Annotated in this window: 50 protein-coding genes and 1 pseudogene (1 of these 51 running past the window's edge); 16 read left to right on the forward strand and 35 right to left on the reverse strand. The window is 34.6% G+C overall.

The window, feature by feature from the left end:
- A partial coding sequence (locus J3U16_RS07775; protein WP_267342827.1) for a hypothetical protein occupies positions 1-653 on the reverse strand: 653 nt, incomplete at its 3' end.
- 632 nt (positions 654-1285) lie between these two features.
- Positions 1286-2221: a 23S rRNA (adenine(1618)-N(6))-methyltransferase RlmF gene (gene rlmF, locus J3U16_RS07780; RefSeq protein WP_267342828.1), complete on the reverse strand. Its 936-nt coding sequence runs from the start codon at positions 2219-2221 to the stop codon at positions 1286-1288.
- Positions 2222-2468: 247 nt separating this feature from the next.
- Between rlmF and J3U16_RS07785 the strand changes: the two genes are divergently transcribed.
- Positions 2469-3836 carry a sodium:proton antiporter gene (locus J3U16_RS07785; RefSeq protein WP_267330210.1) on the forward strand — a complete coding sequence of 456 codons (1368 nt, stop codon included), beginning with the start codon at positions 2469-2471 and terminating at the stop codon, positions 3834-3836.
- A gap of 75 nt (positions 3837-3911) precedes the next feature.
- Here the strand turns inward: J3U16_RS07785 and J3U16_RS07790 are convergent, their stop codons facing one another.
- Genes J3U16_RS07790 through J3U16_RS07800 form a run of 3 tightly spaced genes read right to left on the reverse strand, consistent with a single transcriptional unit; the run spans position 3912 to position 8069 of the window.
- Positions 3912-5093 carry a carbohydrate porin gene (locus tag J3U16_RS07790; RefSeq protein WP_267342829.1) on the reverse strand — a complete coding sequence of 394 codons (1182 nt, stop codon included), beginning with the start codon at positions 5091-5093 and terminating at the stop codon, positions 3912-3914.
- A 26-nt stretch (positions 5094-5119) separates the two neighbouring features.
- Positions 5120-6475: an MFS transporter gene (locus tag J3U16_RS07795; RefSeq protein ID WP_267330208.1), complete on the reverse strand. Its 1356-nt coding sequence runs from the start codon at positions 6473-6475 to the stop codon at positions 5120-5122.
- 25 nt (positions 6476-6500) lie between these two features.
- Positions 6501-8069 carry a hypothetical protein gene (locus tag J3U16_RS07800; RefSeq protein WP_267337510.1) on the reverse strand — a complete coding sequence of 523 codons (1569 nt, stop codon included), beginning with the start codon at positions 8067-8069 and terminating at the stop codon, positions 6501-6503.
- Positions 8070-8318: 249 nt separating this feature from the next.
- Here J3U16_RS07800 and J3U16_RS07805 point away from each other — a divergent pair, with 249 nt between their 5' ends.
- A complete protein-coding gene (locus J3U16_RS07805; RefSeq protein WP_065734585.1) occupies positions 8319-9125 on the forward strand; it encodes a helix-turn-helix domain-containing protein in 807 nt (268 codons plus the stop codon).
- Positions 9126-9202: 77 nt separating this feature from the next.
- On the opposite strand, the gene J3U16_RS07810 is transcribed toward J3U16_RS07805, so the two are convergent.
- The gene (locus J3U16_RS07810) at positions 9203-10003 is read right to left on the reverse strand and encodes a DUF1266 domain-containing protein (protein ID WP_267342831.1); all 801 of its coding nucleotides are present in this window, start codon (positions 10001-10003) and stop codon (positions 9203-9205) included.
- Positions 10004-10292: 289 nt separating this feature from the next.
- Between J3U16_RS07810 and rhaS the strand changes: the two genes are divergently transcribed.
- Both rhaS and J3U16_RS07820 read left to right on the forward strand, forming a co-directional pair.
- Positions 10293-11111 (forward strand): HTH-type transcriptional activator RhaS, encoded by an 819-nt coding sequence (rhaS, locus tag J3U16_RS07815; RefSeq protein ID WP_081303373.1) that lies wholly within the window; start codon positions 10293-10295, stop codon positions 11109-11111.
- A 29-nt stretch (positions 11112-11140) separates the two neighbouring features.
- Complete coding sequence (locus J3U16_RS07820) at positions 11141-11989, forward strand: helix-turn-helix domain-containing protein (protein WP_065562546.1); 849 nt, start codon at positions 11141-11143, stop codon at positions 11987-11989.
- Positions 11990-12052: 63 nt separating this feature from the next.
- On the opposite strand, the gene rhaM is transcribed toward J3U16_RS07820, so the two are convergent.
- From rhaM to rhaB, 6 genes are all read right to left on the reverse strand, one after another.
- Complete coding sequence (rhaM, locus tag J3U16_RS07825) at positions 12053-12367, reverse strand: L-rhamnose mutarotase (RefSeq protein WP_065562547.1); 315 nt, start codon at positions 12365-12367, stop codon at positions 12053-12055.
- Between the two features lie 73 nt (positions 12368-12440).
- The gene (gene fucO / locus J3U16_RS07830) at positions 12441-13595 is read right to left on the reverse strand and encodes a lactaldehyde reductase (RefSeq protein WP_065562548.1); all 1155 of its coding nucleotides are present in this window, start codon (positions 13593-13595) and stop codon (positions 12441-12443) included.
- Between the two features lie 12 nt (positions 13596-13607).
- Positions 13608-14642: an L-rhamnose/proton symporter RhaT gene (gene rhaT, locus J3U16_RS07835; RefSeq protein ID WP_065562549.1), complete on the reverse strand. Its 1035-nt coding sequence runs from the start codon at positions 14640-14642 to the stop codon at positions 13608-13610.
- Between the two features lie 53 nt (positions 14643-14695).
- Positions 14696-15520 carry a rhamnulose-1-phosphate aldolase gene (gene rhaD / locus J3U16_RS07840; protein ID WP_065562550.1) on the reverse strand — a complete coding sequence of 275 codons (825 nt, stop codon included), beginning with the start codon at positions 15518-15520 and terminating at the stop codon, positions 14696-14698.
- 10 nt (positions 15521-15530) lie between these two features.
- Positions 15531-16784 (reverse strand): L-rhamnose isomerase, encoded by a 1254-nt coding sequence (locus J3U16_RS07845; protein ID WP_065734588.1) that lies wholly within the window; start codon positions 16782-16784, stop codon positions 15531-15533.
- Positions 16785-16824: 40 nt separating this feature from the next.
- Positions 16825-18225: a rhamnulokinase gene (rhaB, locus tag J3U16_RS07850; protein ID WP_267342833.1), complete on the reverse strand. Its 1401-nt coding sequence runs from the start codon at positions 18223-18225 to the stop codon at positions 16825-16827.
- A gap of 210 nt (positions 18226-18435) precedes the next feature.
- Here rhaB and asd point away from each other — a divergent pair.
- A pseudogene (gene asd, locus J3U16_RS07855) lies at positions 18436-19281 on the forward strand (archaetidylserine decarboxylase); the annotation flags it as partial.
- A gap of 7 nt (positions 19282-19288) precedes the next feature.
- Positions 19289-21907: a miniconductance mechanosensitive channel MscM gene (gene mscM, locus J3U16_RS07860; protein ID WP_267330204.1), complete on the forward strand. Its 2619-nt coding sequence runs from the start codon at positions 19289-19291 to the stop codon at positions 21905-21907.
- On the opposite strand, the gene J3U16_RS07865 is transcribed toward mscM, so the two are convergent.
- The gene (locus J3U16_RS07865; protein WP_267330203.1) at positions 21904-22434 is read right to left on the reverse strand and encodes a DedA family protein; all 531 of its coding nucleotides are present in this window, start codon (positions 22432-22434) and stop codon (positions 21904-21906) included. The genes mscM and J3U16_RS07865 overlap by 4 nt on opposite strands.
- Before the next feature lie 177 nt (positions 22435-22611).
- On the opposite strand from J3U16_RS07865, the gene fdhD reads away from it, so the two are divergent.
- The 5 genes from fdhD to J3U16_RS07890 all read left to right on the forward strand — a co-directional run bounded on the left by fdhD (position 22612) and on the right by J3U16_RS07890 (position 28556).
- Positions 22612-23421, forward strand: a complete 810-nt coding sequence (gene fdhD / locus J3U16_RS07870; protein WP_267342835.1) for a formate dehydrogenase accessory sulfurtransferase FdhD — start codon at positions 22612-22614, stop codon at positions 23419-23421.
- A gap of 252 nt (positions 23422-23673) precedes the next feature.
- Positions 23674-24492, forward strand: coding sequence for a purine-nucleoside phosphorylase (locus tag J3U16_RS07875; protein WP_065562557.1), 819 nt, complete (start codon positions 23674-23676; stop codon positions 24490-24492).
- A gap of 47 nt (positions 24493-24539) precedes the next feature.
- A complete protein-coding gene (locus J3U16_RS07880) occupies positions 24540-25766 on the forward strand; it encodes a nucleoside permease (protein ID WP_065734593.1) in 1227 nt (408 codons plus the stop codon).
- A 179-nt stretch (positions 25767-25945) separates the two neighbouring features.
- The gene (locus J3U16_RS07885; protein ID WP_267342836.1) at positions 25946-26839 is read left to right on the forward strand and encodes an EamA family transporter; all 894 of its coding nucleotides are present in this window, start codon (positions 25946-25948) and stop codon (positions 26837-26839) included.
- Positions 26840-28085: 1246 nt separating this feature from the next.
- A complete protein-coding gene (locus J3U16_RS07890; protein WP_065562560.1) occupies positions 28086-28556 on the forward strand; it encodes a hypothetical protein in 471 nt (156 codons plus the stop codon).
- 82 nt (positions 28557-28638) lie between these two features.
- On the opposite strand, the gene amtB is transcribed toward J3U16_RS07890, so the two are convergent.
- From amtB to J3U16_RS07935, 9 genes are all read right to left on the reverse strand, one after another.
- Positions 28639-29919, reverse strand: a complete 1281-nt coding sequence (gene amtB, locus J3U16_RS07895) for an ammonium transporter AmtB (protein ID WP_065734595.1) — start codon at positions 29917-29919, stop codon at positions 28639-28641.
- Between the two features lie 20 nt (positions 29920-29939).
- Positions 29940-30278, reverse strand: a complete 339-nt coding sequence (gene glnK, locus J3U16_RS07900; protein WP_065562562.1) for a P-II family nitrogen regulator — start codon at positions 30276-30278, stop codon at positions 29940-29942.
- Positions 30279-30503: 225 nt separating this feature from the next.
- Positions 30504-31982 (reverse strand): dGTPase, encoded by a 1479-nt coding sequence (gene dgt, locus J3U16_RS07905; RefSeq protein ID WP_267342837.1) that lies wholly within the window; start codon positions 31980-31982, stop codon positions 30504-30506.
- Positions 31983-32006: 24 nt separating this feature from the next.
- A complete protein-coding gene (gene purK, locus J3U16_RS07910; RefSeq protein ID WP_416380749.1) occupies positions 32007-33065 on the reverse strand; it encodes a 5-(carboxyamino)imidazole ribonucleotide synthase in 1059 nt (352 codons plus the stop codon).
- Positions 33066-33072: 7 nt separating this feature from the next.
- Complete coding sequence (gene purE, locus J3U16_RS07915) at positions 33073-33573, reverse strand: 5-(carboxyamino)imidazole ribonucleotide mutase (protein WP_065562564.1); 501 nt, start codon at positions 33571-33573, stop codon at positions 33073-33075.
- A 152-nt stretch (positions 33574-33725) separates the two neighbouring features.
- Positions 33726-34076 carry a RidA family protein gene (locus J3U16_RS07920; protein ID WP_267330200.1) on the reverse strand — a complete coding sequence of 117 codons (351 nt, stop codon included), beginning with the start codon at positions 34074-34076 and terminating at the stop codon, positions 33726-33728.
- A 24-nt stretch (positions 34077-34100) separates the two neighbouring features.
- The gene (gene uvrB, locus J3U16_RS07925; protein ID WP_065562566.1) at positions 34101-36104 is read right to left on the reverse strand and encodes an excinuclease ABC subunit UvrB; all 2004 of its coding nucleotides are present in this window, start codon (positions 36102-36104) and stop codon (positions 34101-34103) included.
- A gap of 396 nt (positions 36105-36500) precedes the next feature.
- Complete coding sequence (gene modF / locus J3U16_RS07930) at positions 36501-37961, reverse strand: molybdate ABC transporter ATP-binding protein ModF (RefSeq protein ID WP_267342839.1); 1461 nt, start codon at positions 37959-37961, stop codon at positions 36501-36503.
- Between the two features lie 15 nt (positions 37962-37976).
- On the reverse strand, positions 37977-38753 hold the full coding sequence (locus J3U16_RS07935) for a TOBE domain-containing protein (RefSeq protein ID WP_267342840.1): 777 nt from the start codon (positions 38751-38753) through the stop codon (positions 37977-37979).
- Positions 38754-38961: 208 nt separating this feature from the next.
- Here J3U16_RS07935 and modA point away from each other — a divergent pair, with 208 nt between their 5' ends.
- Genes modA through modC form a run of 3 tightly spaced genes read left to right on the forward strand, consistent with a single transcriptional unit; the run spans position 38962 to position 41090 of the window.
- Complete coding sequence (gene modA / locus J3U16_RS07940) at positions 38962-39702, forward strand: molybdate ABC transporter substrate-binding protein (RefSeq protein WP_218058406.1); 741 nt, start codon at positions 38962-38964, stop codon at positions 39700-39702.
- 12 nt (positions 39703-39714) lie between these two features.
- Positions 39715-40404: a molybdate ABC transporter permease subunit gene (gene modB / locus J3U16_RS07945; RefSeq protein WP_065562570.1), complete on the forward strand. Its 690-nt coding sequence runs from the start codon at positions 39715-39717 to the stop codon at positions 40402-40404.
- A gap of 5 nt (positions 40405-40409) precedes the next feature.
- Complete coding sequence (gene modC, locus J3U16_RS07950) at positions 40410-41090, forward strand: molybdenum ABC transporter ATP-binding protein (protein ID WP_267342841.1); 681 nt, start codon at positions 40410-40412, stop codon at positions 41088-41090.
- Here the strand turns inward: modC and J3U16_RS07955 are convergent.
- The 4 genes from J3U16_RS07955 to J3U16_RS07970 all read right to left on the reverse strand — a co-directional run bounded on the left by J3U16_RS07955 (position 41069) and on the right by J3U16_RS07970 (position 43980).
- Positions 41069-41821, reverse strand: coding sequence for a UDP-2,3-diacylglucosamine diphosphatase (locus J3U16_RS07955; protein WP_065562572.1), 753 nt, complete (start codon positions 41819-41821; stop codon positions 41069-41071). The two genes, modC and J3U16_RS07955, sit on opposite strands and share 22 nt — an antisense overlap.
- Positions 41814-42305, reverse strand: coding sequence for a peptidylprolyl isomerase B (ppiB, locus tag J3U16_RS07960; RefSeq protein WP_065562573.1), 492 nt, complete (start codon positions 42303-42305; stop codon positions 41814-41816). Before ppiB ends, J3U16_RS07955 begins: the two co-directional genes overlap by 8 nt.
- A gap of 67 nt (positions 42306-42372) precedes the next feature.
- Positions 42373-43224 (reverse strand): bifunctional methylenetetrahydrofolate dehydrogenase/methenyltetrahydrofolate cyclohydrolase FolD, encoded by an 852-nt coding sequence (gene folD, locus J3U16_RS07965; protein ID WP_065562574.1) that lies wholly within the window; start codon positions 43222-43224, stop codon positions 42373-42375.
- A 63-nt stretch (positions 43225-43287) separates the two neighbouring features.
- The gene (locus J3U16_RS07970) at positions 43288-43980 is read right to left on the reverse strand and encodes a DUF2884 family protein (protein WP_267342842.1); all 693 of its coding nucleotides are present in this window, start codon (positions 43978-43980) and stop codon (positions 43288-43290) included.
- 279 nt (positions 43981-44259) lie between these two features.
- Between J3U16_RS07970 and J3U16_RS07975 the strand changes: the two genes are divergently transcribed.
- Entirely contained in the window at positions 44260-44526 is a 267-nt protein-coding gene (locus J3U16_RS07975) for a GrxA family glutaredoxin (protein ID WP_065562576.1), read from the forward strand.
- A 46-nt stretch (positions 44527-44572) separates the two neighbouring features.
- Here the strand turns inward: J3U16_RS07975 and tsaB are convergent, their stop codons facing one another.
- The 3 genes from tsaB to rfaD form a co-directional block, all read right to left on the reverse strand.
- The gene (tsaB, locus tag J3U16_RS07980) at positions 44573-45253 is read right to left on the reverse strand and encodes a tRNA (adenosine(37)-N6)-threonylcarbamoyltransferase complex dimerization subunit type 1 TsaB (RefSeq protein WP_267330195.1); all 681 of its coding nucleotides are present in this window, start codon (positions 45251-45253) and stop codon (positions 44573-44575) included.
- Positions 45250-47178, reverse strand: coding sequence for an ATP-dependent DNA helicase (locus tag J3U16_RS07985; protein WP_267330194.1), 1929 nt, complete (start codon positions 47176-47178; stop codon positions 45250-45252). The genes tsaB and J3U16_RS07985 overlap by 4 nt, the downstream gene beginning before the upstream one ends.
- Before the next feature lie 314 nt (positions 47179-47492).
- Positions 47493-48419 carry an ADP-glyceromanno-heptose 6-epimerase gene (gene rfaD, locus J3U16_RS07990; RefSeq protein ID WP_267330193.1) on the reverse strand — a complete coding sequence of 309 codons (927 nt, stop codon included), beginning with the start codon at positions 48417-48419 and terminating at the stop codon, positions 47493-47495.
- A 203-nt stretch (positions 48420-48622) separates the two neighbouring features.
- Between rfaD and J3U16_RS07995 the strand changes: the two genes are divergently transcribed.
- Positions 48623-49711: a glycosyltransferase family 9 protein gene (locus J3U16_RS07995; RefSeq protein WP_267330192.1), complete on the forward strand. Its 1089-nt coding sequence runs from the start codon at positions 48623-48625 to the stop codon at positions 49709-49711.
- Positions 49712-49771: 60 nt separating this feature from the next.
- Here the strand turns inward: J3U16_RS07995 and J3U16_RS08000 are convergent, their stop codons facing one another.
- The 6 genes from J3U16_RS08000 to J3U16_RS08025 all read right to left on the reverse strand — a co-directional run.
- Positions 49772-50683, reverse strand: coding sequence for a hypothetical protein (locus J3U16_RS08000; RefSeq protein ID WP_267330191.1), 912 nt, complete (start codon positions 50681-50683; stop codon positions 49772-49774).
- A 29-nt stretch (positions 50684-50712) separates the two neighbouring features.
- Entirely contained in the window at positions 50713-51660 is a 948-nt protein-coding gene (locus J3U16_RS08005; protein WP_267330190.1) for a glycosyltransferase family 8 protein, read from the reverse strand.
- Positions 51661-51811: 151 nt separating this feature from the next.
- A complete protein-coding gene (gene msbA, locus J3U16_RS08010; protein WP_267330189.1) occupies positions 51812-53581 on the reverse strand; it encodes a lipid A ABC transporter ATP-binding protein/permease MsbA in 1770 nt (589 codons plus the stop codon).
- A gap of 28 nt (positions 53582-53609) precedes the next feature.
- The gene (gene msbA / locus J3U16_RS08015; RefSeq protein ID WP_267330188.1) at positions 53610-55346 is read right to left on the reverse strand and encodes a lipid A export permease/ATP-binding protein MsbA; all 1737 of its coding nucleotides are present in this window, start codon (positions 55344-55346) and stop codon (positions 53610-53612) included.
- A 196-nt stretch (positions 55347-55542) separates the two neighbouring features.
- Positions 55543-57021, reverse strand: coding sequence for a D-glycero-beta-D-manno-heptose-7-phosphate kinase (gene rfaE1 / locus J3U16_RS08020; RefSeq protein WP_267330187.1), 1479 nt, complete (start codon positions 57019-57021; stop codon positions 55543-55545).
- 20 nt (positions 57022-57041) lie between these two features.
- Positions 57042-57671: the 3' portion of a glycosyltransferase family 9 protein gene (locus J3U16_RS08025; RefSeq protein ID WP_267330186.1), read on the reverse strand. 582 nt of this gene lie beyond the right edge of the window; only the last 630 of its 1212 coding nucleotides appear in the window; the start codon falls outside the window, past its right edge — the gene reads right to left on this strand; its stop codon occupies positions 57042-57044.

A 57671-nucleotide genomic window follows, 5' to 3' on the forward strand; every position in this document is an offset into this window, starting at 1 on the left:
GCACCAGTAGTAGGAAAGTTTCTACCGTAAAGTGACGGGTCTGTTTCTTGAGTGAGAAAACCCTTAGCAGGGTCCCACATTGAAGCTGGACCAGCAAAATCACCTCTACCAAAAGTCAAATTAGGTCTGGCAAAACAAACCACCGGCGAAGCCTTAGGATTGACGTAATAAGTCACATTACTGGCACTGAAAGTACTACGATTAGGAAATCCGTAACGAGTCGATAATGTACCGTTAGTACTAGATAACTTAACCTTATAAGGTGAATTACAAGTCGTTAACACGGAATTACGTGATACTGACTGATTGTTTTTATCGACGATAGATAAACTTAAACGACCAGTAGCACTAACGCCAGAATCTCCATCATCATCACCCCAATAATTATTAGGAGGACCGATAAGTGTACTTAAATCGACCAAAGTAGAATTAGTAGGAACGAACATACGAATATCAGCAAAACTCTGACCCGCAACCGGCAAGACGATTGGTGCTGAAGAAGATGAAGTATTGGTTGAAGGCGTGTAATTAGCTCCGTTAGATAGTGTAATCCCAAGCAGACCGTTAGCATCAACTGCACGAGTACGACCACCGTCGAAAGTTAGATAAGGTGCACTACCCTGTATCGCATTCCTAGTTGTCTGTGATGTCAATGCGTGACCCGAAAAAGGAAGGAAAAAGACCACGAAAAAAACAATCTGCCGGGATAATTGGGAAAAGGATCGAAATCTGAAAGAGGATCCGGAAAACGACCGGAAAAAAGATCGAGAAGAGGATCGCGGAAGCGATCGCGCGAAAATTCGCAGAATTTCACTTGATTGAGTAGAAAAATAAGTTTCAGTGAAAAATTTAAACTGGGTGCTGGACTTAGACGAATTTAAAAGATAGGTTGGCCAGGTTGCCTGTTGCCTGTTGCCTGTTGAAAATTATAATGCATATGTGACAATCCTGTCAAGTAATTTTTTGATTAATTTACAATTTTATACTTTTCTGTCAAATTTTAGCCTATTAGCTAAAACCGTGTAAAAAGTATAGTGATTGGAAAAACACGATGCAACATTTTTTTTCGCTCAATTACGTTAACTTTTGTAAATCGGATCTAAAAATGATCTAAATTATAATTATTTAACTATTGTTTTAATTGAATATATCACAGTTACAAATCTTTAAAATTAGAGCGATTGATCCTCAAAAATTTTATTTTAAGGCTTTGAATTAGAAATTTAGTGATTTTGATCATTTAAAAGTTTTTAAGTGAAATTTAAAACTTCAAAAACCCCGCTCCTCAACTTTTTTTGATTATCATTTTCCGCTCTTCTTGATCAAAAAACGTCCACGCAACAAAACGGCTAATTTTTTGTCCTTGAGCCATAGAGACAATTTTATATTCAGTTGCCACTTTTAGTTGTTTTTTTATTTTGCTTAGCGTCTCTTTTTTCGATACCAATGAGGTAAACCACAGGCATTGCGTTTTGTATTTGATACTCTCTTTTATCATTTTAGAGATAAATGCACTTTCTCCCCCTTTGCACCAGAGTTCAGCGTGTTGTCCACCAAAGTTGAGGATGAGATTATCTTTCGTTGAATTTACTTTTCCCAACTTTTTAAGTTTAGTGTAAGCACTTGCATGTGCTTCTTGTTCGGAGGCGTGAAAAGGTGGATTGCATAGGGTGGCTAGGTAAAATTCTTTAGGTTGAATGATATTTTCAAAAATAGCTTCGTTGTCAGGTTGTAAGCGACATTGTAATGTGTTTTTTAATAGATCATTAGATTGTGCTATCAATGAAGCAACTTTTATTGATGTTGGATTGATATCACTACCCACAAATGACCAACCATACTCTGCACAACCAATAATTGGATAAATAATATTCGTCCCAACCCCAATATCTAAAATGCGAACCTGTTTACCTGTAGGAATTTGGTTATCTTGCGCTAACAGATCGGCAAGATAGTGTATATAATCTGCTCGCCCCGGGATTGGCGGACATAGATAGTTGTCAGGAATGTCCCAATACGAAAGTTGATAATAGTGCAATAATAGCGCTTTATTTAGCATTTTGACCGCAGTAGGATCAGCAAAATCAATCGTTAACCGTCCATATTGATTAGGCTTTACAAAATTAGATAGTTCGTTCAATGTTTTGATAAGTAAATCAAATGGATAACCATTAATGTGTTTATTGCGGTGGTGTAAAGCTGTTTTTTTGATTGATTGCATGGATGATCCAACATAGAGAATTAATCACTATTATAACGTTTTTGAGCAAATTTGTGAAAATAGCGAGAGATTTTATGCTTCAAAAACCCCGCTCCTCAACTTTTTTTATAATCGTTAAGTTATACGATTGTGGATGATTCGAAAATTAATTTTGAATTTGTTATAATCATCCACTTTAAATCCAACCGATAATACAATGAAAAATCTAAAAAAGTTTTTGATATTCCCTTTTTTTAGTTTAATGCTTATGTCTTTTGATTCCTATGCGAGTGAGTTTCATGGACAGGCGTTATCATTACTTTGGGTGATCCCTTTCGTTGGAATTTTGTTATCGATTGCTTTATGTCCACTATTTTTAGCCCGATTATGGCATTATCACTACGGTAAAGTTGTTGCCGTTTGGACGTTATTATTTTTGGGGTTTGCGCTGGTTTCATTTGGTTTAACGACAACAATTGAACTAACAGTACACGCCATTGTTCAGGAGTATATTCCTTTTATATTATTACTTTTGGCTTTGTTTACGGTTTCCGGTGGCATTCTGATTAAGAGTGATAAAATCAGCACACCAAAATCCAACGTTATTTTACTGATGATTGGCGTTGTGCTTGCTTCAATTATGGGAACAACTGGCGCTGCGATGTTGATGATTCGTCCACTACTTCGAGCTAATCGTCAACGACAGTATGCTGTACACACGGTAATATTTTTTATCTTTTTAGTTGCCAATATTGGCGGTGGATTAACGCCTTTAGGCGATCCACCGTTATTTATTGGTTTTTTAAAAGGTGTCGATTTTTTCTGGACAGTTAAGCATATGCTGTTGCCTGTTGTGTTTACATCAGGGTTATTGTTAATTATTTATTATTTTATCGATCATTACTATTACGTTAAGCAGTATGGTGTGAATAGCAATCCAATTAGTGCTAAGCCTGTTAAGTTATATGGTCTAAATAATCTTGTATTATTATTGGCTATTATTGCTAGCGTGATTTTGTCTGGTGTGTGGCATTCATCGATAAGTTTTACTATTTTAGGTTCACAAATCGCATTACAAAATTTAGTTCGTGATGGTCTTTTTATTGCTATTACGATAATTTCAATAATGATTACCCCAAAACAAGTTCGAGCAGGCAACGAATTTAATTGGGAGCCGATAAAAGAGGTTGCTAAGTTATTTATTGGGATTTTTATTACTATTGTGCCTGTGCTGGCGATTTTACGTGCGGGTAATGATGGTGCGTTGGCTTCGGTCATTTCATTGGTGACTAATGACCAAGGTGCACCAATAAATAGTATGTATTTTTGGTTATCAGGATTGCTATCCGGATTTTTAGATAATGCACCAACTTATCTGGTCTTTTTCAATCTTGCTTCGGGTAATGCTAGTAGCTTAATGACGACGTTTGAAAGCACTTTACTGGCTATTTCAATGGGCTCGGTATTTATGGGCGCTTTAAGTTATATTGGTAATGCCCCTAACTTTATGGTTAAAAGCATTGCGGACCAAAATAAAATCAATATGCCTAGCTTTTTTGGTTATATGAAGTGGTCAATCGGGATTTTGATTCCGGTTTTTATTATTGATAATTTGGTGTTTTTTGTGTTTTTTTAAGAAATGACTCTTTTTAGAATTCCCCAAGTAAAGTGCGTATTATTTTTACTTGGGGTGAATGTTAATTAGTCTTATTTAAAAGAAATATTTAAAACGGACCCTTGCGCCATAACGATTATCGTTACCTCCTCCTTGTTTTTCATCGCGCTCTAATCTAGATAAGTAAGTCCCTAAATAGATATTGAAGTTATCCATATCCATCACATTTGAAATTAAGTATGAGGCATTGACAGTATGTAATTTATATTTGCCTTTAGCATAAATTTCACCATCACCTCGATAATTTGTATTAAATGCTTTTATATCATTGGCAGCATAGATGTAACCAAGACCAATACCTTTCCAAATACCATTGATACCCGCGGTAAAATCTTTTTCTTGTTCGGCATCTAAATAGGAGATGCTGCTATTGAGCAGTAATCCCTCAGATGATTTATCAAAATCACCTGCACTATTCCAACTCATCGTTAAGCCATACCCATTACGTTTTGACTGATCATGCCATTTGCCGTTTATATCATGATAACCATAAGCGTTATTAACAACATTACGCTCCATTGCTAGGGCTGCTGATATATCATTATTTCGGTAGGATATGATGGGACGTAAGTAAACGACGTTTTTATCTTTTTGCAATTTATATCCATGATAACGGCTATGATCAAATAAGGAGGTACCATCTTTTACCATCGCATTAACTTGCAAGTTCAAATCCCCAAACTCTTTGGTTAATTCGATTGCACCGCCGTTACTGCTACGCCCTCTACCCTCTTTCATCATATAGATGTAACCAAAACCATCACTATATAAATCGTTGGCAGTATTGCCAGAATATTCTATGAAGGTATCTTGCCCAAGTGGGAACATGTCGTAAGCTTCATAGCGACCAATTCGTAGGCGCCAGTCATCTTTTTTACCAAAATAGAAACTAGCATCATCTAGGTTAACTTTACCTCCCATGTCAGCAAGCGGTTGCACCGAGAATCCTGCATAGTTCTGATTCGCTAATTCTCTTTTCCCATCCAAACCGAATAAAATACGGCCATTTATATCCCACTGATCTGTGTCATTAGCATCAAAGTCTTTGTTTGCCGATGTTCTAAGTGAGGTTAACTGCTTTTTTTTGCTTGCAGCATCAATATTAAATTCGACATCGCCATAAAGTTTAAGTGTTCCTTGTTCGGTCTGCCATTCAATGGATGCTAATGCGGATAAAGAATAGAAACAGCAGACTCCAGCTATTATTTTTAATTTCATCGTTATTTCCTTTTAATGTAAATTGATTAAACTTTTTGTTCATCATTAAGATTTCTGGCATCTAATTCAGCTCGAATTGAAGTATAACTGTCATCAAGTTTGTAGAACTTAGCTATCCAAATCATCGAGGCAATAATTAAAATGGCAGGTAAATATAAGTAACAGAGTTTGATTGCAAAAAGCGCACTTGGTACTTGAACTGCATTGGCAACATATCCACCAGATGAGAGTAAAAAACCGGTAATAGCACCAGCACCAGCCATCGCCACTTTGCCAAAGAATCCATTGATTGATGTCAAAATTCCGGCAGTATTAATACCGGTTTTCCATACACCATAATCAACCGGGTCAGCCTGCATTGAAAAATAAATAGCAAGGCGTTGCCCAGCACCGAGTGATAAGATAACCGCGCCGATGATAAGACCAAGATGATTCACGCCCGATAACATCATTATTCCCATACCAATTAAGTTGATAGCGCTTGAAAATAGATAGACATGTCGTTTTTTCATCTGATTGGCTAAGAATGGTACGGTAAGTGTGCCAATTAAGGGGACGAAAGTTGATATTCCCGCAATTATTGCGGTAAGGTTTTCGCTTTGTACGTAATAGTTGAAGAAATAGACTAAGGAGCCAGTTTGTAAAAAGAATGCGCCCCACATAAGAAAGATGTTAGTTGCAAAGATTTTCCATGGGTTGTTGTCTTTTAAACCTTTCCATGCTCTAGTTAAGGTCATTCGCTCTTGTTGTATAGTGATTTTTTCCTCAACATTTTTAAAACTGACTATCAGAAAGAAAGTCGCAATAATCCCAAAAACAATAGCGGTATATAAAAAGCCATGTGTTTGATCACCATTTCCCAATGTCGCAACTAGCGGTAATGTTGCCACTGCAACAATCGTTGAACCTAAGGAACCTAATAAAATTCTTACTGAAGATAAGGTTGTTCTTTCTAATGAATCCGCAGTTAAAAATGGCAACATTGCACTAAATGGTATGTTGACCAAGGTATAGATAAAAGAGAGGCAAAGATAGGTGATAAAGGCATAGATTAGTTTACCGGTCGTTCCAAAATCAGGCACATAGAAAACTAAAATACACAATATGCCAAACGGTATTGCGCCGATTAATAGCCATGGACGACAACGTCCCCAACGTGTGGATGTATTATCGATAACTAAGCCCATTAAGACATCAGCAACACCATCAACCAGCCGGGTAACTAAAAACATTAGACCGACATAATAAGCGGGTAGTGCCATTACGTCCGTATAAAAATACATAAGATATAATGAGATTAATTGCCATACTAAATTACAAGATAAGTCAGCAATCCCATAACCTATGCGTTGCCGCCAAAGAGAAAATAATGAATTGACCATTTTTTTATTCCTTATAAATTTTTAGTTAAAGTTTATTTTGTCGAATAAACCAAGCCGGTGTGCAACTCCAAGCATGACAGTAGCTATTGATGATTTTGCTACCATACGGTGAATAATTAGGGTCGTTTGGATCAAACAATTCCCAAAATGTGTCTGCCCCAAATTCGACCATTTTTCCCCAATATGCTTTAATCTCATCAATGGCTTGTTGTTTCATGCCTGTTTTGAACAAGGCTAAGATGTAGTGATGTCGTAAGTAAGGCGTGTTCATGCCGATTTCTGGTGGAGTTGTTATTAATTGCGTTAATAATTTTTGTTGATGAGCTAAATCGCCTACATCAGCTAAAACCATCCAAATTTGTGTGGCGAAACTAATTTGTTTTTGTTCGCCGCTGGTGTAAAAACCGGCTTGCTCGTCCCATAATGTTTGTGCTGCTCTTTTAACCAAATCTAATTTTTGGTTAAGCGCCTGAGTTATTTCAGGTTGAAAATGTTGGGAAAGTCGACATGCTTTGTCTAAACAGTAAATTAAAACACCTTGAGAAGCGCCTTGTTTATTGAGTTTTTCGTGCCAATCAATAAATGACCACCAATCATCACTATCTTGAACTAATCCTTGCGCGTCACAACGTTTTAGATTTATTTCAATTTGCTGTAACGCGATCGGCCATAGCTCTTTAACCGTTTGTCGATCATTAGTTTGATTAAAGTAGTCGTAAAGGACATCGACAAAAAGAAGTGAGTAATCAAATAAAAAAGTATCGTCAGCAATAATGTCAGGTTTAACAAAGACATTAGAGGAAACCAGACCATCTTCCCGACGATGGCTAGCAAAGAGGTATAAGCATCTGCGGACTAAATCGTGCTGTTGAAAAGTGACGTTGTTCACTAGGGCTTGTAAGCGTAAATCGCCTAACCACAGTCTTCTATCTCTTTTCGGTCCATCCTCGAATACGTCTTGCATACAATTTCGAAGCGTGTGAATGGAGACTTGATCTATCTTCGCTAATAGCGGATCTGATGATTGATAGCTAAGACAGTGTTCTGGTGCTGAACTGACTGTGTTAAAAGTTATATCTTTAAATAAAATTTGGTATTTAGGCGATAGTGAGACAATATCTATTTTTAAGTATCGAAAACAGTAGCGTCGAGATAAGTTGATTTTAGCGGGTAAAATATCAATGTATTCATCATGCTGTTGTAACCAGCTTTTGCTAAGCCAACCTTGATATTGACTGAATGGTTCAGCAATTTCACACAGTGTTTCACCAAATGTTAATTTTATATGCGCAGGCGCATCAGGAGGGCTACCAGTAGATTCGCACAAGAAAGAGAGGTAACCAACATTGTGTTGACCAAAATCAATTATAAAACTATCACCTGAATGAAAACTCTGATTGAGATAATCATTTGCATCACTCACTATTTTTGATGACCAATGATGAATAGCACTTGGATCATTGATGAGCGAAATAATCTTTTGGGGTGAGATCTTTTTTTGATAAATCTTTGGTTGTAATTGCTTTGCTTTCAGAATAAATGCATTATCTTTTACCATAACTGCATCAATATTTTTTTGAATTGCTTGTGCCATATTCTTCTCCTATAGAAAACATTTAGGAGTATAGCTATGCAAAACAAAAGCTAGCCACTAAGATACTGCCAGATTGCGTTTATAAATGGCAATATTAAAAAGCTTATACCGAGCAAGTTCACATTTTTAAGAATATTATTTTTTATCTCATGTTTAATTACTTTATTGTATTTATATGACGGATAAAAATTGTCTTTTATTTAACGGGATACCTTGATAATAAGTTACCGTTGTAAGGATATAATCAATATGTATACTTTAAAAATTGACACTTATTTTAATCATAAATCAGATAAATTAGCCCTTTATAAGAGTGACCCTGAGGACAACGGTTGCGAGCATAATCATGAGTTCGACGAGTTAGTGATTGTTGAGCACGGTCATGGTTTACATGTTATTAATGGTAAGCCGTTATTTATTCAACAAGGTGATGTTTTTTTAGTTAGAGGGCATGATTACCATTTTTATGATGATCTCGGAACGCTAAAGCTAACTAATATCCTGATTAATCCCAATCAGAATTTTACTTTTTTGAAGAATATGGAGGAGCTATTAAGGCCTATCTCCGCTAGTGATTTAAGTTCTTATATTTGGTTAGCGCCTAATATTCGTAAAGAGTGTAATTCTGTTATTGATCAGTTATTTAATTTAAATAATTCAATTGAGCATCGTGAGTATCTGTTTTTTAAATTGCTTGTTATCATTAAGCAATATCAACGTCAGTCACAACAAAATAATACCCGCTATAAACTCCATCTTTTGCTTAACCATCTTCAAGAAAATTGCTTTGATGAATATGATTGGAACAATATAGCGCAAACATTTCATTTAACAACACGTACCATGTTTAGGCATATTAAACAAGCAACCGGCCTAACTCCTGAAAATTACATCAGACGATTACGGTTAATGTCAGCAAGATTAAAGATTAGAGAAAGTGATATGACTATTACCGAAATATCATTACTTTGTGGTTTTGTTAATAGTACTCATTTTACTACACTGTATAAAAAAACGTTTGGTATCACGCCATCTGAAGAGCGAAAATTTAACTAAATTTTAATATGGTTGGTTTTAAATGACGATTAAGTATTTAAGTACTTGTGACAGTTTACACTGTCACAAGCATTAAATTAATTATTTAACGGATATTTGAGCCATGGGCTCTCTTCGGAAGTGGTGCTTTGAGTGTAGATATCAAATAGACCAGGAAGCGATGCATCATCAGGCTGATACACAGCACGACCTAGCATATAACTTTGACCAAATTCTTTCCAATTGACAAAATTTTCTTTAACCGTTGGTAAAACTGAGTTAATCGATTGCCATGCTTGATCTTTGCTAATATAGCCCGCTATATAGCTTGCTCTGGCAATATAAACTAGGCGTCCTAAATCCCATGCAATTGAACCTCGTAGTAGAATTTGACGCAATTCGTCTTGGTCTTCAGCGACTTTGTTTTCAATTAACATTGAAGATACTTGATCTAATCTTGAGCAATAGATTGTAATAATATCACGGTAATCTTCTGGAACTTGGTCATCAATACAACTTTGCCACTGCTCTTTAGAAACGTTTAGATAAATTTCAATCGCGACATCGATGAGTTTGTGAACTGATCCAAAAGAGGATAAACATTCAGTAGCACTTTGTGGAGAAGTTACATCCCAAGCTGTACTTAAGCGATATCGCTGTTCTTTTTTACCAGAGTTTCGGGCATCGCTTTCTAAGCTATCCCAACAAAACATATGTTGCTCTGAAATAATAAGTCCAGCTGATAATGCATTTTGCTGGTCAACTGTCAGTTGTTCAGTTTTTTGAGAATTTTGGGGAAAAGGTTTGTGTTTTAAAGTTTTAATGAGAATCGTAATCACTCTATTGTATCGTACAAGTAGTGACGCTAAAAGAATCAAAATTACAATTAAGATTTCCATATGAGTATCTTCATTTTTTGACATAAATCAATTTAAGTGCGCAAAAAATATCACAAATAATAACTTCCAACAAGATGAAAATTTAAAAAAAATTAAGCTGTTTATATCACTCATTTTTTAAACAAAGTAGTTTGAAAAAATGTGAAGCTTCGCACATTTTTAATAAAAATTCCTGTATAGCTATAATTTATTGCCAAAATATTATATTAGCTGTCCAAATTTTAAAGGTGAGATTTCGATTTACTTTTTAGAATGTGGTTGTAGGTTTTTATAAGGAGTGAGGTTCAAAATGATTGAGATGTTACTTGATAAAGATTTTTTTTCGTCTAGCGATCAAAATATCACCGTTGAGCCTCGGGCGCCTCAACCCGTCTACCCTGAACACACGCATAATTTTAATGAAATCGTTATTGTGACAAGTGGGTATGGAAAACATATTTTAAATGGGCGACTATTTGATTTATATCCAGGTATGATGTTTTATATTAAGGCTTCAGACTGCCATTTGTATGAGAACGTTAATAATCTACATTTGACCAATATTTTATTTAGAGATCCTGAGAATTTTCATTTTATTAATGGGATAAATCAGTTAATTCCAAATCCTGATCCGATTCATTCTCATTACTTTTTTGATAAAAAATCTGATGAAAATATTCAATCGATTATTAAGCAATTGACGCAAAATCAATCAAGTGCTGTACAGGAAAGTTTATTTTTACAATTACTACTTATTTTTAATAAGAATTTTTATGTCAATGAAGGTTCTGGATCATCTGATAATCGCGTTAAGCAGTTGTTGCGTTGGTTACAGATCAATTTTAAGGAGCAAATTGATTGGGAACAGTTAACGGCACAATTTTCATTGTCATTGCGCTCTTTTCATAGGAAGATGAAAAATGAGATTGGCATCACGCCTCAAAAATATTTAATAAAGTTGCGGTTAGCTAATGCTTATACTCAGTTAATTTATAGCAATAAATCTATTACAACCATTGCGCAAGAATGTGGTTTTAATGATAGTGCTTATTTTTCTACCTGTTTTAAACAAGAATTTACGTTTTCGCCACAAGCATTACGTAATAACCCAGATAAAGGGTATCATTAGTTGTTTTACTAGTAAGTCAGGAACAGTTTATGGAAAGATGTTTGCGTTTATATAAACAAGATTATTTTATTTCAAAGATGAATACTGTTACTGTCGAAAAACGTGATCATCAACACCCTTTTCCTTTACATGATCACGATTTTTATGAAATTGTGATTGTTTGTTCAGGTAATGGTTTGCATTATTGGAATGATTATATTTATCCAATTACCAGTGGTGATATTTTATATATTAATCCCAAAGATGTGCATGGTTATGAGTCAGTTAATGATCTCAAATTGGATAATATTTTATATTTGAGAGAGTCACTTTTTTTATTATCGACTATCGAGTCTTATTTACCTAAAGTGACAGCCAAACATAATGAGCGTTCTTGGCGAATTCAACCTTCATACCTTAAACTTTTATCTCCACTTATCGAAAAATTAGCTATCGAATCAAAGAAAAATAATTTAGCCTCCGTACATTTATCTGAGGCACTTTTTCTGCAATTAGTTATTTTGTTAGACCGGATAAAACAAGCACCAAAGGTAACGGAGCCGACTGCTACTCATCAGTTGGATTTATTGTTTACCGCGCTCCATAACAGTATTGCAACACCATTTAATGTTGATGTTTTTTGCAAGGAAAATCATATTGCAAGCCGTTCACTTAGTCGTTTATTTAAAAGCCAAACAGGGATGACCATTAGTGGTTATTTACAAAAAAGGCGATTATGTGATGCCATGTCTTTACTTCGTAATACTAATTATTCGATTAGTATGATTGCTGCTGAGTGTGGTTACGATGATAGTAACTATTTTTCCTCAGTGTTTAAAAAGCAAACCAATCAAACGCCTTCAGAGTACCGGGCTAAATTTAATGATAAGAAGTGCTAGGTGAAGGTAGATTAAATATATATTCAATTTACTCTCTTTTAGGCTTTAAAAGAGAGTAATGTTTTATTCTAAATAAAAGACTTCTGCTAATGATTCACTAATTGGGCTGTTGTCTGGGTTGCTTGGCATGATATCTTTCATAAACGCCCACCATTTTTGACAAGCTGCTGTTTTAGCTACTGCATCCCATCGCTCTTCTGATTCGATTTCAACATAAGCAAAAAGTAGATTTCTTTTGCTGTCTAAAAATATTGAGTAATTGTGAGCGCCATGGGCTTTTAGTTCTTTTACCAGCTCAGGAAAAATTTCGTCATGCCGTTTTTTATATTCAGCATGTTTGTCAGGATGGACCTGCATTATGCTTGCTTTTCTTATCATAATAGCTCCTTTTTAATGAATTAGGTTAAATTTGCATTTAACCTATTTCATTATCACGTGTACATTCAATTTTTTATTGGTAAATAGAATGATATAGTTGCTCAATTTCTTTTACGTTAGTGTCACGCGGATTGCCTCCGGTACAAACATCATCAAAAGCAGCTTGAGCTAACGCAGGGATATCCTCAAGTTTTACGCCAATATCTTTTAATGTAGGAGGGATACCAACATCTACGTTAAGTTGTTTAACAGCATCGACAGCAGCTTTTCTTGCTTGTTCGATCGTCATTTGTTCTGTTTTAGCCACTCCCATCGCTTTAGCAATATCACGATATTTTTCACCAGTAAATTCGGCATTGTAAGCCATGATATGAGGTAAAAGTACCGCATTAGCTACACCGTGAGGCGTTCCATAAAATGCTCCAAGTGGGTGAGCCATTCCGTGAACTAAACCTAATCCCACATTTGAAAAGCCCATGCCAGCAATATATTGGCCTAATGCCATGTCTTGAGAACCTTTTGCAATCCCTTTTACTGAGTCACGTAATGAACGAGATATGACTTCTATTGCTTTAAGATGGAACATGTCTGATAGTTCCCAAGCGCCTTTGGTTATATAACCTTCAATGGCGTGAGTTAAGGCATCAACACCTGTTGCTGCTTTTAAACTCGCTGGCATACTTGTCATCATATCGGAATCTATGATTGCGACAACGGGAATATCGTGAGGGTCAACGCAGACAAATTTACGTTTTTTCTCTTCATCGGTAATGACGTAGTTAATGGTCACTTCAGCTGCTGTACCTGCTGTTGTAGGAATAGCGATTGTGGGTACTGCTGGTTTTTTCGTTGGCGCTACCCCTTCAAGACTACGAACATCAGAAAATTCTGGATTGTTGATAATAATACCGATCGCTTTTGCGGTATCTTGTGGTGAGCCACCACCAATTGCAATTAGGTAGTCGGCACCCGATTGTTTGAAGACTTCAACCCCTTTTTGAACAATACCAATAGTTGGATTTGGCATGACTTCATCAAATATTTGATAAGCAAAGCCATTGTCATCTAATAGTTTTGTTACTTTAGTTGCTACTTTGAATTTAATTAAATCTTTGTCAGTAACCACTAATGCTTTTTTAAAACCCCGTTTTTTTACTTCATCTACGATGTGGCTGATTGAACCAGCGCCAAAGTAAGATGTTTCATTTAGAATCATTCTATAAGCCATAATGTTTTCCTTTTAATTCGTCATGCCTAAACCAACAATGTTCGCTGCAACAATGATAACTAAGCAGCCAATACAAAGTATTCGTACTGGTTTTTTGCCAGTACCAAACCACTCTTTTAGTGCTAATCCAACAATACCACCACAAAGTACATAGAAACTCATATGTAACATCCAACTCATGAAACCATATTCAGTTGGAATATTTGCATGCCCCCAAGCATAGAAGAAGAATTGGAAATACCACATTGCGCCACCTAAAATGGCAAATAGTATGTTGCTAATAAGTAGGGATTTGGCAACTGAGATATCTTTTTTAAATGAAAGTTCTTTTTTAGCGCAGAGTCGACTAATACAGAAACCTAGATTAATAATTGCACCACCACCCATAATAATGACATAGCTTGGGAGAGCTACGTATAGATGGTCTACGCCAAGTTCGGCAGCTTTTTCGTGCATTGGTACTGCTGCACTCATGGCAAATGACATACCAGCAGAGAAGATACCACACATGATGGCAAGAAGAAGTCCTTTCTTTAAATTAAAATCTTCAACTTGTACTCCAAGTGTTTTTTCTTTCAATAAACCAGCATAAGTTACGATAGCGACACCAATAACAGCAACAACGACACCTAATAATGTCATTTTTCCGCCAGTTGAAGCCAATAATTCACCAAATTTACCTTGTAGTATTGGCGTCATTAGCGTACCAACGATTAAGGTTATGCCAATCGCAATACCTATACCCATCGACATGCCTAAATAACGCATTGTTAGTCCGTAACCAATGTTACCTACTCCCCACATGGCGCCAAATAAGAAAACTGGAATTAATATATCTGAACTAAACGATCCGTAATAAGACCAAAAGTCAGGCAATAAGAAGTAACTAATTGACCATGGCAATATGATCCATGAAAATAGTCCGGCTATAGACCACATGGTTTCCCATGACCAATTTTTTACTTTTTTAAGTGGTGCGTAAAAACACGCGGCAGAAGCGGCACCAACAAAGTGCCAAAATATGCCTAAAATAATTGAACTCCCCATATATTTATCCTTATATTTTTGAAATATAATTTGATATTTTTTATTAGTAGCTTTTACTGTTTTAATGCTTCTTCCATTGGGTTCACATCAAAACGCTCAGCTAATAATCTGAACTCTTCCGTGGATATGGTTTGACGTTTTCCTCCCATTGATAGGACTTTTACAAGAACTTCTGCTGATTTTTCAGCTGTATCAATCAAGCCGAAAGCTTCATCTAACGTTGGTCCTGTTCCAAATACACCATGGAAAGCCCATAACACTAAACTATGTTTTGCCATCTGTTTTGCAGTGGCATAACCAATTTCGTCTTTACCTGGAACCATCCAAGGAACGACACCAACACCATCTGGAAATACAACTAAACATTCGGTACTCATTTCCCACAACAATCGCGTTATTACCGCAGTATCAAGTTCTAGGACATAAGTTAATGCAATTAAATTGGTCGCATGACAGTGCATGATCACGCGGTCTTTTCCTTGGCTTTGTTCGATTCTTACAATATGTGATTGCAGATGAGCAGCGAGTTCAGAAGTCGGTAATCCACCATTTATTAATCCCCACATGATGTAATAACCCTTGCCTTGTTCATCAATTTTGACAATGGCTAACGTATCAGCAGGATCTAAAATGACATTGCGGAAAAACTTACCTGATCCTGTGACAATAAAGTACTGGTTAGCAAGTTTAGTTACATCTTGTGTTAACGATACGTGACGGGGATTTTTATAAAAGTCACTTTGAAAAGAGACCACATCACTTTCAAGTAATCTTAAGCTAACATTACCACCATTACGCTCATCCCATCCTTTTAACCACATATCGTAAGTGGCTTTGATCATCCCTTTTACAAACCAAGAAGAAAGAATCTGTTGCATTTTGTTTTCCTTATGATCGTTTAGTTAAAACTGTTGTTTCATATTGACGAACTTCATCTAACCATCGGCTACCAACTGGTACGTCATTCAATAAACAGTACTGATCCCAAACTGCTTGCCAAGGTAATGATTTTTGTTCTTCGAGTAATGCTAGTCGTGAAGTAAAGTCACGATCGTGTTCATATTTTTTTAATTGCTCGGTAGGTTCTAATAGTGCTTTTAACAAGCATTTTTTCATGTTGCGAGTGCCAATTACCCAAGCGGCAATACGGTTTATAGAGGCATCAAAGAAATCTAAACCAATATGTACTCGGTCAAATAGTTTGTTTCGAATGATTTCGCTCGCGATATTTTGAGTTTCATCATCAAAGAGCACTACGTGATCACTATCCCAACGCACTGGACGGCTAACATGTAGTAAGAGATGTTCAACAAAAGGCATTACGGCAGAAATTTTGTCTGAAATGACTTCAGTTGGATGGAAATGTCCAGCATCTAAACATAGTGCAGTTTTACGTGATGTAGCATAAGCGAGATAGAATTCATTTGATCCAGCAGTATAAGATTCAAGACCAATACCGAACAATTTACTTTCGACTGCATCAATGTGATATTTTTGATCAATCTTTTCTCGAATAATTTCATCCAATGATTCAACTAAGTGTTGTCTTGGTGCAAATTTATCGACAGTAATGTCTTTCATTCCATCTGGTAGCCAGATATTCATGACTGATGGTGTACCTAATTCTTTACCAAAATATTCTGATACCTTACGACAAGCTTTTCCGTGATCTATCCAGAATTGACGAATTTCTGGATTAACATGAGTAAGAGTGCCTTCGTTACTCAAAGGGTGTGAAAAATATGTTGGATTGAAATCTAGACCAATCTGATGTTTTTTAGCCCATTTGACCCAATTGGCAAAGTGTTCTGGTTTGACTTCATTACGATCGACTTTTTGATCTGATTCTAAATAAGAAGCATGAAGATTTAATCGTTTTGGTCCTGGTATAAGGCTAAAGGCTTTATCTAAATCTGATCTTAATTCATCTGCATTACGAGCTTTACCCGGATAATTACCTGTCGCTTGTATACCACCAGTTAATTCACCTTCTTGCTTTTCAAAACCAGCAACATCATCGCCTTGCCAGCAATGTACAGAAATCGGTAATTTTGCCATTGCTGCTATAGCAGCATCTGTATCCACACCGATTTCAGCAAATCTTGCTTTAGCGATCTGATAGGCATTTTCAATTGCGCTCATGAAATACTCCTTAATAAATATAAAATTTTTCTATAATTGGTTAATTACTTTTGGGTTGATAATATTTAGTGTCAAAATTCTGTGAAATGAGTTGTCTTAATGCGTTAACATCAGCAATTTCACCTAATGAAATTAACTGGTAACCCACATTGCCTAAGGCTGATGATTCAATGGGACCTGCGGTAACATTGACATTGCATAAGTCAGCACATAACTGGTTTAAAAAAGCATTTTGGCAACCACCACCGACAATATGTAATGTGTTAATTGGTTTACCACTTAGCATCGATAATTCGTTTAATACATCTCGATATAGATGTGCTAGGCTGTCAAAAATACATCTCACCAATTGAGGGAGATTTTTAGGAGCCTGACCAATGTTTTCTAAACATACCTGTTTGATGGTTTCTGTCATATCATCAGGATTTAGAAACCTTGGATCATTAGGATTAATGAGAAAAGCAAAAGGTTGCTCTTGTTTTGCCAATGTGATTAATTGATTGATATCTTTGACTTCGTGTTCAGAACAAACGCGTTGGAATAACCATAATCCCATGATGTTTTTTAACACTCGATAATTACCATCAACACCACCTTCATTGGTAATATTCGCTTTTAACGCTTCTTTTCCTGTGAAAGGTTGTTTAGATTCCAATCCCATAAGTGACCAAGTACCTGAACATAAATAAGCACTATGTTGGTCCATTAATGGCGCAGCAATAACAGCACTGGCAGTATCATGGCTTGCAATTGCAATTACTGGAATACGATCGCCCTTTGCACTTTGCCAATATCCAACTTGGTTTCCGGGCATACAAATATCACCAAACCATTTACGTGGTATGCCTAGATAATCAAGTAGATCTTTGTCCCAAGTTTGAGTTGCAACATTAACAAGTTGGGTTGTGGTAGCATTGGTATATTCACGATTTAAAACACCGGTCAATCGATAAATCAGATAATCAGGAATCATCACAAAATCAGATACTTGTGACAGCCAAGATGGTGATTCAAGCATCATAGCTTTGAGTTGATAGAGTGTATTGAAGGTTAAGAATTGAATTCCGGTTTTTTGATAAATATTTTCTGTTCCAATTTCATCTTGTACCTTTGACATGATATTGTCAGTACGATGATCACGATAAGAGTATGTCGGTCCGACGATTTGGCCTTGCTTGTCAAGCAATACATAATCAACGCCCCATGTATCTATACCAATACTATCGAGTTTGATTCCTTTTTGAATAATTTTGTTTAATCCATTTAAGATTTCTTGTTCTAAATAGTTCAAATCCCAACAAAAATTTTTACCATCACTTTTATACCCATTACTGAATCGGTGGATTTCTGTTAATGTGATTTTTTGAGATTGATAACTCGACAACATAACTCGGCCACTAGATGCACCTAAATCAATTGCAGCAATATATCTATCTGCCATTATAACTACCCTCAATTTTGCTAATGGGGATAGTCTAGAGAACTATTTTGATAGACACTTTTAATTGACTGCCATTGTTAGTGAAGTTTGGCAAAATTTTTAAAATGCTTGTGATCTTTGCCACAAAATATGAATTAAGTTGTGCTATTTATACTTTCAGAATAAATATTGATATAATGCATTATTTCGAAACTAATTTGAGAGCTATCTATGTTAAATCAGTTAAAAGCAATTATTCAGTATCTTCTTCCAAAACAATTATTAACTACCCTATTTGGTTGGTTAGCTAACAGACGTTTAGGAAAAGTCACTACATGGATGATTATCGGTTTTTGTAAATTATATAAAATCGATTTAAGTGAAGCTAAATTGACTGATGTTAAAGAGTACAAAACGTTCAATGACTTTTTCGCTCGTGAGCTAAAAGAAGATGCGCGAACAATCGATGATGCGGCAAATAGTATTGTAATGCCAGCAGATGGGGTAATTAGTCAATTTGGTAACATTCAAGATAATCTTCTTTTGCAAGCTAAAGGACATTTTTATTCTTTAGAATCCCTGCTTGCTTGTCATCCTGATATGATTAAGTTTTTTAAAAATGGATCTTTTGCAACTACCTATTTATCACCTAAAAACTACCATCGTTTTCATATGCCTTGTGATGGTATATTGCGTGAGATGATTTATGTTCCTGGCTCACTATTTTCAGTTAATAAAGCAACAACAGAAACTATTCCTAATATTTTTGCTCGAAATGAACGTGTAATTTGTCTATTTGAAACTGAATTTGGACCAATGGCACAAATTATGGTTGGGGCAACGATTGTAGGAAGTATTGAATTAAATTGGGAAGGCGTTATTACGCCTCCTCGTGACGGCATAATGAAACGTTGGACTTATTCTGGTCAGATTAAATTAGCGAAGGGTGAAGATATGGGTTGCTTTAAATTAGGTTCAACCGTTATTACGCTGTTTGCTTCAAATGCTGTTGAATTTGACAGCCATCTTAAACTTGGTGACGTTACTCGTGTAGGTCAAAAACTAGCTGAAAGGATCTAACTTTATGTTGATGCGTGGTTTTTTGGGTGGAATATTACTCCTTCTGTCTTGCTTTGCTTTTGCTGAAGAATCAATACCCAATATTGATAATGAAGATCAGCTTACCGAAGTTATTGCTAAGCTTAATGAAAAAAATGAAGATCTTCGTCAGAATATGGAGTATCAAAAAGCGCATTTAACCAGCATCATCAATGAACAAAATAATATTAATACACAAATTTCCCATGTTCAAAATACGCTCGCAACCCTTGCTGAACAGGGCGAATGGTTAAGTTTTTCAACAGCATTAGGTGAAACCCTTCGCCAACAGTTATTACGATTACCTGAAAAACCTAAATCACAACCCCTTGATGCTGAAATCGCAGAAGCCAAAGTTCAGCAACTCAATTATTCAAATACCTTAGCTAGGCTAGATAGTTACCCTACGTTACCAAGTAATTTGAATAATCTAAAATCAGCTAGTCAATATCGCCGTTTATTAAGAGAACAAAGTGAGCTCATCAAAACGTTGATTTCGGGTACTGATACCACGATTCTTGAACTAACTAAATTAAAAATATCGAATAAGCAACTAACCAATGCTATCGATGAGGTTAATGATGCTGCACACCGTTACTTTTTCTGGGTTGCTGACGTCAATCCCGTTTCATTAAGTTTTATTCTTGATTTAGCCAGAGATGTCGTTTATGTCACCGTTCAAATTGATACGCTGTCACAACTATATAATGCTGGTGTTGAAGTGCTTAGTGCGCCAAAACCACTGTTTTTCCTAGTATTATCTTTATTGTTTGTATTTGTACATTTCAAAATGCGAGGAAAATATAACGCTTTCTTAAATAAATCGGCGGCTCGGGTTGGTAAAGTCACCCAAGATAGTTATTCACTTACTTTGGAAGTGATTGTTTTGTCATTAATTATGGCATTGCCTGTTCCTATTTTATGGGCTGCTTTGGGTTATGCTCTTCAAATTAACTGGGATTATCCTGTAGCCGTTGCTCTAGGCTATGGCGTTAATGCAGCTGCTCCAATTTTGTGGGTGTTTATTATCACCGCGCATTTTGCGTCTCAAAATGGGCTATTTATTACTCATTTTGGATGGTCAAAGAAAAATGTCCGTCAAGCTATGAAATATTATCAACTGTCGGTTTGGGTGGTTATCCCTTTAGTAATGGTTGTAATGAGCTTTGATCAGTTTAACAATCGTCAATTTGCAGCAACTATCGGTCGTACCGCATTCATTATTCTCTGTTTTGCACTCGTATTTATGACTAATTCTATTCATCGCGCTGGAGTTCCACTTTATATCGATAAAAAAGGATCTGGCGATAATTTATTAAGTCATATTCTGTGGTTTGTGTTGTTGAGTGCACCATGGTTAGCCATTATTGCTGCTTGTTTGGGTTATTTATCGACAGCTGAAGTATTATTAGGACGATTAGAAGCTTCGGTCATTATCTGGTTTGGCTTGTTAGTGGTCTATTTTATGATACGCCGTTGGATGTGGATACAAAAACGACGAATTGAATTTGAACGTACAAAACAACGTCGATTAGAACGTATGCAGCGCGCTAAAGGAATTGAAGAAGATCTCACCCCATTAAATGATAATATGGATGAACCTGTTATCGACTTAGATGTGATCAGTGCCCAATCATTACAACTAGTCAGGTCAATTATTATGCTAATTGCTTTAATTAGTATGATTTTACTTTGGTCTGAACTTCATTCCGCTTTTGCCTTTATGAATAATATCAAGCTATGGGGAACAAGTACCATTATTAATGGCAACGAAATTGAACAACATATTACCCTAGGTGCTGTCTGTATCGCGATCTTGGTTATGACCATTACTGTTCAGTTAGTAAAAAACTTACCGGCGCTGCTTGAGTTAGGCATTTTACAACATTTAGACCTCGCACCCGGCACTGGATATGCCATTTCAACCGTATCAAAATATATTATTTTGATGGTTGGTTGTATGATTGCTTTTTCATTTATCGGGATTGATTGGTCTAAGATTCAGTGGTTAATAGCGGCATTAGGTGTTGGTTTAGGATTTGGTTTACAAGAGATTTTTGCTAACTTTATTTCTGGCTTAATTATTCTGTTTGAAAAACCGGTGAGAATTGGCGATACCGTAACTATTCGTGATTTAACAGGTAACATTACCAAAATTAATACTCGTGCAATAACGATTGTTGATTGGGATCGTAAAGAAATTGTTATGCCAAATAAGGCTTTTATTACTGAACAATTGGTCAACTGGTCTTTATCTGACTCAATTACTCGTATTGTGTTAACTATACCCGCTACGATTGATGCCGATAGTGAACTGGTTATGAAGCTATTACAACAAGTTTCAGAGGAGTGTGAATTTGTTCTTAACGATCCTGAACCGCAAGTTTTTTTAGTGGATATTCAAGAAGGTATTCAATTATTTGAGCTACGTGTTTTTGCAGCTGAAATGGGGCATCGTATGAAATTACGTAGCTCAATACAAAAATTGATTCTTGAAGCTTATCGCCAACATAATTTGACATTGCCATTCCCACCTTTACAAACCAATTTAGAAGCGCTTGGTCGCAAAAGTGGGCGTCGTAGTTATACAATTGGTACCATTTAACCAAACAAGGTTTCTAACCATGGCACCCCAAATGCACCGGGTGCCAATAAAACAAATGCCCAGATTGGTGCTGAAGCAATATTGGCGATATTGAATTTTGTTGCTGGCATATGCATTGTTCCTGCAATTAATGGAACGATTGCACGCAATGGCCCAAAGAATCGACCAATAAACACGCCGAAAGTACCGTATCGCTGGAAAAATTGTTCAGCACGAAATATCATTTTTGGGTATTTATTTAAAGGCCATGAAGAGATTACCTGTTGGTGATAATGTTTACCTAACCAATAAGAGATGAAATCCCCTACAATGGCACCTAATGATGCCGATATCAAAACAGGAACAAATGAGATCACCCCTGTTCCCACTAATGCTCCTGCACCTAATAAAATTGCTGTAGCAGGTACCAGCAATGAAATAATCGCTAATGACTCGCCAAACGCTAATATGAAAATAATTGGCAATGCCCAAATTTGATGATGCTCAATAAATTGCATAATAGTATGCGTAATCTCATTTAATGACATAATTTTTTAGCTTCTATTTTTTTAGAATAACTCATTTTAACACAACAAAAGCAGTATAGTTCGACTAATCATTGGTAGAAACTAACAAAAGTAATAAGTTAAATGACAGGCTTTTTATTGATATCAACCTCAGTTATTATAATTGGAATTAAATTGCTAATAATGATGAGACATACCATGACAGTAGGCATTGAAAAATGTAATGTGAATAAATTTAAACAAGGTCAATTACAACCATTGCAAGAAGATACTGTCGCAATTGAAAAACCTGTTGCGCTTATTTATAACGGTATTTCTCACGTGGTAATGATGGCAACACCCAAAGATCTTAATTATTTTGCTATTGGCTTTTCATTAACAGAAAAAATCATCGAGTCTGTTGATGAAATTTATGGTATTGAGATCATCGATACTAAGCAAGGCATTGAAGTCCATATTGAGCTATCTTCACGACGTTTTATGCAATTAAAAGAAAAACGTCGAAATTTAACTGGTAGAAGTGGCTGTGGAATTTGTGGTACCGAACAGATAGAGCAAGTTTGCCAGTTTATTCCCCCCCTTTCTTTAAACGATAAAATTCATCTTTCTGATTTTGAACAGTCCCTTAATTATCTGAAGAAGGTTCAAACTGTGGGCAGCCAAACTGGTTGTACTCATGCTGCGGTATGGTTAGATTTAAACGGTAATTTTATTGTTGGATTTGAAGATGTGGGTAGGCATGTCGCTTTAGATAAACTATTAGGCTATCGTGCCACATTTCTACGAAAACATAATGAAAATTTAAAAGGGGTAATTCTTGTTTCAAGTCGGGCAAGTTATGAAATGGTACAAAAAACAGCCCGTTGTGGAGTCGAGATCCTCTTAGCCGTTTCAGCAGCAACTTCTATGGCGATTGAACAAGCTAAACAGTGTCAGTTAACATTAGTTGGATTTTTTAGAGATACTCAAGGTGTTATTTATTCAAATAAAGAACGTATTCTCAAATAATATGCAGTTTTTATTTAAATTAATTAAAAATTAATCGATATTAATTATCATAATAAAAACAATATATTAACTTTTTTATACGAAGATATCTCATCCCACGTCTTTCTTTATTGGTCGAAGACCATCATAATATACGCTAAAAATAAAAATGACTTTGTTTTTATTATAGATTACGTGAACTTTTTCTATTTATGATTTTGATCACACAGTTTTATTAATTAAGTATCTACTAAAATTTGAAAGGATAGTGTTATGCATCAAACAGCAGATATTCAACAAGCAGTTAACTATATTCAACAACACACAGACAAAAAACCAACAATCGGGATTATACTTGGATCGGGTTTAGGTCCTTTTGCCGATACTCTTGAAGATGCCGTCCATATTCCTTATGACAATATCCCTCACTTTGCTAAATCTGCTGCTGTTGGCCATGCAAATGAATTAGTGATTGGTAAATGCGGTGATAAGACTGTTGTCGCAATGAAAGGCCGTTTTCATTACTATGAAGGTTTTTCATTAGATCAAGTTACCTTCCCTGTGCGTGTAATGAAAATGCTAGGCGTTGAAAAACTAATCATTACCAATGCTTGTGGCGCAGTCAATACTAGCTTTAAGCCAGGGGATTTAATGATAATCACTGATCATATTAACTTAACCGCTAATAATCCATTAATGGGGCCAAATAATCCTGAATTAGGGGTTCGCTTTTTGGATGTAAGCGAAGTTTATAATAAGCAATTAAGAGCAACAGTTAGCGAAGTAGCCAAGGAACTAAATATCACATTACAACAAGGTGTTTATGCTTGGTGGACAGGCCCAACTTATGAAACCCCAGCAGAAATCAGAATGATCCGTACCCTTGGTGCTGATGCGGTTGGTATGTCTACGGTTCCTGAAGCAATTATTGCTCATCACTCTGGCATTAAAACTATCGGTATTTCATGTTTAACTAATATGGCTTGTGGCATTTTAGATCAACCTTTAGGGCATGAAGAAGTGATTGAAACAGCTGAACGCGTTAAATCAACTTTCTTACAATTGATAACTAAAACAATTGCGCGTTTTTAATTTGTATAATTTCACATCAGCAGTTCACTTTATTTTGGATATAAATAATGAACATGAAGCATAGATTACAAGTAATGATGTTTTTCCAATATTTTATTTGGGGAAGCTGGTTGACAACTTTTGGTATTTATTTAATCAATACGTTGCATTTCTCTGGTGCAGAAGTCGGTCTGGTTTATAGCACTAAAGGCTTTGCGGCATTATTTATGCCGTTTATTATTGGAATAATTGCGGATAAATTTATTCCACCAAAATACTTATTTATGCTTTGCCATACTGTTTGTGCTATTGCACTATTTTATGCGGCAACCGCAACAACACCAATTCAACTTTATTGGTTGATGCTTATCAATGCAATGGCTTTTATGCCAACAATTGCATTATCTAATTCAATTAGTTATCACTGTTTAGATAAAAGCAATTTAGACTCTGTTACCGTTTTTCCAAAAATTCGTGTTTTTGGGACAATAGGCTTTATTATTGCTATGTGGACAATCAGTTTACTAAAATTCGATATTAGTAATGCACAGCTCTATATTGCTTGTGGTGCGTCTGTGATTTTGGTCATCTACAGTGCGACTTTACCTGATATTAAAGTCATCACTAATCAACAACAATCATGGATTTCACGCCTTGGTTTAGATGCGTTTGTATTATTGAAAAACCCAGTAATGTCGATATTTTTTCTCTTTTCGATGCTATTAGGGGCTATATTACAAATCACCAACACCTTCGGTGGAGCATTTTTAAAAGATTTTGGTAGAATCCCAGAATTTCAAGATAGCGTGATTGTACAACATCCAGCAATATTATTATCAGTGTCACAAATGGCTGAAGTTGCCTTCATTTTGACGATCCCATTTTTTCTCAAGAAATTTGGAATCAAAAAAGTCATAATAATCAGCTTAATCGCTTGGACACTTAGATTTGGCTTTTTTGCCTATGGTGATCCAACGCCATTTGGTTTTGTATTATTGATGTTATCAATGATTGTATATGGTTGTGCTTTTGACTTCTTTAATATTTCAGGCTCTATCTTTATTGAGAAAGAAGTTAACTCTAATATACGTGCGAGTGCCCAAGGGCTATTTATGACGATGGTTAATGGTATTGGTGCGATTATAGGTTCTTTTATCAGTGGTTTTGTCGTTGATATCAATACTCATGATGGATTAAAAGATTGGCACTCAATATGGTTAATTTTTGCGGCTTACGCATTAATTTTAGGTTTTGTTTTTTATTTTACCTTTAATTATAAACAATCTGCGAAGTAACATCTTATCAATATAAATAAGGGATACATCGTCCCTTATTTATCCTCTGTTTTTTTTGAGTATTACCATACCGTAAAAAATAGTGACATAAAGCCGCAAGATATAGCTTGTCGGCTATGATTGTTTTATGCGCCAATTATTGGCGATAAATATAGTTTTAAAAGTAATGAGATTTTAGTATGAAAGAAAAATTTTTTGGTGGTTTATTAGTTTTTTTAGGTGCGTGTAGTTTTGGCGTTCTCTCTTCTATTGTAAAAACCGCTTATCAATCAGGTTATACCCTAGGACAAGTTACTGGTGTTCAATGTTTTTTAGGTATGTTGATATTATGGGGGATCCATCTGATTGTAAAAACGCTCAAACAACCAAAGATTAAAAATAAAAAAACATTAACCCCAAAATGGAAAGTATGTGCAGTAGGTATATTTCCCGGATTAGTGGGTATTTGCTATTATCAATGTGTACAGTTGGTGCCAGCATCAATTGCGATTATTTTGCTTATGCAATACTTATGGATTAGTGTCATTATTGATTTTGTTATTTTTAAAAATAGACCTTCACCACTTCAATTAGTCACAGTCGTTATCATAATTGTTGGTAGTTGTTTTGCTGCTGGTCTTTTTAATCAAGCTATTGAATTAAATTTAACAGGTTGTTTATTTGGTTTTCTAGCAGCGCTTATGTATTCGCTTTTTATTACAACTAGTAGCAATATCGGCAATGAATTACCAAAATTAGAGAAAAGTGCCTTGATGATAACCGGTGCTTGTATTGTGACTTTCTGTATTTTTCCGCCACTATTTTTCTTTGAACTCAGTATTGACGATAAAATTTATCAACTCGGATTTTTATTGGCCTTATTAGGTACGGTCTTACCCCCTTTTCTATTTTCAGTCGGTATGCCTAAAATCGGCATTTCGTTGAGTGCGATTTTATCCGCTGCAGAACTGCCTGTAGCTGTAACCTGCTCTTATTTTTATTTAAAAGAATCGGTCTATTTGAATCAATGGATTGGAGTAGTGATTATTTTGTTTGCAATCGCCTTACCAAATCTAAAACATTTAAAGAAATAATATTCAATAAATTAAGTGTGGTTATCCACACTTAATTATCTTCAAACAGATCTTGTACTTAACTTTTTAACCAATAGTCTAAAGATTCTTTACAGGATTCTTTTGTTACTCACAAATATTATAACGTTAAGCATAGGCTGTTTTTATCTATCGTGGAGATACAATAAGTTACCCTGCTCCCCATTATTTTATCCTGAAGAATATTTGACGTGATAACAATTAGTATATTGTAATAATTTCGAGCTCAAAATCGCTCGAGTGAAAAGAGCAAAAAAAAATAATCAGAATGCCAATAATATTTTTCACCGTTATTCTGCCCATTAAAATAATGAAATGTTTAAATAATCTCGCTAAATTAAATTAACAATATATCATTTATCAAATACTGGACAAAAATATAAAAAAATACTAGTATTTAATAACCTGAAAAACAGTAATGTTATTGATAAAATAGTTTATGTTTTTTAAGGTATTTTTTACATCTTTAAAATAAAGTCTTTACCGAGGTTGATACATTTTGTTATTTAGTTTATTTAGTTAAATAAAGTAGAAATGAAGTAATATTATCTTTTGGTATTTAAAAATTTATTGATCGTCCCAATATAAAGTAATATATTTTTATCTTAAAAATATTTTGCATCACCAAGAGTTAATTATTTTCTAAAAATATTTTCTAGTAGAGTAATAACGAAAGAGTTTAAGTCCGATATACGATAAATTAGTAGTTGAGTTTATCCCTTTTATTGCAAACATTTTCAAGAAGATTTGATACTTCTTAAATGGACTTATATCAACCAATGATTGGATTGAGGTATCAATATGCCCCCTAATCTATATTCTAAGACAAATATTTTATCAAGATGAATAGCTTGACTGAGTGATAAATGTTTAGTTGTAAGAAGTCTTATTTATTTTAATCCAGATAGAGTTTATTTAGTTAATCTTTGATATGTAGATCATAATTGGTATTTTTTTAATTAGTTTTTTCAAAATATTATGGAGGGTACTGAAAAAATAGCCGGTTTAAATAAGCTAGTAATTAGTCTGATAGGCTTATAGTAATCGTATGGTCTTTTTTGTAAAAAAACCACAAGTTTTAATAGTCAGTAGTAAATAGCAGTATTTTAAAAATCTTAATTGATTTTTATTTATAAACATAAAGTTATACAGATATACCTTGGCAATGAGTGTTTATTATCAAATTTATTGTTCTATTTTTACCCTGAATTAAAAAGGAAGTTACAGAATGAAGACATATAAAAAGCCATTATTTACTTTAGTGCACAGTAATGATGCTATTCCTGAACACAAAACTTTAGCTTATTTAGATTCAACATTAAATGATTATACCGATCACATCGACGAAATTATTGGTTTACGTATCAAGGAGTTAAAGCTACACCATTCTGAATACAGGGAACATCATAATGACACTAATAAGAAGTCAGGTTTTTCATTTATTTTCCCTGAAATATTTGAATCAGAACACCATAAAAAACAGATTGGCATGTTAAAAGAAGAGATGTTAATTGCCAAAGAGTCCAATAAAGTTATGGAATTACTTAGTGATCGTTTAAAAGAATTTGCCAAATTTTACCCAGAAATACAACTTAATTTAAATAATGTTCAACTATTACCAACTAAATTTAAAGAGTACCTTTTTGCTCCACCTTTAGTCTTAACCGAAGATAATGCAATTATGCTTTGGGATGACTAGAAAAAAACTTAACAATAATTAATAAGCTAAAAATCTACAGTAGTAACATACTGTAGATTTTTTTTATTTATAGTTTTATATATTAACTATTAAATGCGCTTTCACCGTGACTGTTAATATCAAGCCCTTCACGTTCATATTCTTCTGAAACACGTAAACCAACTGTAATATCAGCGATTTTATAAGCAATGAAGGCAATAATTGCAGTCCAAATTACACAGGTAATCACACTCATTAATTGTATGCCAACTTGACTAGCCATAGTAACGCCTTCGGCAAAGCCTATACCGCCCAGTGATTCGGAGGTAAATACTCCAGTTAATATACAACCAACAATACCACACACGCCATGAACGCCAAATACGTCGCAAGTATCATCTACTTTTAAGACTCTTTTTAAAGATGATACGCCCCATACTCCTGCAAAACCACAAGCAAGCCCAATTAACATTGCTCCACCAACACCAACAAAGCCAGCAGCAGGTGTTACACCAACTAATCCAGCTATTACACCCGATGCAGCGCCTAAACATGATGGTTTGCCACGTAGTATCCATTCGGCAATGGTCCAGGCGAGTACGGCTGCGGCTGTTGCAGCTACGGTATTGATGAAGGCTAGTCCAGCGATTTCGTCAGCGTGTGTTGATGATCCTGCATTGAATCCAAACCAACCAATATATAATATTGCGGCCCCTAAATAAACATAAGGTAGGTTGAATGGTTTTAATGGTTCACGGTTATAGCCAATACGGCTTTTAAGCATATAAGCACCTAATAGACCGGCAACAGCTGCATTGATGTGCACAACGGTTCCGCCAGCGAAATCCAATGCACCTTCATCACCAAGGATACCACCACCCCATACCATATGTGCCATTGGAATATAGGAAAAAGTAAACCATAACACCATAAAGATAAGGACAGCTGAAAAACGGACTCTTTCAGCAAACGCACCTAAGATTAAACAACAAGTAATACAAGCAAATGAACCTTGGAATGCAATCCAAATTAGTTCGTAAATCGAACCTGAAATATCAGTAATACCAACATTAACCAATAAGAATTGCTCAAAATTGCCGAAAAACCAGTTACCTTCACCAAATGCTAATGAATACCCATAAGTAATCCATAATACAGCAATTAAAGAAAAGGTGACTAAGACTTGCGATAACATGGATAGCACATTTTTAGATCGTAATAATCCGCCATAAAAAAATGCGATACCAGGCACAGACATAAATAACACTAATGCAGTACAAATCATCATAAAACCATTATCGGCTTTATCCGCAATTTCCACTTCGTCGGCAAAGACTGGACTGGCTAAAACTAAACTTAAAGAGAGAATAATTTTCTTCAACATAATGATATCCTTATTGATAGTTATAGTGCTGACTCATCAGTCTCGCCGGTACGAATTCGAACTACGTGTTCTAATGGCGTAACAAATATTTTGCCATCGCCTATTTTTCCGGTATACGCAGCTTTTGTAATGGTGTTAATGACTTCATCAAGTAATTCATCGCTAATGGCTAACTCTATTTTTACTTTTGGTAAAAAGTTAACATTGTATTCAGCGCCTCGGTACAGTTCGGCGTGACCTTTTTGTCGACCAAAACCTTTAACTTCAGTAACAGTTAAACCAGTAACACCTATATTGGATAGTGATTCCCTAACCTCTTCTAATTTAAAAGGCTTAATAACTACAGTGACAAATTTCATCCATTACTCCTTATAACTATTAATCTTATTAAAGTTAATGCAAAGGGCGTGCCAAAAATTAAAAAGAGGGTGATTAATATTGTGAAATACTTAAAATGAGTAAAGGTTATTAGTTGCTATTTAAAAAAAAGTTGAGGAACGGGGTTTTTGACGCTAAAAATAGCCTCATTGTCGCACTAATATGGTGCTTGTGCTTATTTTTGGTGCTGTTACAAATGTGCCAAATTAGAATGTTACCATTAATTTTCGATATTCATCATAAGCAAAATGGTCGGTCATACCGCTGATATAATCTTGAATTAAACGACAACGATAGTAAAATTCCCAACAATCAAAGTGTTGATTGTCTATCTGCTCAAGTGCTTGTTGATAAGCTACGCAATGTTTTGCTGATAGTTTGTGATACAACCGAGTTTCGATAGGATATTTTTTGTGATTACCTGTTTTGACTAATTTTATAAAATCATCAGTAGGCATAGCTAAAAGTGGGCTGTAGATCTCTAGCAATCCAGTAATGATTCGGTAACCTTGCAGTTCGATATTTTCAACCGTTTCATGGTTAAAGATGTGTTCAAAGCCAACTGTTTTGAAGATACTAAGTAATTTATATTCCGCACCATGATCTTCAAGTAGAGCATGATTAAAGGAACCATGATAAATTGCTTCGATGTTTTCGATAAATCGTTCAGCTGCATGAGGTACGAGTTGACCAATGGTATTTACGCGCAGATACATAAAAAACTGGTCGATACCTATCGCTTCAAATTCATTCTTTTTCAAATTTTCATAAGGGCGATTCACAACTTCATCAAATAAATCACCTTTTTTAACGGGTCCCCATGCTTCTTTTAAATAATGATAAAGCTGCTGAACAGTTAAAATTTTCTTTTCTACAGCATCTTCAAGATCGGCGATGCAGTAAGAAATATCATCTGCTGCTTCCATAATATAAGTGAGCGGATAACGATGGAAAGGTTGGATATCAAGTTGTTCCGAAAGTGTTTTAATAAAAGACTCTTCAGATAGATAATACCCAGGTTTTTTCATTAAGTAATTAAATTCATCAGGTATAGGATCAGACCAATAAGCTGGTTTCGAATATTTAAGAATTGACGCAATTTGCGAGTAAGTTAAATTGAGTCGTAAAATCGTATGAACTAATCGAATCGCTTGTGCATTACCCTCAAAATTAGAGAGATCTTGGCGTATTTTTAATTTTAATGATTGAGTTGATTTATCATCAGTATCCTGAATATTAAGCACTGAGTAGCATGACGTTTTATCTATACCTAAACGCATACCAAACCAATGATTGATTGCCGCTTCACCAAAGTGACCAAATGGTGGATTACCTATATCATGCATTAAACATGCCATTTCAACTAGGCTTTCAATTGACATAACTGAATTTTCAAGGCCAAAGGCTTTTAATTGTCCAGATTTATTAAGTCGATAAATAATCTCTTTTACAATATAACGACCAACTTGTTGTACTTCCATTGAATGAGTAAGGCGTGTTCGAACGACAGAATTACGCTCTAACGGAAATACTTGTGTTTTTTGTTGTAAACGCCTAATGGCAGCAGAATTAAGGATGCGACCACGATCACTTTCGAAAAAGCGTAAAACCGAGTAATCATCAAATGCTTCACGCGGTTTACTTGCATATCGTTGATAATTAATTTTTTTACTAAAGTCGATCATATCGCAGTCCCTTGATTTAATCAGCTATAATTTTTGTTTTGCCCACGCTATTGGTTGACTATATTCCGCTGGTAATAAAAAGGATAATTGGTTTAATGCTTCAATTAATTTTGGACTATAGTTATGAGTTAGGTTGATGTGTCCAACTTTTCGCCCTTCTCTTACTTCTTTTTCATACCAGTGTAGATGCGCTAAATCAACTGATAACCATTTGAGATTAAAATCTGTTCCAATCAAATTCACCATGACCGATGGGCAAAAAACATCCGGTTTAGGCATTGGTAGTCCTAAAATTGCCCTTAAGTGTAATTCGAATTGGCTAATAGATGCCCCATTTTGGGTCCAATGTCCGCTATTATGTACTCTTGGCGCTAATTCATTAATTAGTAAGTTATCCCCAATAACAAAACATTCCATCGCCATAACGCCTACATAATTGAGTTTATGCATGATGCTTGAAAGCATCTGTTCAGCTTTATTCTGCAATGTATTATTTTTACTAGGAATGGCAACACTTATTTTTAAAATGCCATCTTGATGGAAATTATTTGTTAATGGATAAAAGACAGTTTCGCCTTTAGCATTTCTGGCACCAACTAGTGATAGCTCTTCTTCAAAAGGAATGGCTTGTTCAACAATAGCATGTTGATAAACATCGTCTCGAATCGAATCGTGAGCAGTTATGCGCCATTGGCCTCGACCATCATAGCCACCTGTTCGACGTTTAACGATTAATAAATCACCCAAATTTTTAAATAAATTCGGCCAATCATTTTCATTATTAAGCGGGTACCATTTAGCCGTAGGTAAGTTAAGCTCATCAAGTAACTGCTTTTGACTTAAACGATCTGCTATTATTGGAAATACATTTCGATTAATGAAGTGGGGGTGACTCGCTAAGAGTTGAGTAAACGTTGTTTCGGGCCAACGCTCAATTTCAGCAGTAATGACTGAACTTTGGTAAGGGATGGTTGCAGGATCAACATCCAAGCCAACTGGATAGACATGGATTCCTAAAGGTTCACCAGCCTGTCTAAGCATTCGTCCTAACTGGCCATTTCCTAAAACACAAACAGATTGCATTGTCATATTAAATATCGACTCTCGGATCAGGATTATTCAAAACTTCATCAGTTTGACTCAATCGCCAATTTGATAAACGTAGATAGATCTCTGGGTTATGCAATGCCAGAATTTGTGCAGCTAATAAAGCTGCATTTGCTGCTCCAGCTTTACCTATAGCTAATGTTCCAACAGGAATACCTTTAGGCATTTGTACGATAGAATAAAGGCTATCAATACCACTAAGCGCTGCACTTTGAACTGGAACACCTAACACTGGTACTAGTGTTTTCGCCGCTAACATACCAGGTAAATGCGCAGCCCCACCTGCTCCAGCTATGATCACATCAAAACCTCGTGATTTGGCATTTTGCGCAAATTCAAACAATTTATCGGGTGTTCGGTGTGCAGAAACAATTTCGACATGATAAGCAATGGTTAAAGTATCTAAGATATCCGCAGCATGTTGCATGGTACTCCAATCACTTTTCGAGCCCATTACAATGGCAATTTTAGGTTGAGTATGCATAAACGTTTATAGGAAGATATAAAATATTAAGTGTTCAAAGTATACACTAAAATTAAATGAATGGGCTAGCAAGAAGTAAGGTTGATTATCAATAAGTTAAATTATCAGATTGAGAATATCCGCCAAGATTATGACGGATAATTATCTGTATATTACGGACTCACTGCCGCAACAATTTTTATTTCAATTAAATACTCTTTTTTCATTAACCCTGCATTAACGGTACAACGAACAGGCGCTTTTCCTTTTGCTACCCATTCGTCCCATGCTTTGTTCATGGCAGAAAAATCGTTTTTGTTTACTAAAAATAGTGTAGCATCAAGAATGCGAGTTTTATCACTATTTGCTCTAGCCAAGATGTGATCTATTTCAGCTAATGCACTTTTAGTTTGTATATAAGCATCATCACTCAAATCAGTTGGAACACTAGTATAGTAAATTACATTGTTATGAATTACTGCTTCTGACCACCTTTCCGCAGGATCTATTCGTGTTATTGTCATTATATTTTCCTTAAAGACTATTTATTAAGATACCTTTATAAAATCCGAACGCAATTTTTTAATCTCATCACGTAATACACCTGCTTTTTCAAATTCAAGATTCTGAGCAGCTTCGTACATCATGGCTTCAAGTTCTTTAACTCTTGCCTGAACTTCTTTTATTGAAACATAATTATACTGACCACCTTGTTCAAATGCTTGAATTTTAGCCGTTGATTTTTTAGTGCTTAAACCTGCATCTAAGATATCTTTGATTTCTTTACGCACTGATTTTGGTGTAATTCCATGTTCCTGATTGAAATCTTCCTGTTTTTTACGACGCCTTGCAGTTTCATCAATAGTGAGTTGCATTGCTGGCGTAATTTTATCAGCATATAATATTGCTTTACCATTAACATTTCGAGCTGCGCGTCCCACGGTCTGAATTAATGAGCTTTCTGAACGTAGAAATCCTTCTCGGTCAGCATCTAAAATTGCGACTAATGATACTTCTGGGATATCTAATCCTTCTCGAAGTAAGTTAATACCAACTAATACATCAATCTTACCTAAACGCAAGTCGCGAATAATTTCCATTCGTTCAACAGTGTTGATATCAGAATGCAAATATTTAACATTGACATTATGTTCTGATAAATAGTCTGTCAAATTCTCAGCCATTCGCTTAGTCAATGTGGTCACAAGAACGCGTTCGTCTTGGTTTATGCGTAATTTAATTTCAGACAAAAGATCATCAACTTGAGTAGCCACAGGCCTAACTTCGATGATTGGATCTAATAATCCTGTAGGTCTTACCACTTGTTCGATGATTTCACCTGCTGATTTTTCAATTTCATATTTAGCAGGTGTTGCCGAAACATAAATTGTTTGTGGCATGATATTTTCAAATTCTGTAAATTTTAATGGTCTATTATCTAAAGCCGAAGGTAATCGAAAACCGTATTCAACCAGATTAAGTTTTCGCGATCTATCACCATTATACATTGCACCCAATTGTGGGATTGCTACATGCGATTCATCAATAAACAATAAGCCATCAGCCGGTAAATAATCAAATAATGTTGCTGGCGGATCGCCTGCATTTCGTCCTGCTAAATAACGAGAATAGTTTTCTATCCCAGAACAATAACCAAGCTCTGTCATCATCTCAATATCAAATAGTGTGCGTTGAGTTAATCGTTGCTCTTCTAGTAGACGATTATTGTCCAACAATACTCTTTGGCGTTCTTGAAGCTCTTGCTTAATTTCAACAATTGCGTCATCCATGATATTTCTTGGTGTGACATAGTGTGTTTTTGGATAAATAGTAATACGTGGTACTTCATTAATTGCATTACCTGTTAATGGATCAAATATGACTATTCTTTCAACTTCATCATCAAAAAGCTCAACACGCACTGCATGTTCATCTGAATCAGCTGGAAATATATCAATCACATCGCCACGAACACGAAAAGTACCGCGACTAAAGCCAATTTCATTACGTGTATATTGTAATTCTGCTAAGCGCGTTAATACTGCGCGTTGGTCAGTAATCGTCCCTCTTGCCAAATGTAATATCATTGACATGTAAGTTTCAGGTGCACCTAAACCATAAATAGCCGATACCGAAGCAACGATAACAACATCACGGCGTTCTAATAATGATTTGGTTGCCGATAGTCTCATTTGTTCAATGTGCTCGTTAATCGATGCATCTTTCTCTATAAATGTGTCTGTAGACGGAACATAAGATTCTGGCTGATAATAATCATAATAAGAGACGAAATATTCCACCGCATTATCCGGAAAGAACGCTTTCATTTCACCATATAGTTGAGCAGCCAAAGTCTTATTAGGCGCTAAAATAATTGTTGGGCGATTATGCTTTGCAATAACATTAGCCATGGTAAAAGTTTTACCAGATCCTGTTACTCCTAATAATGTTTGATGCGCAATTCCATCATCAAGATTTTGATTTATACGATCAATTGCTACCGGCTGATCACCTGCTGGTTTAAAATCAGAACATAATTTAAATTTTCTCATTACATCGCAACCTAAAATTTCACCTATTAATAAAAATTATCCCCAAAAACACTTGACCTTTAAAAATGTTATATTTTTTGTTCAGTTAAGTTAAAAGTTTGTTAAGACATTATTAAAACTATACCTTGATTTATCGTAACGTTATGATTAATAATAATTATTAAAATCATGGCTAAGTTGTAATCAAATTAAATAAAAACCTGATAGACATTGAAGTTAGCACACTTTTCAATTAACTATTCACAGACTTATCCACAGGCAACGGGGATAACTTGCTAAGTATAATCAATATAGACTTTTTTGAATTTTTAGCTTAAAAAAACGCCACTAAAAAAAAGTTTTTTTATTGATTATTTCTATTTTTAAGTCTCATTTTAATAGTTTATAACTAATCCATTATTTGATACGCTCAATTTTATATTGATAGCCAACAGTATCATTTGGCACAAAAGTTAATCGATGAGTGATGCATTTTGGTGCATCTTCTGCATGATGTGAAACAAACAATAATTGTGTACGACCTTTACCAATTAAATTATCAATCCAATTTTTTACTAGTTCTCTATTTAGATGATCCAGTCCTTGTAGCGGTTCATCTAAGATAAGTAATGTTGGATGTTTCACTAAAGCTCTCGCTATCAATACTAATCGCTGTTGTCCCCAAGATAATGATTGAAAGGGTTTATCGGCTAAATCAGTCAAATCTAGTAATTGTAACCATTGCTTAACTAACTTTGCTTGTTTATCACTAATCGCTTGGTAGACCCCAATTGAATCAAAGTACCCCGATACCAATACATTTTCCACACTCAAGCTAACTCGATAGTCAAGATGAAAACTACTACTGACATAACCAATATGACGTTTAATATCCCATATTGTTTCGCCAGACCCTCGTTTTCGCCCAAATAGCGTCAAATCATTACTATAACCCTGAGGATGATCGCCAGTTATTAAACTTAATAATGTCGATTTACCTGCGCCATTAGGACCAATGATCTGCCAATTTTCATTCGCTTTTACCAACCAACTAAGTCCATTAATAATTGCCTTTCCATCATATTGAACATGACCATTATTTAATATAATGCGGTCTAATGTATCGGGTAGTTGAATGGGTGTTTCATCCGGTTCGGGTAAAGTAAAGTTTGATAGCTGTTCTAAATTCGCAAGTTGCTTGATGGCTACGTCATTTAATATGGTGTCTTTGGATCCAAATTTCAATAGCTGGCAGTTAGCAAGTATTCCAATATTTTTTACAAATATTGGGATTTCATTAAAACGATTCAACACCATTACAATCGTAATATTTTTTTCAGCGAGTTGTTTAAGTTTTTCAGCTAGGTTTGCTCGAGATGCAACATCTAAACCATCAAACGGTTCATCTAAAATTAGCAGTTCCGGTCGGCTCATTAATGTGCGACATATCAATGTTTTGCGTGTTTCACCGGTTGAGAGATATTTAAAGCGACGATCTAACAGATGTTCAATACCAAATTGTCGGGCTAAATGTTCGCAAAGTTCGGCATCTTGATTAACTTCTTGAATAATTTCTGCTGTAGTTAATCCAGTATCATCTTCGTTGTCACTAAGCATATCGGTATTATTGCGTTTCCATTCATCATCTATTATTTTTTGAAGTTGCTCAAATGAGATATGCGCTATTGATTTAAATTGATTGATAACTTTACCCGACAATAACGGTTGATTACCAGCTAATGCTTTAGCCAATACCGACTTGCCCGAGCCATTTCGACCTACAAAAGCGACAATGTCACCACTATTGATAGTCAATGATTCAATTTTAAAAACGTTGAAATCACTTATTTTATATACTGCATTTTCAATTTGTAACATAAATACCTCAAACTGCTAGACTAATGTGGCAACAATGATGTTCTGGGGATGGATGGATATGGTAGTTTTTTGGCCTTCGGTTAATTTTAGATGATTAATTTCACTGGTTAATTTATTAGCATAAAGCATCATACCGGAAGGTAATGAAAATGAGATCTCAGATAATTGACCATCGCTTACTATTTTTTCAACTTTAACTCTTAATTGATTTTCATTTAAATCATTCAATTCAATCAAAGGTGCTTTAATCAATAAAAGAACAGTTTTATCAATATTCAATTTTAAACGCGCAATACTTTGTTGAGTTATATAAGCTTTTAATTCAGTTTGGTTATCATTTAATTTTACTTTTACAAACCCAGCTATATTGTTAGTTTCAATGCTCGAAACATTGCCATAGATTTGATTACGGGCGCTAGTCTGTAATGATAATTTAGCAGTTATTTTTAATATATCATCAAGAGGAATATTGTCGTCATTTAGAATATTAAAAGCATTATATTGGAGTTGAGTTAAGAGATCATAAAGCTGAATAAACCTTACCGCATAAGCGCTAAGTTTTGTGCCTCCGCCATTTTTACCACCCGTTGCTGTTATCAAAAAAGGTTTTGGTGATAACTGATTGATTTCGTTTATCGCATCCCAAGCAGTTTTATAGCTAATACCGACTTTCTTAGCCGCTTGGGTTAGTGAGCCAGTTAGTTCAATTGCTTTTAATAAGGCAATTCGTCTGGGATCAGTAAATAATTGCTGATTTATGTTTAAAGTTAATAATATTTCTGGTGACAGCATTACTTTATGCCTTAATTGAATAAACAAGCTACTTTCAATAAAAAAGTAAATCTATTGTAGACGTTTTTTTCTTTTCCTTCAAAAAATGTCCTTAGCCATATTCGTAAAGAATAAAAATAGTGTACTGCTTAAAGTTTGATTGTACTTTATTAATAAATTTTGATAGCATCGCTATATAGTTTATTACATAACGAATGTGAGGAATAAAATGCGTAGAATCATTGGTGTATCACTATTTATAGTAACTTTACTCGTCAGTTTAACAACATCTGCCACCCAAAAAATTACGGTATTTGCAGCAGCATCACTTACTAATGCAATGCAAGATATTGCAACTTCTTACAAAGATGCAGAAATTGTTTTCTCATTTGCTTCATCTTCTGTATTAGCCAAACAAATTGAACAAGGGGCACCTGCTGATATATTTATGTCTGCTGACCAAAAGTGGATGAATTATCTTATTGAACACAAAGTTGCAACAGATAAACAGAATTTGTTAAAAAATGGATTAGTATTGATTGCTCCAAAACAATCTAAATTAGAAAAGGTAGAAATTAATGCAAATACTGATTGGCAAGCCATTTTACCAAAAGGAGAAAGGTTAGCTGTTGGTGATCCTGACCATGTACCTGCAGGGCTTTATGCTAAGGAATCTTTAACCAATTTAGGCGTATTTGATAAATTATTGCCTCAAATGGCGCCAGCAAGTAATGTTCGTGATGCATTAATGTTAGTTGAGCGTAATGAAGCTGCATTAGGTATTGTTTACAGTACTGATGCGAAAGTAAGTGATAAAGTGAAAATTATTGGTAGCTTTCCCGCTGAGACATTTACGCCAATTGAATATCCGATCACATTACTTAAACCTGAAGCAAAAGAATTTTATCAATATTTAAGTTCTGAAACTGCCAAAAAGATTTTCCAAAAATATGGTTTTATAACTGAATAGAATTTAAACAAGATGATGTTAACTGAGTATGAATGGCAAACATTGCTGTTAAGCTTGAAAATAGCAGGAGCAGCAATTGTCTTTAGCCTTCCAATAGGTGTGTTGACAGCTTGGATTTTAGCAAGATGTCAATTTATCGGTAAATCACTATTTGATAGCATTGTCCATTTGCCTTTAGTGTTGCCTCCAGTAGTATTAGGCTATCTTCTACTCTTAACAATGGGTCGCCATGGCTTTATTGGCGAATGGTTAGATAAATATTTTCATTTAAGCTTTAGCTTCAATTGGCAAGGCGCAGCTTTAGCTTCTGCTGTGGTTGCGTTCCCGCTTATGGTTCGATCGATTCGATTAGCAATTGAATCGATAGATTCACGTTTAGAAAATGTAGCTCGAACCTTAGGTGCTAAACCATTTCGAGTCTTTATGACTGTCACGTTACCATTAGCTTTCCCTGGGATTTTAATGGGAGTCGTGCTCGGTTTTGCTCGTTGCTTAGGTGAATTTGGCGCGACAATTACCTTTGTATCAAACATTCAAGGAGAAACACGCACCCTTCCATTAGCAATGTACACCTTATTACAAACCCCAGATGGCGAGTCAGGAGCATTACGACTTTGTATTGTTTCGATCATTTTATCTTTAGTTGCCTTATTCGTTTCAGAGATGCTAAATCGTTGGCATAAAAAGAAATTAACAGGATAGCGATAATGTTAAATATCAATGTAAGCAAAAAACTTGCCTCGTTTGTTTTCGAATTTAAACATGAAATTAACTGCCAAGGTGTGACTGCTGTTTTAGGGGTTTCTGGTTCGGGAAAATCAACACTTATCAACCTTATTAATGGTTTAATCAAACCTGATAATGGTTATATCAATTTAAAACAAGATAGTTTAGTCGATACAGAAAAACATATTTTTGTCACACCAGAGAAAAGACAAATTGGTACTGTTTTTCAAGATGCACTACTTTTTCCTCATTATAAAGTAATCAAAAATTTAACGTATGGGGCACGATCGTTAAATACAGAAAAATTTGATGATATTGTCAATGTGCTCAATATTGGTTCACTACTTGATCGTTATCCAGCGATGCTGTCAGGTGGTGAAAAACAGCGAGTTGCCATTGGTCGAGCTTTATTAACCAACCCCAAATTATTATTGATGGATGAACCTTTATCCGCTTTAGATATGCCCCGTAAAAAGGAGTTATTAAGCTATATTAATAAACTAGTGAGTGACTTGAACATACCTATTATCTATGTCACCCATAATATTAATGAAGTCAAACGTATTGCTCAGCATGTAGCCGTGTTAGAACAGGGGAAATTAATAGACTTTGATACGACAGAACAAATATTACAAAGTAACTATTTGAAAGACTGGCTATAAAGCTTTAATGTAGTACTATTCTCTTCTTGTTTTATATATGAAACACCATCATGCCAAGCACCTAATACTATTCTGGTTACTGATTCACCATTAATGGTTAGATGATGGGTTGCAGGTTTATGAGTATGGCCATGAACCATTATATTGGCATTATTCTCAATCATCATATCAATTACTGCTTGTGGATTTACATCCATAATAGTTTCTGATTTTATTTGATTATGCTGACTACTCTCTTTTCGTAATTTCGTCGCAATTTTTAATCGAATAAATAATGGTAAGAATAAAAATAACTTTTGTAGCCACTTTTTATGCATGATTTTTCGGAATTTTTGGTATTGATGATCATCAATACAAAGCAGGTCGCCATGTAAAAAAACAATATTTTTATCCTGATTGACTAAACAATTAATATCGCCTAGTAAGGTCATATCACATCGCTTAGCGTAGTCTTTACCAATCAGAAAATCACGATTACCGTGGACAAAAAACTTTTTAATTTGCTTTGAGGATAACTCATTTAAAGCATCCGAAATCTGTTTGTGTAGTGTTGAATCAACATCATCCCCCACCCAATAGTCAAACAAATCCCCTAGAATATAGAGTTCACAGCCATTAGGTAATTGTTTAAGAAATGACAAAAAGCCTGCTGTAATATCAAAATGATGTGCAGCAGGCTCGTTTTCACCGAGGTGAATATCTGCGATAAAAAAGCGAACAGGATTATTCAACCGTTACACTCTTAATCACGACATCTTCAACTGGCACATCAGAATGCATTCCATTACGGCCAGTTTTAACGGCTTTGATCTTATCGACAACATCCATGCCATCCACAACTTCTGCAAATACGCAGTAACCAAAACCATTAATATCAGAAGAACGATAATTTAAATAATCATTATCAACGACATTAATAAAGAATTGAGCCGTCGCGGAATGAGGATCACTTGTACGTGCCATAGCTAAAGTACCACGACTATTTTTTAGACCATTAGCAGCCTCATTTTTGATTGGAGCTTTAGTTTTTTTCTGTTTCATACCTGGCTCAAATCCACCACCTTGAATCATAAAATTATTAATCACTCGATGGAATATAGTGTTGTCATAGAAACCTTCTTTACAATATTCAACAAAATTTTTGACTGTTTCAGGAGCTTTATCATCAAAAGTATTGATCTTAATATCACCTAAAGAAGTATGAAATATAATCATAAGATGTCCTTATTTTCATTTTTTAATTCATAAAAATCATAATACAAATCTGTCTATTATCTTAGACTTACTCGCTAAATCTTTCACATGCCTCTAATGTATTACTCATTAGCATTGCAACCGTCATTGGCCCTACTCCACCAGGTACAGGTGTGATCCAACCGGCATGTTGGCTAGCAATATCGAATTCTACATCTCCAACAAGTTTGCCATCAGGTAAACGGTTAATTCCAACATCAATTACGATAGCACCAGGTTTGATCCATTCTCCCTTAACATAGTTAGGGATTCCAACACCCGCAACAACAATATCAGCATTACGAACATGCTTTTCTAGATCAATAGTTCTGCTATGAGTAATCGTTGTGGTACAACCTAATAACAATAATTCTAACGCCATAGGACGTCCAACAATGCTTGATGCGCCTACAACTGTTGCGTTTAAGCCAGATAAATTAATGCCGGTTGATTCTAACATTTTAACAACACCATACGGCGTGCATGGGCGTAATATCGGATCGCGTTGTAATAAATGACCAATATTATAAGGATGAAAACCATCAACATCTTTACGAGGATCGATACGCTCTAACACTTTTGTCTTATCAATGTTATCTGGTAATGGAAGCTGAACTAAGATGCCATGAACATCGGCTCGTTGATTTAATTCATCGATCAACGCTAATAATGCCTCAGTGGTTGAAGATGGATAATCATAAGCAAAAGAAGCAAAGCCGACATCGTCACAAGCTTTTTGCTTATTTTTAACATAAATTTTAGAAGCGGGATCAGAACCAACTTGTATAACAGCTAGTCCTGGAACAGATAAACCTTGTTCAGTCCGTGATTTTACCTTTTTGGCTATTTCGTTACGTATTTGCTGCGCTAACGCTTTACCATCAATTATTTTTGCAGTCATAAGCGATTACTTCTTTTACCCAATGAATGGGGTATTCTCGCAAAAGTTTTTATTATTGTCTATTCACTTATCGGTTGATTGACTAAGTTCTGTTAAAATCTGTTGATATTGTTTGTCTATATCAGTAATTACCGAACAAATATGTGAATCGAATGCTTTAAGTTTAGGTTTTTGAGCTTTCCATTCATTTTTTGAGATATCTTTGATGGCACCAAAGTTTTTAAAGAAGTTAAATTCTAAAATACTTCCTCCCACAACATTATAAAAAATACGTTCACCGATATCTTGTCCATCTTTTTTTAATTTATTAAAGTTTTGGTAATAAAATTTTGTTGTTCCATTTTCAGTTATAATTGAACGATGTAACAACTTAACTAATCGTTTATATAATTTATTTAATTCGCCATGTAGTTCTCGGTCATCACTTAATTTTCTTGTTATTGCTAGATCGAAAGCAACTTTTACTTCCAATAATAAATCTAATGATTGTTGTTCTAGTTGTGGTAATTGTGATCTTAGACTTTTTTGAAATTCATTGAGATTTTTACGTAATTGAGGGCTAGCTGATATTGTTTTCTTATTAAGTATTACTTTGCCATCATTCTTGATCGATAAATCATTCGACTTATTTACGATTTGGATGTTGTCTTTATTTATCACTATATCGTAATTGGGTTTTACAGCACACCCTTTTTGTGCCGCAAACACTGTTATTGATAAGGTTAATGAAAAAATAACTATTATTTTTTTTAGCATTTTGACATCCATTTAATGGTTGAAATTTAAATTATAGCGAGTAATATCAAATTAGCATCAATTTAAAGAATTAAAAAACCCCGTTCCTCAACTTTTTTTAATAAAAGCAGCTATAAAATAATCAATTAATCATTTAAATGATTAAAACGTATACCTTACACGCTATGCGGATGTAATATCAATAGATATAATCTATTATATCAACTAGATTTATCTACTTTTTTTTATTCAAAACTAAAGTATAGTAATTTTATTCAATTTAACTCATAGAGGTGAAATATGTACGCTGTTATTTTTGGACGTCAAGGATGTCCATATTGTGTGCGAGCTAAAGAGCTTGCCGAAAAGTTATCTCAAGAACGTGATGATTTTTCATATCGATATGTAGATATAAATGCAGAAGGTATTACCAAGGAAGATCTTTCTAAAAGTGTTGGTAAACCGGTTGAAACCGTACCGCAAATTTTTATTGATGAAAAACCAATTGGTGGCTGTACTGATTTTGAAGCATATGCCAAAGCTAATTTGGGATTATTTCAAGACTAAATACTTTTGCACATCAAATACAGATAAACCATTTCGGTGGTTTATCTTAACGCCCCAGCAATTTTTGCCATGTAACTTCATTACGCAAATAAGTTGGCTCGACATCTTCAACTTTAACAACTTCTTTTCTTAACCATTTTTGATGAGCGATAACCACCAAATCTTGTGCTTCTGGTAAGAATACTTCACTAGGCTTAGTTCCTGTTAACATTTCAGGATAAGTTTGCCACCCCGTACCTGCTGAGTAATAATCATTATGACTTTTTTGAATTTTATTGATTACATTTTCAGGTTTGACGACACACTCTGGAATGATCGTTTGCCAATTTTGGTTTTGATACTCATATTGTCCTAAATAGACTTCGCCCATTCTAGCATCTATCGCAGGTATGACTTTCTTTGCCTCTGTTTTCCTATAAGCGCCTTGCGCTAGGGTCATCAAAGTTGAGACACCTATCATCGGTTTATCAATTCCTAATGCTAATCCTTGAGCTACACCAATACCTATTCTTACTCCAGTAAAGCTACCAGGACCTTGAGCAAAAGCAATAGCATCAAGTTGTGAAAGCGTGCAACCTGATTGACTTAAAATTTTATCAACCATTGGTAAGATCTTTTTAGTATGATCACGTGCCGAAATCATAAAATCATGAGTGATTTCATTTTGAAAAAATAGAGCTACAGAACAAGCTTCTGTCGAAGTATCAATGGCTAAAATAGTACTCATTTGGTTTCCAGATTATCTGATTGGTTGTTAGATAATAAAAAATTGATTACCTTGTTAACATCTCGGGTTCTTGGCGATGGTGGTAAACTATTTATAAACGTTGCCCCATAAGGTCGCATAACTAATCTATTATCGCAAATAATAATTGCTCCACGATCATTATGATGACGGATTAATCGCCCAACACCTTGTTTTAAGGTAATAACGGCTTCAGGTAATTGCACTTCATTAAAGGCATCGCCACCTTGCATTTGGCAATCTTCCATTCTCGCTTTCATTAAGGGATCATCTGGTGAGGTAAACGGTAATTTATCTATAATAACACAAGATAAAGTATCTCCCCTAACATCAATCCCTTCCCAAAAACTGCTAGTTGCGATCAATAGTGCATTACCACTTTCAATAAACTGTTCAAGGAGTTTTGATTTGCTTGTTTCACCTTGAACTAAAACCGGTAATTCGGTATGTAAGCGAAAATGTTCAGTTAATGCATTCATCATTGCATAAGATGTACAAAGGAAAAAACAACGCCCTTTGTTTGCCTCAATAACCGGTAATAAAATATTGACAAGTTTTTCAGCATTGCCTCTTTCATTTGGTGATGGTATATAACGTGGTACACACAAAATAGTCTGATTGGTATAATCAAATGGGCTTTCTAAAATTAATGATTCTGCATTAGTTAAACCTAAACGTTTGGTAAAGTAATCTAATTGATTATCAACTGATAATGTTGCTGATGTGAAAATCCAGGCACCTTTACGCTGGATTAATAATTCCTCAAATTTTTCCGTTACCGACAATGGAGTTAATGCAAAGAGAAAAGAGCTATATGAACTTTCATACCAATAACTAAAACCTGGTACATGAGTTTCGGACAATTTTTTTAATAATTGCTGGTATTGGTTAACTCGATCATAACAATTATCTAAAGTTGTGGATCGCCCTATCGCTAATAACAGAACTTCTTTGCAAAAATCAAGCGCATCAAATAAATAAGATAATTCTTGTTTAATATTGGTTTGATTAAATAGATAACGAAGATTTCCTTTATTATTTTGCTGGCTTATCAACAATCTTAAATCTTGGGTACATTTTTGTAGTTTATCAGCACACTGCTGGAGTTGTGACATGTCTTTGACTTCTGTTCGATAAGCCAAATTTATCTCTTTAGCTAAGTCGAACAGTTGTCGACTTGTTAACTGCTCACCAAAATAGTGACACGCAAGATCAGGAAGTTGATGCGCTTCATCAAATATCATCACATCAGCTTTAGGAATTAGTTCACCAAATCCGGTATCTTTCACAACAACATCAGCTAAAAATAGATGATGATTAACAACAACAATATCAGCGTTCATGGCTCTTTTACGAGCTTTAACCACATAACAATCGTTGTAATGTTCACAATCACTACCCAAACAATTATCATTTGTGCTAGTTAAAATTGGCCAAATTGGATTATCTTCGGTAACAGTTGTACATTTACTAATGTCACCATCTTTTGTTTTGATTGACCAATTTTTAACCCGAACCAGATCAGTTCGTAAATTCTTATCTAAATCTCCGGCAGCAGCATATTGATGATACATGCGCTCTAAACAGAGATAATTGGCTCGACCTTTAAGAAGTGAAATTTTACCAGTATAGTTTAAAGCTTTTTTGATAATGGGTAAGTCTTTACTATATAACTGTTCTTGTAAATTCTTGGAGCCTGTTGAGATTATTGCTTTTTTCTCACTGCGTAATGCAGGAACTAAATATGCAAAGGTTTTACCCGTTCCAGTACCCGCTTCGACCACCAATGACTTTTGTGCATTTATTGCTTCAGTGACCTTATTTGCCATATGTCTTTGTGGTTCTCTAGCAACAAAACCATCTATAGCTGTCGCAAGCAAACCATTTTCTGCAAAATCATTAATCACTTAAAATGCACCTAATTAGAAGATAAGCCCAATTTTTTATTCATACTTGAAAAATTATTTAGGAATAATTTGATATGAAGAAAATAGTATTTTCATAAAAAAGAGATGAATTTATTATATTGGAATTGAACAACAAGTAACTTAAATAATCGATATACTATAACAATTATTTACAAGCAGCACTAGATAATATTACAAACTTAAGAAAAATCGCTTCATCAACCCCTCCCTTAATGTTGTGACAATAAAAAGGTTTATTAAGGGAGGATGTTGTTAAAATGATTAAAAATGCTATGGCCCAAAAAGCATAAACTTTATTGGTTATTTAACCATTTCATGTATTCGGTAGTACCTTCAGTCACCGATTTGAATTGAATCGGACAACCTGAATTTCTAAATTTTGTTAAATCAGCTTGCGTAAAACGTTGGTAACGTCCTTCTAAATGTTCCGGGAAAGGTATATACTCAATTTCACCTTTTTTATGATAGTGAAGTACCGCATCGGCAACTGTTTGGAATGATTCTGCTTTGCCGGTTCCACAGTTATAAATGCCTGATACTTTATTTTCCCAAAACCATAAATTGACATCAACCACATCTTCCACATAAATAAAATCACGTTTGAAAGTATCACTTCCGGCGAATAATTTAAGTTTTTCGCCTTTGTGAAGCTGTTCATTAAGATGATATGCAACGCTTGCCATACTACCTTTGTGTGTTTCACGAGGCCCATAAACATTAAAATAGCGAAAACCACATACTTGTGATTTAGCCGTTGGTAATACTTGTCTTACGTATTGATCAAATAAAAATTTAGAATACCCATATACATTCAACGGTTTTTCATAAGCTCTATCTTCGATAAAGTTGTCGCTACGACCACCATAAGTTGCAGCAGAAGAAGCATATAAAAATGGTATATCAAGTTCTAAACAGTAGTGTAGTAGATCTTTAGAATATTGATAATTGTTTTCCATCATAAATTTGCCATCCCACTCAGTCGTTGAGGAACATGCACCTTGATGAAAAATGACATCGATATTTAAATTTTCGTTGGATAAAATGGCGACAATAAAATCATCTTTATCCATATAATCAGCAATATCGAGATCAACAAGATTACAAAATTTTGTCCCATCCTTTAAGTCATCAACAACAAGGATATCTTTAAATCCTTTTTTATTTAGACCTCTTACAATATTACTACCAATAAATCCTGCTCCACCGGTCACAACAATCATAATAATTACCTTTTTAATTAATGAATAAAGATATTATATTGTATAATATCGTTATTTTCGAGTGTTCTTATTCAATCAGATTAAAATATTCTTTATTTGTTTTTCATAATTTAAAAAACATTTTATCTTATTAATGGTTATGTTTTACTGATACAAATTTTGGTACAATAAAAAAATCAAGACAAAACAATTAGACCTAGCCGATGCTTAAAAAAATTATCAATACAATTAGCAAATTAAACAGAAAACGAAATTATTTATTCAAAAATGTAAAACTTTTTATTTTGTCCTTTAAGCTGAAACGGTCTCAATTAGATTTATCAAAAATAGATAAAGTCATCATTCAAGCATGTAAAAATGGACTTGGCGATGCTGTTATCATATCAGGACTGCCTAAAATTCTCGCCACTCACGGTTTTGAAGTGACAGTGCTGACAAAAAAATCCAATGCTTTTTTATTTGAATCTAATCCTTATGTCAGTCAAGTTATTTGTCTTGACAGACCATTAACCAAATCACAGATTCGTGTTTTAAAATCTTTAGAATGCGATCTATTTATTGATCCAAACAATAGAACCAGTTATTCCAATTGGATTTTTAAGATCATTAAGACAATAAAACCTAAACATACTATTGGCTTTAACTATCCCAATTGTTACCGTGTATATGACTCAATCATCACCTATACGGATTTTAGTGCACATTTTAGTCAAAGATTTAGATATATTTTAAATAGAATTAATATACAAACAAGCGAAAATGATTACAAATATGATCTTCATTATTCCGATGAATATGATTTACAAGTTGAAGATCTTTTATCTAATTATCTATCTAAAAAAATCTGTATTTTTAATCCTTATGCATCCTCAGATCGCCGAAGTTTTTCAAGCAAACAGGCACAAGATATCATAGATCTTATGTCGAGTTACCCCAATATAGTAACCATTGTCGTTGGTTTGCCAGATAAAATCAGTAAATTACATCCATCACCAAATATAGTAATTAATCCACTCAATCATTTTTTTCATGCTGCGTCGTTAATTAAACATTGTGATTTTGTTATTTCAGTTGATACCTCTATTGTACATCTTGCCAATGCTTATAATAAACCTTTAATTAGTGTTTATAGTTCTGAGATTGATACTTTTGATCCCCGATATAAAAATAACGATGTGTATAAACCTAATTATGAAAATGCAATACAGATCATTGCACCCGAAAACTCAGCCCAAAATTTAGATATAATGAACTTAAAGCACTATATAGATCAGCTGACAATAAATCTTTAAATCAGATTTCACTTAAAAAATATTATTGTCATGAAGTTTATATAGCGTAAGCTTACTCACTTATAATGAATTAAAAACATCGTTATAAGCCTGTTTTTCGAAAATATCCGTATCAAGAGCACTATCTAAAGACATATTTTTAACCTCTACTTTTAACGCTTTCATGACAGAACTTGCGTGCTCAAAAGCAGGGAGAATATTTTTTTCAAAATCAGATGCTAATTGTGAATAGGTGATATTGTCTGGTGTTTCATAAAATCGAGGTAAATGGAAATTATTTAAATCAACACCAGCTAAATAAAGTTGGTTAAAACCTAAGTAAACGGCTATTTGAAGCGCCCAATAAACAACAGTTTTAGCCGGAAATACGCCATTGACAATATTTGTCTCAAAGGCTAACGGCTCATGTTCCCGATGATCATTATGATAGAAGTAAATACTTTTATTTCGGGTAGGATCTTTTTCAATTTCGGTCAATGTTTGGATCGGTTGATAAGTCAGTTTGAACGCATCTTCAATTAACGCTACTTTACAACAGATGGATTGGTTACCGAAAAGGTTTATGATTTTCACTAAACCATCCACTTGCAAAAATAAGAGAAGATCTGGGTTAGCAATAATTTGTTCTACAATCTCAGGTCGTTGAGAAAAAAAGTGAATATCCGTGATAACGTAAAAATTGAAGTTTATCTTGTCCTTTAGACAATATGAGCCATTTACCCCTAAAGTCAAAACCGATGGAGAGTGTTTAAACGTTATTTGATTAATGGATGGTCCAGAAGCAACCATTACTAATTGACCGGTAAAGGCATGTTTTAATGACTTAAGATCGATGATAGGAATAGTGATCCCTTTATAAGCAAAATCGACTATTTGGCCACAGTCCCCACGACAGATTTTGACATGAGGCCAACGTTTACGGTTATGTTTATAACGCTTAGAATGCGTTAGTCGATAGATTACTTTGAACAATTCATCACTTAATTTCATTTTTATTAATTTTATTTTTTGTTTTTAAGTTTAATATACATCAATGCATATTTTAAGGCTTTCAATAAATGACCTTTTTTAAGAAATTTTTTTGCATAGACTCGGTAATCAGTTGGTCTCATTTTATCTTGATAGCTGTCTAAACCACTATCTCGCCATGGCGTAAAATGTTTATAAAAAAGATACCAATTCTGGGCTACCCCCACATGCTCATGGTACCAAGGTTTCCTAGCTCCTGTAAAATGAATAAATGAAGGTAAATTTTTTTCAGTTTCAAAGAACTTGTCTTTGTCTTTTTCATTAATCCATGTGAATAAGTAGTTCCAACTAGGATCAATGATTAACACATTATTTTGTAATACCATGTTAAGCGCATCTTGATCAGGATAACGCAACTGACCTTTATACGATAATAAAAGCGTATTTACTTTCTCTTCGGTGTTAAAATCATTCCAATTTTTTACATTAATATATAAAAAACCTGAATTAAAATAATGTGTAGTTGATAAGTTTAATCGTTGAATATTTTTAGAAACGTTTTCATTATTTAATGAATCAATACAGGCCGCACACACGACATTATCGATGTCGATATTATTTATTGCAGATATATCTTTGAAACAAAGTATGTCAGCGTCTAAATAGATTAATTTATCCACTTTTCCATTTAATAAACGCGGAACAAGTAGTCGAATAAACATGGAACGATTAAGATGCTTTATCGCATGTTCGTTATCATATTTGTCCAAACATGCTTTAGGTATAGGATAGACGATAATGTCTGAGCTTAAACGACTCAATTGATCAATATCGTCTTGCTCGACATCATTAAGAAAAACATGAAATTTTAACGCATTATTCATATTGTTAAAATAAATTGATTGAATAGCTATCGCTACATATTTTAAGTAATTTTTATCTGAGCAAAAAGCGATGTTTATCGTATTATGTTTGTTCATCTAAATTATTTCCATGATTCACCATCTACTACAAATAATATTTTTAAATTAAATATCTTGCAATTATTCTTTTTACCCTCAAAAATCCAATAGTAGCAACTTTTCCGATTTTACTAATACAGCTTTTGATTATAGTTTACATTCACTTAATTCATTGAAATTGTTTACCTGTGTATAAATTAAAGTATATTCCTTTTTTCTCTAATAAAGCTGCGTGATTACCTTGCTCAATAATATGTCCATCATCAATGACTAGAATCTCATCGGCATTTTCAATCGTTGAGAGTCGATGTGCAATCACTAAAGAAGTTCGGCCTTTTTGTAATTCATCTAACGCTTTTTGAATGGCACGTTCAGATTCCGTATCTAATGCAGAGGTCGCTTCATCTAAGATTAAAATAGGGTTGTCACGCAATAATGCTCTTGCAATAGCGATTCGCTGGCGTTGACCGCCTGATAATAATACTCCACTTTCCCCGACTTTTGTGTCAAAACCTTTTTCAAAATTCATGATAAAATCATAAGCGAAAGCTTTTTTAGCGGCTGCTTCGATTTCAGCTTGTGAATACTGATCAAGTCGACCATATGCAATATTATTGGCAATGGTATCATTAAACAGAAAAACATTTTGCGAGACTAATCCAATTTGGTTCCTTAAACAAAACAGGGTTAAATCTTGAATGTTATGTCCGTCAATCAATATTTCACCTTCAGAAATATCATAAAAACGTGTCAGTAAATTTGTGATCGTCGTTTTGCCTGAACCCGAACGCCCAACAAAAGCCACGGTTTTTCCTGCCGAAACAATAAAGCTAATATCTTGGATCGCAAGTTGTTGTCGGGTTTCATAACCAAAACTAACATGCTTAAATTCAATATCCCCTTTTACACGCTCAATGTTAAGTTTACCCGTGTCTTTTTCGACAGGTTGCTCCAAAATGGAAAAGAGTGTTTGACATGCCGCCATACCTTTTTGAAAACTCGCATTCACACTAGTCAAACTTTTAATAGGTTGCATAAGCGCAACTAAGGAAGAAAAAACAACCGTAAACTCACCCGCTGTGATATTTAAATCTGGATTACTTGCCGTTAATAAAACAAAAGCAATTGCAAATGAAATAACTAACTGAACAATTGGGGTAGAGAGCGCTGAAATAGAGACAAGTCTCATACCGTCACGACGAAACTTATTACTTATTTTAACAAAATTGTTCGACTCTTCGTCTTGTGCACCAAATACGATGATCTCACGATGTCCTTTTAACATTTGTTCAACAGACATGGTGACATTACCCATTGAATTTTGCATGTTTTTAGCTAATCGTCGGAATTTCACAGAAATAAACGTAATTAAACCAATAACAATGGGAGTAATGATGATCAGTGACAATGATAATTGCCAACTGTTATAAAACATCGTATAAAATAATCCACAAATAAACGCTGATTCACGAATAATGATAATTAAAGCATCGGATGATGACGAGGCTACCTGATCGGTATCGTAAGTTATGCGAGACAATAATCGACCATTCGAATTTTGATCGTAATAACTAACCGGCGCATCGACAAAATGGTTAAATAACCTTTGTCTAATCCGCATAACAATTTTACCAGAGATAAACGCTAACGAAACCGAATAGCCATAGTTAGCTATACCTCGTAATAAAACCAACCCAAAAATATAGATGGGAGCCATAAATAAAAAACTTTTATCACCATCACTAAACCCTCTATCTAAAAGGGGTTTTAATATTGCTATGAGTGATGTATCGGCAAATGCACTTAAGAAAAGTAATAATACAGAGACAAATAAAATGAGTTTATGCTCAATAATATATGGCCACAGTTTCAAAAACGTTTGCCATGTTGATGAATCTTTATCGAGATCATGCTTTTCTTGTTGATGTTTTTTAGTCATATTGTTCTTCATAAATAAATTAATGATATTACGCATTAAATTGCATTTTATGCATTTGAGAATAAATACCATTCAGCGCTAAAAGTGATTCATGATTCCCATCTTCAATGATTTTTCCCTCATCAATAACTAAAATTCGATCGGCTTTTTCAATGGTTGATAATCGATGTGCAATAATGATAGATGTACGATTTTTTTGCAAAATTTCAATGGCTTCCTGTACCAATCGTTCGGATTCATTATCTAATGCTGAAGTCGCTTCATCTAAAATTAAAATCGGGTTATTACGTAACAGAACTCTGGCAATTGCAATCCGTTGTCGCTGTCCTCCTGATAGCAATACGCCGTTATCACCAATTTCAGTATTAATACCTTGTTCTAATTTATCAATAAACTCTAAAGCATTTGCTAATTTTGCAGCGTGCATAATGGCTTCTTGAGAATGTTTTCCTTTCTCTCCATAAGTAATATTATCGGCTATTGTTCCATTGAATAAATGCACGCGTTGCGATACATATCCAATCTGGCTTCGTAACGATTTTAATGTGTAATCTTTTATATTAATCGAATCTAACAGAATTTCGCCGTTTGTTACATCATAAAAACGAGGAATTAAACTGGCTATAGTGGATTTACCGGCTCCAGACCGTCCAACTAATGCAACCGTTTGCCCCGCTTTTATCGCAAAACTGATATCATTGAGTGAGGGTGTATTTCGAGTAGGATAAGTATAGGTAACATGTCTAAACTCTATATTACCATTAACTTTATCTTTCTCAATTTTACCTTCATCCTCTTCTAAAGGTGAATTTAAGATCCCAAATAATGATTCACAAGCTACCGCACCTTTTTGTAATTCAACATGTAAACTGGTTAATTCACGAAGTGGGCGCATAACCGCAACCATAGCAGAAAATACAACGGTAAAAGATCCAGGCGTGATATCCAAACTTTCACTGGCAACCAGATACAAGATGCCCCCTAAACCTAAAGTTGCAATCAACTGGATGATTGGCGTTGACAATCTTGAAACAAATTCAATTTTTAATACGCCACGTCGCACTGTATCAGTTATCTGGCTAAAATTACGTTTTTCGTAATCCTTGGCATTAAATATTAATACCTCTTTATGACCGTTTAACATTTCATCGGCAGCGGTGGTAATTTCACCCATCCCTTTTTGCATCGATTTAATGGTTTCTCTAAATTTTTTGGCAATAAATTGTGCGATAAAAATGATTAAAGGAACAATGATAAATAGTACTAATGCTAATTTCCAACTACCATAAAACATGACGCAACAAAGTCCAATGGCGTAGGTAATTTCTCGAACCAAGATAATTAATGCATCAGATGAAGCTTTGGATAAGAGTTGTGTATTGAATGTGATAACTGACACAAGGTCACCCACAGAACTCTTATCATGGAAGCTAACGGGGCTTTTAACAAGATGATTGAAGATTAACTGCCTAAATTTGGTGACAACTTTGCCCGACAACCACGATAGACAGTAGGTCGATGCGTAGTTTGACAATCCTCTTAACAGTATTAAACCAATGATCGAACCAGCAATGATCATCAATAACGAATAATTTTTCCCCATTAAACCATGATCCAATAACGGTTTTGTAAGAGAAATTAGCGTAGCATCAGTAGCGGCATTTAATAGCAATCCAAACACGGCCGCAATTAATGCTTTTTTGTATGGTGCAACAAAAGGCCAAAGCAGTCTAAGTGTTTTCCAAGAGGTATATTTGTCCGACATAAAGTTAATTAAAAATTATCAAAATAATAGGTATTATACTACAAATAACGATGTCTCGTTAGTTTAATAAATGCTTAAAAGAGTCTTAGTTAATTATTCCTACAATAAAACTTCGTTAATTGAAAATAGAATAGAATCTATGCATCAAAAAAAATGCATATCTGCTCGATATGCATTTATATCACCGAATCGTCGATTATTTTTTACATTTAGCGACTAACTGAGAGGTTGAATAACCTTCTATACGTTCAAGAATAATGGCCTCGCCACCATAACTGACTACTTTTTGCGCTTCAGGCCAATTATCAATGGTGTAGCCTTCTTTCGCAATCACATCAGGTCGAAGTTCTTCAACAATATGACACGCATTATCTTCACTAAATACGATGACATAATCAACAAATTCGAGTGAAGCCAGTAACGTGGCTCGAGTGTTTTGATCTTGAATAGGTCTATCAGCACCTTTATATTTTTTTATCGAATCGTCTGAGTTCACTCCCACAATGAGAATATCACAAACATTTTTAGCTTGTTGCAAAGAACTTAAATGCCCTAAGTGTAACAAATCAAAACAGCCATTTGTAAATCCAATTTTTTTTCCTTGTTTTTTTAATTCATCAATAATTGGCTTAGCATCGGATAAACTGATAATTTTATTTGTTCGAGTACACTTAATTTCACATTTTTTTGTCGTTAATTTTGCTTTTAACTCATTAAAAGAAACTGTTGCTGTGCCTAATTTTCCAACCACAATTCCTGATGCAATATTGGCTAATTGCATCGCTTCGGCAATTGGTGCTTTTGCACCTAAAGCAATACCTAATGTGGCTAAAGAGGTGTCTCCTGCGCCTGAAACATCGAAAACTTCTTTAGCTTCTGTTGGTATTTTGACAATGAAATTTTTATTTTCACATGAAATATAAGCCATTCCATATTCACTTAAGGTCACAATAATATTTTTAATACCATATTGTTTTAAGAAAATATCAGCACCTTGTTTCAATTCATCATCAAATTGTGGACTATCAGGATTGAGTTTAATACCTGTTGCATCAAAAAATTCTTTGATATTTGGCTTAATTAATGTCGCTCCACGATACTTAGAATAATCATTACCTTTTGGATCAACAATAACTGGAATATTAAACTTTTTACAAAGATTAATAATCATCTGAGTGGTTTCTTGATTAAAAATACCTTTATTGTAATCCGATAACAAAACAATATCGGTCATCTTAATGGCTTGCTTGACTAACTTAGAAAATTTAGGGAGTAATTCAGGTACAAACGGAAGTAGCTTTTCAGCATCAGCACGAAGTAAATGATTATGATTTGCGATGAATCGTGTTTTGATAATAGTTGGATGATTTTTCAATCGATAAAGATGACTATGGCTTCCTGCATTTTTTAAAAGTGAAGTAACAAGCTTACCGTTTGTGTCTAAACCAACAAATCCTAAAAAAGTAGGTTTACAGCCAAGAGACGCTAAATTTGCCGCCACATTACCTGCCCCACCTAACATTACCTCTTCATGATCCAATCTGAAAATGGGTACGGGTGCTTCAGGAGAAATCCGCTCTACCGTCCCATACAAAAAACGATCCAACATAATATCCCCAATGACCGTTACTTTAGTATTTCTAAATCTATCAAGGTAAGAATAAAATTGATTCATATTAATATTTCCAGTTTATGCTATTTCAATATTTTTTTAATTTCTTCTAAAATCGAATTTGGTTTGATACTTTTCATACAGATATGATTGTTGTTCTTATTGATACAATATGATGCCCATTTATTATTTATCCATTCGCATGTTAAAGGACACGCACTGGAAGAAATATTGACATTATCTGAATAACCATAAAAGTCTGCAGAAGTCGGACCAAAAATCACGACTGAAACACCACCTTCTAAAGACTTTCTTAAATGAACCATTCCACCTTCTCCGTCAATATGTAACATGGAATTTTTCAAAATAGCTTTCAACTGATTTAACGTCGTTTTTCCAACTAAGTTTAAATCCGTACCTTTAATTAACTGACATCTATCTGTCGATACACCTAATTGAACAATATTGTACTCTGGAAACGCTGTTTTTATCAGCCTGACTAATTCATCATAGTACTCAAGCGGATATAATTTTGTGGATTCACTTTGAGGATTTGTCCCATCCACCCCACGATTAAGCGTAATAAACTTTGTATCGGCTAATTTTAGATCTTTTAAAACTTTTTCATCATTAGATAGTGCTGGTAAAAATTTATAATTATTGCGATCAATATTTAAAAAACCATAAATATCTGGTTGTTGCAATCTATTTTG

Source organism: Gilliamella sp. B3023 (assembly GCF_026536845.1).
GTDB lineage: Bacteria > Pseudomonadota > Gammaproteobacteria > Enterobacterales > Orbaceae > Gilliamella > Gilliamella apicola_E.

Excerpts from the sequence above, each read along its gene's own strand:
- J3U16_RS07795 (WP_267330208.1), bottom strand. The coding sequence starts at position 6,475 with ATGGTCAATTCATTATTTTCTCTTTGGCGGCAACGCATAGGTTATGGG.
- rfaD (WP_267330193.1), bottom strand. The coding sequence starts at position 48,419 with ATGATTGTTGTGACCGGTGGAGCAGGATTTATTGGTAGTAATATTGTA.
- modB (WP_065562570.1), top strand. The coding sequence starts at position 39,715 with ATGATGTTAACTGAGTATGAATGGCAAACATTGCTGTTAAGCTTGAAA.
- J3U16_RS07785 (WP_267330210.1), top strand. The coding sequence starts at position 2,469 with ATGTCTTTTGATTCCTATGCGAGTGAGTTTCATGGACAGGCGTTATCA.
- dgt (WP_267342837.1), bottom strand. The coding sequence starts at position 31,982 with ATGATCGACTTTAGTAAAAAAATTAATTATCAACGATATGCAAGTAAA.
- J3U16_RS08005 (WP_267330190.1), bottom strand. The coding sequence starts at position 51,660 with ATGAACAAACATAATACGATAAACATCGCTTTTTGCTCAGATAAAAAT.
- rhaM (WP_065562547.1), bottom strand. The coding sequence starts at position 12,367 with ATGATAAGAAAAGCAAGCATAATGCAGGTCCATCCTGACAAACATGCT.
- ppiB (WP_065562573.1), bottom strand. The coding sequence starts at position 42,305 with ATGATTATATTTCATACTTCTTTAGGTGATATTAAGATCAATACTTTT.
- msbA (WP_267330188.1), bottom strand. The coding sequence starts at position 55,346 with ATGTCGGACAAATATACCTCTTGGAAAACACTTAGACTGCTTTGGCCT.
- rhaS (WP_081303373.1), top strand. The coding sequence starts at position 10,293 with ATGATTGAGATGTTACTTGATAAAGATTTTTTTTCGTCTAGCGATCAA.
- J3U16_RS07800 (WP_267337510.1), bottom strand. The coding sequence starts at position 8,069 with ATGGCACAAGCAATTCAAAAAAATATTGATGCAGTTATGGTAAAAGAT.
- fdhD (WP_267342835.1), top strand. The coding sequence starts at position 22,612 with ATGACAGTAGGCATTGAAAAATGTAATGTGAATAAATTTAAACAAGGT.
- J3U16_RS07970 (WP_267342842.1), bottom strand. The coding sequence starts at position 43,980 with ATGCTAAAAAAAATAATAGTTATTTTTTCATTAACCTTATCAATAACA.
- modC (WP_267342841.1), top strand. The coding sequence starts at position 40,410 with ATGTTAAATATCAATGTAAGCAAAAAACTTGCCTCGTTTGTTTTCGAA.
- J3U16_RS07920 (WP_267330200.1), bottom strand. The coding sequence starts at position 34,076 with ATGACAATAACACGAATAGATCCTGCGGAAAGGTGGTCAGAAGCAGTA.
- modA (WP_218058406.1), top strand. The coding sequence starts at position 38,962 with ATGCGTAGAATCATTGGTGTATCACTATTTATAGTAACTTTACTCGTC.
- J3U16_RS07875 (WP_065562557.1), top strand. The coding sequence starts at position 23,674 with ATGCATCAAACAGCAGATATTCAACAAGCAGTTAACTATATTCAACAA.
- tsaB (WP_267330195.1), bottom strand. The coding sequence starts at position 45,253 with ATGAGTACTATTTTAGCCATTGATACTTCGACAGAAGCTTGTTCTGTA.
- J3U16_RS07935 (WP_267342840.1), bottom strand. The coding sequence starts at position 38,753 with ATGCTGTCACCAGAAATATTATTAACTTTAAACATAAATCAGCAATTA.
- J3U16_RS07820 (WP_065562546.1), top strand. The coding sequence starts at position 11,141 with ATGGAAAGATGTTTGCGTTTATATAAACAAGATTATTTTATTTCAAAG.
- purK (WP_416380749.1), bottom strand. The coding sequence starts at position 33,065 with ATGCAATCTGTTTGTGTTTTAGGAAATGGCCAGTTAGGACGAATGCTT.
- rfaE1 (WP_267330187.1), bottom strand. The coding sequence starts at position 57,021 with ATGAATCAATTTTATTCTTACCTTGATAGATTTAGAAATACTAAAGTA.
- rhaB (WP_267342833.1), bottom strand. The coding sequence starts at position 18,225 with ATGGCAGATAGATATATTGCTGCAATTGATTTAGGTGCATCTAGTGGC.
- J3U16_RS07880 (WP_065734593.1), top strand. The coding sequence starts at position 24,540 with ATGAACATGAAGCATAGATTACAAGTAATGATGTTTTTCCAATATTTT.
- J3U16_RS07995 (WP_267330192.1), top strand. The coding sequence starts at position 48,623 with ATGCTTAAAAAAATTATCAATACAATTAGCAAATTAAACAGAAAACGA.
- rhaT (WP_065562549.1), bottom strand. The coding sequence starts at position 14,642 with ATGGGGAGTTCAATTATTTTAGGCATATTTTGGCACTTTGTTGGTGCC.
- glnK (WP_065562562.1), bottom strand. The coding sequence starts at position 30,278 with ATGAAATTTGTCACTGTAGTTATTAAGCCTTTTAAATTAGAAGAGGTT.
- J3U16_RS07790 (WP_267342829.1), bottom strand. The coding sequence starts at position 5,093 with ATGAAATTAAAAATAATAGCTGGAGTCTGCTGTTTCTATTCTTTATCC.
- J3U16_RS07975 (WP_065562576.1), top strand. The coding sequence starts at position 44,260 with ATGTACGCTGTTATTTTTGGACGTCAAGGATGTCCATATTGTGTGCGA.
- folD (WP_065562574.1), bottom strand. The coding sequence starts at position 43,224 with ATGACTGCAAAAATAATTGATGGTAAAGCGTTAGCGCAGCAAATACGT.
- msbA (WP_267330189.1), bottom strand. The coding sequence starts at position 53,581 with ATGACTAAAAAACATCAACAAGAAAAGCATGATCTCGATAAAGATTCA.
- J3U16_RS07885 (WP_267342836.1), top strand. The coding sequence starts at position 25,946 with ATGAAAGAAAAATTTTTTGGTGGTTTATTAGTTTTTTTAGGTGCGTGT.
- J3U16_RS07810 (WP_267342831.1), bottom strand. The coding sequence starts at position 10,003 with ATGGAAATCTTAATTGTAATTTTGATTCTTTTAGCGTCACTACTTGTA.
- uvrB (WP_065562566.1), bottom strand. The coding sequence starts at position 36,104 with ATGAGAAAATTTAAATTATGTTCTGATTTTAAACCAGCAGGTGATCAG.
- J3U16_RS07845 (WP_065734588.1), bottom strand. The coding sequence starts at position 16,784 with ATGAGCGCAATTGAAAATGCCTATCAGATCGCTAAAGCAAGATTTGCT.
- J3U16_RS07865 (WP_267330203.1), bottom strand. The coding sequence starts at position 22,434 with ATGTCATTAAATGAGATTACGCATACTATTATGCAATTTATTGAGCAT.
- rlmF (WP_267342828.1), bottom strand. The coding sequence starts at position 2,221 with ATGCAATCAATCAAAAAAACAGCTTTACACCACCGCAATAAACACATT.
- J3U16_RS07890 (WP_065562560.1), top strand. The coding sequence starts at position 28,086 with ATGAAGACATATAAAAAGCCATTATTTACTTTAGTGCACAGTAATGAT.
- modF (WP_267342839.1), bottom strand. The coding sequence starts at position 37,961 with ATGTTACAAATTGAAAATGCAGTATATAAAATAAGTGATTTCAACGTT.
- purE (WP_065562564.1), bottom strand. The coding sequence starts at position 33,573 with ATGCATACTCAACCTAAAATTGCCATTGTAATGGGCTCGAAAAGTGAT.
- fucO (WP_065562548.1), bottom strand. The coding sequence starts at position 13,595 with ATGGCTTATAGAATGATTCTAAATGAAACATCTTACTTTGGCGCTGGT.
- rhaD (WP_065562550.1), bottom strand. The coding sequence starts at position 15,520 with ATGCAACAGATTCTTTCTTCTTGGTTTGTAAAAGGGATGATCAAAGCC.
- amtB (WP_065734595.1), bottom strand. The coding sequence starts at position 29,919 with ATGTTGAAGAAAATTATTCTCTCTTTAAGTTTAGTTTTAGCCAGTCCA.
- mscM (WP_267330204.1), top strand. The coding sequence starts at position 19,289 with ATGTTGATGCGTGGTTTTTTGGGTGGAATATTACTCCTTCTGTCTTGC.
- J3U16_RS07805 (WP_065734585.1), top strand. The coding sequence starts at position 8,319 with ATGTATACTTTAAAAATTGACACTTATTTTAATCATAAATCAGATAAA.